The 57671-nt window shown below is 49.9% G+C and carries 55 protein-coding genes (2 of these 55 running past the window's edge); 40 read left to right on the forward strand and 15 right to left on the reverse strand.

Annotated features, from left to right (window positions below):
• From LC073_RS12030 to LC073_RS12060, 7 genes are all read left to right on the forward strand, one after another.
• Nucleotides 1-113, forward strand: partial view of a YaeQ family protein gene (locus LC073_RS12030; RefSeq protein ID WP_226647359.1) — the end only. 424 nt of this gene lie to the left of the window's left edge; 113 of the gene's 537 nt are visible here — the last part of the coding sequence; its start codon lies off the left edge, out of view; it ends in the stop codon at nucleotides 111-113.
• A gap of 14 nt (nucleotides 114-127) precedes the next feature.
• On the forward strand, nucleotides 128-610 hold the full coding sequence (locus tag LC073_RS12035) for a YajQ family cyclic di-GMP-binding protein (RefSeq protein WP_226647361.1): 483 nt from the start codon (nucleotides 128-130) through the stop codon (nucleotides 608-610).
• Between the two features lie 11 nt (nucleotides 611-621).
• On the forward strand, nucleotides 622-1557 hold the full coding sequence (locus LC073_RS12040) for an esterase-like activity of phytase family protein (RefSeq protein WP_226647363.1): 936 nt from the start codon (nucleotides 622-624) through the stop codon (nucleotides 1555-1557).
• Between the two features lie 184 nt (nucleotides 1558-1741).
• Nucleotides 1742-2680, forward strand: a complete 939-nt coding sequence (locus LC073_RS12045; RefSeq protein ID WP_226647366.1) for an SdiA-regulated domain-containing protein — start codon at nucleotides 1742-1744, stop codon at nucleotides 2678-2680.
• Complete coding sequence (locus LC073_RS12050) at nucleotides 2681-3274, forward strand: uracil-DNA glycosylase family protein (RefSeq protein WP_226647367.1); 594 nt, start codon at nucleotides 2681-2683, stop codon at nucleotides 3272-3274.
• Nucleotides 3274-3996: a uracil-DNA glycosylase gene (gene ung / locus LC073_RS12055; RefSeq protein ID WP_226647369.1), complete on the forward strand. Its 723-nt coding sequence runs from the start codon at nucleotides 3274-3276 to the stop codon at nucleotides 3994-3996. The genes LC073_RS12050 and ung overlap by 1 nt, the downstream gene beginning before the upstream one ends.
• A 340-nt stretch (nucleotides 3997-4336) precedes the next feature.
• On the forward strand, nucleotides 4337-5161 hold the full coding sequence (locus tag LC073_RS12060) for a hypothetical protein (protein ID WP_226647371.1): 825 nt from the start codon (nucleotides 4337-4339) through the stop codon (nucleotides 5159-5161).
• A gap of 165 nt (nucleotides 5162-5326) precedes the next feature.
• Here the strand turns inward: LC073_RS12060 and LC073_RS12065 are convergent, their stop codons facing one another.
• The 3 genes from LC073_RS12065 to LC073_RS12075 all read right to left on the reverse strand — a co-directional run bounded on the left by LC073_RS12065 (nucleotide 5327) and on the right by LC073_RS12075 (nucleotide 7879).
• On the reverse strand, nucleotides 5327-5890 hold the full coding sequence (locus LC073_RS12065) for a hypothetical protein (protein ID WP_226647373.1): 564 nt from the start codon (nucleotides 5888-5890) through the stop codon (nucleotides 5327-5329).
• A gap of 187 nt (nucleotides 5891-6077) precedes the next feature.
• Nucleotides 6078-6626, reverse strand: a complete 549-nt coding sequence (locus LC073_RS12070) for a hypothetical protein (RefSeq protein ID WP_226647375.1) — start codon at nucleotides 6624-6626, stop codon at nucleotides 6078-6080.
• 212 nt (nucleotides 6627-6838) lie between these two features.
• Complete coding sequence (locus LC073_RS12075) at nucleotides 6839-7879, reverse strand: YgfZ/GcvT domain-containing protein (protein ID WP_226647377.1); 1041 nt, start codon at nucleotides 7877-7879, stop codon at nucleotides 6839-6841.
• A 114-nt stretch (nucleotides 7880-7993) separates the two neighbouring features.
• Between LC073_RS12075 and LC073_RS12080 the strand changes: the two genes are divergently transcribed.
• The gene (locus tag LC073_RS12080; protein WP_226647378.1) at nucleotides 7994-8239 is read left to right on the forward strand and encodes a succinate dehydrogenase assembly factor 2; all 246 of its coding nucleotides are present in this window, start codon (nucleotides 7994-7996) and stop codon (nucleotides 8237-8239) included.
• Nucleotides 8214-8663 carry a protein YgfX gene (locus tag LC073_RS12085; RefSeq protein WP_226647379.1) on the forward strand — a complete coding sequence of 150 codons (450 nt, stop codon included), beginning with the start codon at nucleotides 8214-8216 and terminating at the stop codon, nucleotides 8661-8663. Before LC073_RS12080 ends, LC073_RS12085 begins: the two co-directional genes overlap by 26 nt.
• Nucleotides 8664-8694: 31 nt before the next feature.
• On the opposite strand, the gene nadB is transcribed toward LC073_RS12085, so the two are convergent.
• Nucleotides 8695-10311 (reverse strand): L-aspartate oxidase, encoded by a 1617-nt coding sequence (gene nadB / locus LC073_RS12090; RefSeq protein ID WP_226647381.1) that lies wholly within the window; start codon nucleotides 10309-10311, stop codon nucleotides 8695-8697.
• Between the two features lie 169 nt (nucleotides 10312-10480).
• On the opposite strand from nadB, the gene rpoE reads away from it, so the two are divergent.
• The 5 genes from rpoE (at nucleotide 10481) to ycjG (ending at nucleotide 14565) form a co-directional block, all read left to right on the forward strand.
• Nucleotides 10481-11095, forward strand: coding sequence for an RNA polymerase sigma factor RpoE (gene rpoE, locus LC073_RS12095; RefSeq protein WP_226647383.1), 615 nt, complete (start codon nucleotides 10481-10483; stop codon nucleotides 11093-11095).
• A gap of 117 nt (nucleotides 11096-11212) precedes the next feature.
• Nucleotides 11213-11911, forward strand: a complete 699-nt coding sequence (locus tag LC073_RS12100; RefSeq protein WP_226647385.1) for a sigma-E factor negative regulatory protein — start codon at nucleotides 11213-11215, stop codon at nucleotides 11909-11911.
• A 1-nt stretch (nucleotide 11912) separates the two neighbouring features.
• A complete protein-coding gene (locus LC073_RS12105; protein ID WP_226647386.1) occupies nucleotides 11913-13115 on the forward strand; it encodes a MucB/RseB C-terminal domain-containing protein in 1203 nt (400 codons plus the stop codon).
• A 5-nt stretch (nucleotides 13116-13120) separates the two neighbouring features.
• Nucleotides 13121-13570 (forward strand): SoxR reducing system RseC family protein, encoded by a 450-nt coding sequence (locus LC073_RS12110; protein ID WP_226647388.1) that lies wholly within the window; start codon nucleotides 13121-13123, stop codon nucleotides 13568-13570.
• A 47-nt stretch (nucleotides 13571-13617) separates the two neighbouring features.
• Complete coding sequence (gene ycjG, locus LC073_RS12115; protein ID WP_226647390.1) at nucleotides 13618-14565, forward strand: L-Ala-D/L-Glu epimerase; 948 nt, start codon at nucleotides 13618-13620, stop codon at nucleotides 14563-14565.
• On the opposite strand, the gene mpaA is transcribed toward ycjG, so the two are convergent.
• A complete protein-coding gene (mpaA, locus tag LC073_RS12120) occupies nucleotides 14553-15257 on the reverse strand; it encodes a murein tripeptide amidase MpaA (protein WP_226647392.1) in 705 nt (234 codons plus the stop codon). The two genes, ycjG and mpaA, sit on opposite strands and share 13 nt — an antisense overlap.
• Before the next feature lie 175 nt (nucleotides 15258-15432).
• Between mpaA and LC073_RS12125 the strand changes: the two genes are divergently transcribed.
• The 8 genes from LC073_RS12125 to acpS all read left to right on the forward strand — a co-directional run bounded on the left by LC073_RS12125 (nucleotide 15433) and on the right by acpS (nucleotide 22918).
• Complete coding sequence (locus LC073_RS12125) at nucleotides 15433-16830, forward strand: Do family serine endopeptidase (protein ID WP_226647395.1); 1398 nt, start codon at nucleotides 15433-15435, stop codon at nucleotides 16828-16830.
• Nucleotides 16831-16963: 133 nt separating this feature from the next.
• Nucleotides 16964-18769, forward strand: a complete 1806-nt coding sequence (gene lepA / locus LC073_RS12130; protein ID WP_226647397.1) for a translation elongation factor 4 — start codon at nucleotides 16964-16966, stop codon at nucleotides 18767-18769.
• A gap of 45 nt (nucleotides 18770-18814) precedes the next feature.
• Nucleotides 18815-19582 carry a signal peptidase I gene (gene lepB / locus LC073_RS12135; protein ID WP_226647399.1) on the forward strand — a complete coding sequence of 256 codons (768 nt, stop codon included), beginning with the start codon at nucleotides 18815-18817 and terminating at the stop codon, nucleotides 19580-19582.
• A gap of 48 nt (nucleotides 19583-19630) precedes the next feature.
• Entirely contained in the window at nucleotides 19631-20071 is a 441-nt protein-coding gene (locus LC073_RS12140; RefSeq protein WP_226647401.1) for a DUF4845 domain-containing protein, read from the forward strand.
• A complete protein-coding gene (gene rnc / locus LC073_RS12145) occupies nucleotides 20064-20744 on the forward strand; it encodes a ribonuclease III (protein ID WP_226647402.1) in 681 nt (226 codons plus the stop codon). The genes LC073_RS12140 and rnc overlap by 8 nt, the downstream gene beginning before the upstream one ends.
• Before the next feature lie 115 nt (nucleotides 20745-20859).
• Nucleotides 20860-21759, forward strand: a complete 900-nt coding sequence (gene era, locus LC073_RS12150) for a GTPase Era (protein ID WP_226647404.1) — start codon at nucleotides 20860-20862, stop codon at nucleotides 21757-21759.
• 23 nt (nucleotides 21760-21782) lie between these two features.
• Entirely contained in the window at nucleotides 21783-22532 is a 750-nt protein-coding gene (gene recO / locus LC073_RS12155) for a DNA repair protein RecO (RefSeq protein WP_226647406.1), read from the forward strand.
• The gene (gene acpS, locus LC073_RS12160; protein WP_226647409.1) at nucleotides 22529-22918 is read left to right on the forward strand and encodes a holo-ACP synthase; all 390 of its coding nucleotides are present in this window, start codon (nucleotides 22529-22531) and stop codon (nucleotides 22916-22918) included. Before recO ends, acpS begins: the two co-directional genes overlap by 4 nt.
• Before the next feature lie 35 nt (nucleotides 22919-22953).
• Here acpS and LC073_RS12165 read toward each other — a convergent pair whose 3' ends face one another.
• On the reverse strand, nucleotides 22954-25785 hold the full coding sequence (locus LC073_RS12165; protein ID WP_226647411.1) for a response regulator: 2832 nt from the start codon (nucleotides 25783-25785) through the stop codon (nucleotides 22954-22956).
• A 224-nt stretch (nucleotides 25786-26009) separates the two neighbouring features.
• Here LC073_RS12165 and cysM point away from each other — a divergent pair, with 224 nt between their 5' ends.
• The 10 genes from cysM to LC073_RS12215 all read left to right on the forward strand — a co-directional run bounded on the left by cysM (nucleotide 26010) and on the right by LC073_RS12215 (nucleotide 37481).
• Nucleotides 26010-26900, forward strand: a complete 891-nt coding sequence (gene cysM, locus LC073_RS12170; protein ID WP_226647413.1) for a cysteine synthase CysM — start codon at nucleotides 26010-26012, stop codon at nucleotides 26898-26900.
• Between the two features lie 703 nt (nucleotides 26901-27603).
• On the forward strand, nucleotides 27604-29850 hold the full coding sequence (gene relA / locus LC073_RS12175; protein WP_226647414.1) for a GTP diphosphokinase: 2247 nt from the start codon (nucleotides 27604-27606) through the stop codon (nucleotides 29848-29850).
• A gap of 9 nt (nucleotides 29851-29859) precedes the next feature.
• Nucleotides 29860-30687, forward strand: a complete 828-nt coding sequence (gene mazG, locus LC073_RS12180) for a nucleoside triphosphate pyrophosphohydrolase (RefSeq protein WP_226647416.1) — start codon at nucleotides 29860-29862, stop codon at nucleotides 30685-30687.
• A 143-nt stretch (nucleotides 30688-30830) separates the two neighbouring features.
• Complete coding sequence (adk, locus tag LC073_RS12185; RefSeq protein WP_226647418.1) at nucleotides 30831-31484, forward strand: adenylate kinase; 654 nt, start codon at nucleotides 30831-30833, stop codon at nucleotides 31482-31484.
• Between the two features lie 168 nt (nucleotides 31485-31652).
• Nucleotides 31653-32651 (forward strand): ferrochelatase, encoded by a 999-nt coding sequence (gene hemH / locus LC073_RS12190; protein ID WP_226647420.1) that lies wholly within the window; start codon nucleotides 31653-31655, stop codon nucleotides 32649-32651.
• A gap of 265 nt (nucleotides 32652-32916) precedes the next feature.
• Complete coding sequence (locus LC073_RS12195) at nucleotides 32917-33723, forward strand: hypothetical protein (RefSeq protein WP_226647422.1); 807 nt, start codon at nucleotides 32917-32919, stop codon at nucleotides 33721-33723.
• 165 nt (nucleotides 33724-33888) lie between these two features.
• A complete protein-coding gene (gene tsaB / locus LC073_RS12200; protein ID WP_226647424.1) occupies nucleotides 33889-34590 on the forward strand; it encodes a tRNA (adenosine(37)-N6)-threonylcarbamoyltransferase complex dimerization subunit type 1 TsaB in 702 nt (233 codons plus the stop codon).
• A gap of 3 nt (nucleotides 34591-34593) precedes the next feature.
• Nucleotides 34594-35391: an undecaprenyl-diphosphate phosphatase gene (locus tag LC073_RS12205; RefSeq protein WP_226647426.1), complete on the forward strand. Its 798-nt coding sequence runs from the start codon at nucleotides 34594-34596 to the stop codon at nucleotides 35389-35391.
• Between the two features lie 5 nt (nucleotides 35392-35396).
• Nucleotides 35397-36278 (forward strand): NAD(P)-dependent oxidoreductase, encoded by an 882-nt coding sequence (locus LC073_RS12210; RefSeq protein WP_226647429.1) that lies wholly within the window; start codon nucleotides 35397-35399, stop codon nucleotides 36276-36278.
• Nucleotides 36279-36359: 81 nt separating this feature from the next.
• Nucleotides 36360-37481, forward strand: coding sequence for a DUF3524 domain-containing protein (locus tag LC073_RS12215; RefSeq protein ID WP_226647431.1), 1122 nt, complete (start codon nucleotides 36360-36362; stop codon nucleotides 37479-37481).
• Between the two features lie 715 nt (nucleotides 37482-38196).
• Here the strand turns inward: LC073_RS12215 and LC073_RS12220 are convergent.
• Nucleotides 38197-39048: a DMT family transporter gene (locus tag LC073_RS12220; protein ID WP_226647433.1), complete on the reverse strand. Its 852-nt coding sequence runs from the start codon at nucleotides 39046-39048 to the stop codon at nucleotides 38197-38199.
• Nucleotides 39049-39297: 249 nt separating this feature from the next.
• On the opposite strand from LC073_RS12220, the gene LC073_RS12225 reads away from it, so the two are divergent.
• Together LC073_RS12225 and LC073_RS12230 are read left to right on the forward strand one after the other, a co-directional pair.
• Entirely contained in the window at nucleotides 39298-39477 is a 180-nt protein-coding gene (locus LC073_RS12225; protein ID WP_226647435.1) for a hypothetical protein, read from the forward strand.
• Nucleotides 39478-40436: 959 nt separating this feature from the next.
• Nucleotides 40437-41291 carry a DUF2279 domain-containing protein gene (locus tag LC073_RS12230; RefSeq protein WP_226647437.1) on the forward strand — a complete coding sequence of 285 codons (855 nt, stop codon included), beginning with the start codon at nucleotides 40437-40439 and terminating at the stop codon, nucleotides 41289-41291.
• Nucleotides 41292-41833: 542 nt separating this feature from the next.
• Here the strand turns inward: LC073_RS12230 and LC073_RS12235 are convergent.
• Together LC073_RS12235 and LC073_RS12240 are read right to left on the reverse strand one after the other, a co-directional pair.
• Nucleotides 41834-42769 carry a TauD/TfdA family dioxygenase gene (locus LC073_RS12235; protein ID WP_226647439.1) on the reverse strand — a complete coding sequence of 312 codons (936 nt, stop codon included), beginning with the start codon at nucleotides 42767-42769 and terminating at the stop codon, nucleotides 41834-41836.
• Complete coding sequence (locus LC073_RS12240; RefSeq protein ID WP_226647441.1) at nucleotides 42762-43532, reverse strand: class I SAM-dependent methyltransferase; 771 nt, start codon at nucleotides 43530-43532, stop codon at nucleotides 42762-42764. The genes LC073_RS12235 and LC073_RS12240 overlap by 8 nt, the downstream gene beginning before the upstream one ends.
• Before the next feature lie 1166 nt (nucleotides 43533-44698).
• On the opposite strand from LC073_RS12240, the gene LC073_RS12245 reads away from it, so the two are divergent.
• From LC073_RS12245 to LC073_RS12255, 3 genes are all read left to right on the forward strand, one after another.
• Nucleotides 44699-44944: a hypothetical protein gene (locus tag LC073_RS12245; protein ID WP_226647442.1), complete on the forward strand. Its 246-nt coding sequence runs from the start codon at nucleotides 44699-44701 to the stop codon at nucleotides 44942-44944.
• A gap of 228 nt (nucleotides 44945-45172) precedes the next feature.
• The gene (gene pcaB / locus LC073_RS12250) at nucleotides 45173-46522 is read left to right on the forward strand and encodes a 3-carboxy-cis,cis-muconate cycloisomerase (RefSeq protein WP_226647444.1); all 1350 of its coding nucleotides are present in this window, start codon (nucleotides 45173-45175) and stop codon (nucleotides 46520-46522) included.
• Nucleotides 46519-46935: a nuclear transport factor 2 family protein gene (locus LC073_RS12255; RefSeq protein WP_226647445.1), complete on the forward strand. Its 417-nt coding sequence runs from the start codon at nucleotides 46519-46521 to the stop codon at nucleotides 46933-46935. Before pcaB ends, LC073_RS12255 begins: the two co-directional genes overlap by 4 nt.
• Nucleotides 46936-46985: 50 nt before the next feature.
• On the opposite strand, the gene LC073_RS12260 is transcribed toward LC073_RS12255, so the two are convergent.
• A complete protein-coding gene (locus LC073_RS12260; protein ID WP_226647448.1) occupies nucleotides 46986-50087 on the reverse strand; it encodes a cellulose binding domain-containing protein in 3102 nt (1033 codons plus the stop codon).
• Between the two features lie 137 nt (nucleotides 50088-50224).
• The gene (locus tag LC073_RS12265; RefSeq protein WP_226647450.1) at nucleotides 50225-50386 is read right to left on the reverse strand and encodes a hypothetical protein; all 162 of its coding nucleotides are present in this window, start codon (nucleotides 50384-50386) and stop codon (nucleotides 50225-50227) included.
• Between the two features lie 474 nt (nucleotides 50387-50860).
• On the opposite strand from LC073_RS12265, the gene LC073_RS12270 reads away from it, so the two are divergent.
• Entirely contained in the window at nucleotides 50861-52945 is a 2085-nt protein-coding gene (locus LC073_RS12270) for a neutral/alkaline non-lysosomal ceramidase N-terminal domain-containing protein (protein ID WP_226647451.1), read from the forward strand.
• A gap of 89 nt (nucleotides 52946-53034) precedes the next feature.
• On the opposite strand, the gene LC073_RS12275 is transcribed toward LC073_RS12270, so the two are convergent.
• Nucleotides 53035-53955: a haloalkane dehalogenase gene (locus LC073_RS12275; protein ID WP_226647453.1), complete on the reverse strand. Its 921-nt coding sequence runs from the start codon at nucleotides 53953-53955 to the stop codon at nucleotides 53035-53037.
• A gap of 495 nt (nucleotides 53956-54450) precedes the next feature.
• On the opposite strand from LC073_RS12275, the gene LC073_RS12280 reads away from it, so the two are divergent.
• Together LC073_RS12280 and LC073_RS12285 are read left to right on the forward strand one after the other, a co-directional pair.
• Complete coding sequence (locus tag LC073_RS12280; protein ID WP_226647455.1) at nucleotides 54451-54936, forward strand: hotdog fold domain-containing protein; 486 nt, start codon at nucleotides 54451-54453, stop codon at nucleotides 54934-54936.
• A 297-nt stretch (nucleotides 54937-55233) separates the two neighbouring features.
• Entirely contained in the window at nucleotides 55234-55716 is a 483-nt protein-coding gene (locus LC073_RS12285; protein WP_226647457.1) for a hypothetical protein, read from the forward strand.
• 146 nt (nucleotides 55717-55862) lie between these two features.
• On the opposite strand, the gene LC073_RS12290 is transcribed toward LC073_RS12285, so the two are convergent.
• The 3 genes from LC073_RS12290 to LC073_RS12300 all read right to left on the reverse strand — a co-directional run.
• Nucleotides 55863-56372, reverse strand: a complete 510-nt coding sequence (locus tag LC073_RS12290; protein WP_226647460.1) for a 6-carboxytetrahydropterin synthase — start codon at nucleotides 56370-56372, stop codon at nucleotides 55863-55865.
• A gap of 273 nt (nucleotides 56373-56645) precedes the next feature.
• Nucleotides 56646-57233, reverse strand: coding sequence for a DUF99 family protein (locus LC073_RS12295; protein WP_226647462.1), 588 nt, complete (start codon nucleotides 57231-57233; stop codon nucleotides 56646-56648).
• Nucleotides 57230-57671, reverse strand: the 3' portion of a protein-coding gene (locus LC073_RS12300; RefSeq protein ID WP_226647464.1) for a DUF1415 domain-containing protein. Its footprint extends 122 nt past the window's final position; only the last 442 of its 564 coding nucleotides appear in the window; the start codon falls outside the window, past its right edge — the gene reads right to left on this strand; the stop codon is at nucleotides 57230-57232. The genes LC073_RS12295 and LC073_RS12300 overlap by 4 nt, the downstream gene beginning before the upstream one ends.

Here is a 57671-nt window from a genome sequence, read left to right on the forward strand (position 1 = left end):
TGGCGCAGATGGCCGAACGCAATATGGATTTCAGTATCACCATTCAAGATGGCCATATTTGGCTGGCCGATAACAATCACAATACGGAGATTACTCCGCAAATCTGGAAATAGGAGCAGAGAAATTAATGCCTTCTTTTGACATTGTATCTGAAGTGGATAAGCACCAGCTAACCAACGCTGTAGATCAGGTAAACCGTACTGTCACCAATCGCTTTGACTTTAAAGGTGTGGATGCGGAAGTGGAGATGAGCGATTTTTCCCTGGTGGTGCGCGCTGAAGCCGATATGCAGGTAGATCAAATGGTGGATTTGCTGCGCGGTGCTTTGATCAAGTGTGATATTGATCCACTAGCGATGGACGTGGGTGAAAAAGAGCAGTCTGGCAAGCAGGTTAAAGTGGGTGTAACCCTAAAAAATGGCCTAGACAAAGAATTGTCAAAAAAAATCGTTAAGCTAATCAAAGATGAAAAGCTCAAGGTGCAGGCTGCTATTCAGGGTGATCAGGTGCGGGTTACCGGTAAAAAACGCGATGATCTGCAGCAGGTGATTGCCCTTCTGCGTGGCAAAGAGTTGGAGCAGCCGCTGCAATTTAACAACTTCCGTGATTAATTGGTTCTTCAGTGATTAAACGTTTTCTCTTCAGTTTTGCTTTTGTGTTGCTCTCGCCTCTGGCGGCGGCAGTGGAAATTACCCCCGCAAAGCTGCGTGCCAGCTATTGGGTGGATAACAGCGAAGGGCTGGATATTTCAGGTCTGAGCTTTTGTGCTGGCAAGTTGTTGGCGGTTTCCGACAAGAACTCTGGGGAGATTTACGCTTTGACACTGGATGGCGGTCGCGCCGAGTTGCGCTCCCATCTACTTCTCGCTGATCTGGGCATCCCCAGTAAGGATCAGGCGGGGAGTTTATGGGTCGCCTTTACCGAGTTCTTCCGGCCTGCTGGCGAGTTGGACTTTGAGGGTATCAGCTGTGCTGATGACACCATCTATCTTGTGAGTGAGCATTACAATCGTATCGCCAGCGTGGATGCTCGGGGCAGCGCGAATTGGCACGAGCATATCTGGTCAACAAAAGCCAGGGCACAGGGCTATCTGCAAAAGCCCAACGCTTCCAGTGAAGGGCTGGTTAAGGCCGGTAATACCTTTTGGGTGGCAATGGAGCGCGATCCCCGTGGTTTACTGCGGCTCAACGCCAAGGGCGAGGTCAGAACATTTAACCTGCCGCCGGTTTCTGGCCTGGACTTTTACGGGCGCTCAGAAGACCTGACCGGTCTCGACTACTATGACGGAGCCCTCTTCACCCTGGAGCGCAATGCCCACGCTGTGTGTCGAAGGGAGCTCACAAGTCTAAAGGCTCAGTGGTGTGTGGATTACCGCACAATAGAGGAGTCTCCCGAGCGGATTTATGAAGAAACCCGTTATGGCAAGGGAGAAGGCTTAGCTGTCAATTCCCAAGGTATTTTCGTTGTGTTGGATAATAATAATGTCGGCCGTGCACAGGCACCGGAAGATAAGCGCGCCCTATTGCTGCATCTAGCCTTCCCTGATAGTAATCCTTAGGGCCTTCAACCATTATCTTTATGACGGCAAAGTGAAATGCAATTTTTGTCATAGGCGCTGTCGCGCTTGGGTTTTTTCTTTTCAGGGCTGAGGCGGCACTAAGATCGTAGTTAGTGTTCGCACCTGAAAAAAATGTTCCTAATGCAATATCGCCTCTTGTCTTAGCCTTGTAACAGGATTGACTGTGATTAAGCGCTTCCTCTTTAGTGTGGTTTTTTTACATTTGTCATCCCTGGGGATGGCTGCAGAAATTATTCCCGCCAAGAAACTCAATCATTACTGGGTAGATGCCAGTGCAGGACTGAGCATTTCCGGTTTAACTTTTTGTGATGGCAAGCTTTTTACAATTTCCGATAAAAAATCAAAAGAGATTTATGAGATTGTAGTGGCAGGGAGGCACGCGAAATTGGTGCCTTATTTGACTATCTCAGGGCTTGGTACTCCTCAAAAAGATAAGCCCACAAACTTTTGGCACTTTCTACTGGAGCTTACCCGGCCGGCCGCGGCAATGGACTTTGAGGGGATCAGCTGTGCAGATAATAATTTTTATTTGTTGAGCGAGCGCTACAACCGTATTGCAGAAATAAATATGCAAGGTGAAGGGCGCTGGTTGGAAAATATGTGGTCGTCGACAGCCAAGGCTCAGGGTTATTTAAAGGGATATAACCTTTCAGGCGTGGGCTTGCAGAAGATCGGCGATGATTTCTGGATTGCTATAGAGCGCGATCCCCGCGGTCTGGTGAAGATCGGCCCGAAAGAGAGCGTACAAATCTTCAAGCTGCCGCCAGTCGCAGGTTTGAATTTTCGCGGACAAACTGAAAATTTAGCGGCTCTCTATTACTATGATGGTGCTCTGTTTACCCTCGAACCAAATGGTTACGCGGTATGTCGAAGGGAGTTGCCAAGCTTGAAAGCGCAGTGGTGTCTTGATTATTGGGATCAGGAAAACTCCTCTGAACTCAGGTACGAAGTGTCCCGTACTGGGGGCAGAGGCGATGGGTTGGCTGTGAGTGAGCAGGGTATTTTTATCGTGTTTGACAACGATAATATTAGCCGCATCCATGACCCTCAAGATCGGAGAGGGCTTCTGTTACAACTGGCTTTCCCCGAGGTGGAGCAGTAGGTGGTGGTCGAAAAGTTACCTGCCTTATTAGAGGAAATTCGCGCTTGTCGTCTTTGTGAGGATCATCTGTCCTTAGGGCCCAATCCAGTGCTACGTGCAGCGGCCTCTGCGCGTCTGTTGATTGTCGGACAAGCGCCTGGGACTAAGGTCCACGCTACTAGCATTCCTTGGAACGACCCCTCCGGTGATCGCCTACGGGAGTGGTTGTCGATTGATAGATACACCTTCTATGACGAATCCCAGATCGCCATTATCCCCATGGGTTTCTGCTATCCGGGGCGTGGTAAGGGGGGCGATCTGCCGCCGCGTCCCGAGTGCGCTGTAACCTGGCACAAGCGCCTGCTGCAACAGTTGCCTCACTTGCAACTCACACTGTTGGTGGGACAATACGCCCAGCGCCACTACCTGCCTCACTGGTATGGCAACATTACTGAGAATGTGCGCCATTACCGCGATGCCCTGCCAGCAGGGTATTTCCCCTTGCCGCACCCCAGTCCACGCAATACGTTATGGCTGCGGCGCAGGCCCTGGTTTGAGGAAGAGGTAGTGCCCGAGTTGCAAAAATACGTAAAAAAGATTTTGAAGGTCAGATAATGCCGGTTCCAGACAGAGTTAAGATTCACCCCTCCTGGTACGATGTGTTGGGCGAGGAGTTCAAGAAGCCCTATATGGCCGAGTTGCGCCAGTTTTTACGGGGAGAAAAAGAGGCTGGCAAGCATATCTATCCACCTGGTGGGCAGATCTTCAACGCCTTTAACTCCACCCCATTTGATCAGGTGAAAGTAGTGATTCTGGGGCAGGACCCCTATCACGGTGTGGGTCAGGCGCACGGCTTGTGTTTTTCTGTTATGCCCGGTGTGCGTATCCCGCCATCGTTACAAAATATTTACAAAGAATTGCACTCTGATATGGGGATACCCCCAGCGCACCACGGTTGTCTACAACCCTGGGCAGAGCAAGGAGTACTGTTGCTCAATGCCACCCTCACGGTAGAGGACAGCAAGGCCGGTGCCCACCAGGGTCGCGGTTGGGAGCAGTTTACCGATGCCGCTATCCATAAACTGGCGGAAGAGCGCGAAGGCCTAGTGTTTGTACTTTGGGGTAGTTACGCGCAGAAGAAAGGCGGGTTTATCGATCGCAATAAGCACCTGGTACTACGCGCCCCTCATCCGTCCCCCCTCTCAGCCCACCGTGGTTTTTTTGGCACCAAACCTTTCTCTCAAGCGAATCACTGGCTACAAGAGCGCGGTGAGAAGCCCATTGAATGGGCCCTGCCTGAGGCGAATCAGTTAAAAAGAGTTGCTGTAGAAGTCTAATAGCAAATATCCCTTCGATAAAAATCACTTCTCAAAATACAATCCCAGCTTACGACCTTTAAGGGTAAGCTGGGCATATTTTGTCAATTAAGCTGAACTATATTGATAAGCGTTTGACATTTGTTTGAACGCAGCTATTCCACCTGTGTGTTTATGCGTCTAAAAGACTCTCACGAACAAATTGATAGTTGCTGGTTTTATAGGCTGTCTATAATTGTTTTGGTTTAAAGTTATATGCTTTTTTAATAAGAGATTTTCTTTTTTTTAATTTCTTTTACGATGGATGGCTGTATGTAAAGTTTTTTTCGATATCTGTTATCTTAAGTGGGAGAGGCTGCAAGTGCTGCTAGTATTGACCAATTTTATTGATTCTCTGATGGATTTCCTCTCGGCTCCATTTGTGGAGGCCTTTCTCACTGCAACTTTTATTGGCTCTGGAGCAGTTTTAAAGAAAAAGGTTGATACAAAAGCTTTCAAAAATTTATGGGGTAAGTTTCTTGGTGAATCTGACTCTGAAATTCATGTAGTGCTTCCTCTGATAAGGCAAAAAACACTTTTTTCTGAAATTACCAATAAGCAAAGTAAGATTCCGAATAATGTATTGTTTTTGCCCTATGATGAGGCTCTTGGGATACAGCTTTTAAAGGATGCTATTGAAAAAGCATATCCAAAGAGAAAAGTAATTTTTCATGATTCCAGAAACTTTGTTGGTGATCATAAGAGCTTTATTTGTGTTGGTGGGCCAGCTGTAAATGTTGTTAGTCGTGATTTGTTACTTACCAGGAAGATAGATGCAAAATTTAAGATGGATTTCTTGGGGCGTTTTGCTGTTGATGAGGTTGATGAAAGTTTATACAAAACGAATACCTTAAAAGGGTCAATTACTGACGATTACGGATTTATCTTTTTCACTCAGAACCCTTACCATAAAGGCAGCTGTGTATGCTTGGTTTTTGGTATATGGTCCCATGGGACTTATTCGGCAGTGCAGGCTTTGTGTCAGAAGGGAAAACCTTTAAAGGAGTTGGTTAGATACCTGAAAGACAATAAGTCTCTATTTGCGGTCACCAAATCTACGGTTAGGGGGATGGTGACAGGGTTTCCATCCGTAGAGAAATTGAGAAAGATAGAGGCGCATTGCCAAGCTTCAGCCGATTCTACTTGAGTTTCCTGTTGTAGGGTGATTCAGGAGGGGGAATTCGTTTTGGTTCTATTCTTTTCTGACTCTTTGCCTATCTTGCATTGTGATGAGTAAGTATGCGGTCTTTACCCCATTTACTTCTGAGTCATAGAGGATAATGGCGGGGTACCTGTGGGAATAATTTTCCATTTAACGGCGCCTTCTTGATCGAATAGGATGTAATTGACTGTCCTCTTTTTTTTCAACAGACTTCCAAAGCGGTCGCATCAATAGTCTGGCGAATGCGAATCCCACAAAAAATATATTACAAATATAAGCCAGGAAGTAGGGTCCAAACTCCCTTTCAAAGAATATTCCTGCGGCATTTAGGGTGCTTATTATGACCACGGAACAGGCTATACCAAAGAGTCCGTAGTAGGTAATTCGCATTATGGTTGAGACAAACTTAAAGTGCCTTTTCCTCCAAAGATAAATGATAAATCCTGTGGTGGCTACACCCATCAAGGCACTGCTGATAGACCACACATATCCCGGCTTGATATGAAAATTTAACATGGCAAGTGAGAGTGCTGCGAGCAGGGCGCTAAACAGGCTGATATAGACAATCATGGCAAGAGATACGACATGTCCCCTGGAGATAGTTTCCACCTTTCGTGACTGAAATGTTGCGACCATCGCTGCAAATCCCGCCAAAATGATAGCGATTTCTATAATATGAAGCAGCTGATCAATTTGTCCCGACAGTTTATCCATCTTCAGCTGTCGTCCTGGGCAGAGATGATTAGTTGGAGTGGATTACTCGTGCTTAAAGGATAGTTTATGCTTTTTTCTGATAGCGTCTTCTATTGAGAATTTGCACAGAACAGAGATTGCTTGATGTCTTAATCGCCTTATTCTAAAGCGACTAGAGAGTTAATTGTAAGTCAATGAAAGTAGCTGTTTATCGCCGACTTATGTGTTTTCTAAGGGGGCCTCTCAGTTCATTTTCTCTTACCACTTCCCACATTGGGCGCATCAATAGTCTGGAAAAGGCATACCCTACGACAAATAGATTAAAAACAAAGGATAGAAAGTAGGGTCCGTACTCTTTGTTAAAGCCAATTCCGAGAGCGTTAAGAAGATTGACAAGAACCATGGTTCCAGCAAATCCAAAAAGAAGGAAGTAGGTGATTTTGGCCGCTTTAGACACTGTCTTTAGCCGTTTTTTTATCCAGAGATAAATAATAGAAAAGGTTATGGCTGCGCTCATGGCAAAGCTGCTTAAAGACCATAGCTTTTGATCGCTTATACCAAAGTTGGATAATGTTAGGGTGAAGGCAGCGAGGAGTGCATTGACCAGACTGATATAAATAATCATAGCGAGGGAGACGATTCTTCCCTTGGTGACCTTTCTCGTTTTCTTGGGCTGGAGGGTACCGATGATTGCGGCAAAACCAGCCAATACAATGCAGGTTTCCAGGGCGATAATAAGCTGATCAATCTCTTTCAATAACCTCTTCTCCTGCTATCGCTATCCCGTTGCCGCTATAGCGGGAAATAGCATAAACAGTGTAGTGGCCGTGGCTACTCTTGTCGTAAATCAGCTAATAAAATTACCCAGGTTTCTTTCCTGTACCAGTAGCCGATTGTCTGTATTTTTTAAATATAAAAAGGCGACTCGGAAAGTCGCCTTTTTAATTTGTGCGGATTAAGTATCGACTTTTAAGCTAAAGGGTCAGCATCGGCATCGTAAGGTAGATCTTGAATCACCAGGGTACGGCCGTCTTTTAGTCTAAGGGGTTCACCAGCGGCAACTTTGGCGATGGTGAGTACGGCGAGTAACTCTATACCCTCATCGCTATGACAAGCTTCAACCAGGTTGCCGATGCTCTGTTGTCCGTCGGCAAAAATTTCCAGTCCGCTGGCGGGAAGATCACCCCCCTCACATTTTGCACGGTACAGGCGGCGCTTGGCGGCACCGCGGAACTGCATACGGGCGACCACTTCCTGGCCGGTATAACAGCCTTTTTTAAAGCTGACGCCGCCGAGCAGGTGCAGGTTGGCCATTTGCGGGATAAACATCTCAGAGGTGGCTGCATCAATTTGGGGGATGCCGGCCTCTATTTGTCCCTTTTGCCATTGGTCGTAGCCGGTGGCTTCGCTGTGTGGGGAAAGTATCTGCCAAAGTTTTTGTGTCTTACTGGCGGGACATAAAAGAGCCAATTGGGACACGTTGGCCAATTGGGCGATACAGCGCTCACCTTCAAAGTCAAAAGTGACTATTTGACCGGGGGAGGGGGCTTCGAAGCCGAGCAATTTTGCCACCTGCTCCGCGACACCCTGACCCTGCAGGCCGAGCCAGTGGGATTCATCGCTGATATCGCAAAGCTCCGCCTTGAAAAACACAGCGTACTTCGCCAGCGCCTGCTGGGCAATCGGGGCCAGGTCGCGGGGCAGGCGGAGTATAAATTCGCTCTGGGAGAGTTTCAGGGCATTAAAGGCACTGATCATGCGTCCCTTGGGATTGCAGTGCGCGCCCAAGGTGCTGTGCCCATCGGGTAGGTTCACAAGGTCACAGGTGAGCTGGCCTTGCAGGAATTTCTGGCTATCGGGACCGATTACTGAAACAGCGCCTACGGGGCCGAGATCGATAAGATGTAACCCCTGGCGATTATCATTGCTGGTAAGAGGGAAGTGGGCTCTGCCGCCTTCCCAAATGGCGCCTTCGCTGCTGAGAAAATCCTGCCACTGTTGCTGGTCCATAGTGTTGCCACCTCCGGTTGTCTTGGTGGCATTAATTGGGGATTGCCGCGCCCCTTTTCAAGTTTGCCCAGCTAGCGGGTATACTGCGCGCTTTAACCTGGTTGGAAATGAAGTATGGATCGCAACCGCCTGTTTTGGGCCAGCCGCCGCGGCATGTTGGAGCTGGATCTGGTGCTGCTGCCGTTTCTGGATAATATCTACGAGACCCTGGAGCCAGAGGATCAGCAGCGCTATGTGCGGCTAATGGATGAGCAGGATCAGGACCTGTTTGCCTGGTTCCTACGGCGTGAAGATCCTGCCGATCCGGATTTGCTGCGTATTGTGCAGATTATTCGTGACAACACCGGGTTACAGCAGTAATTCTCTGCGGTATTACGAGCGCAGCGCGCGCTTAAGCTGCGCTGTTGCGCGATCGCCTCTCCTTCTTGTTTTCTTGTTGTTTGTCACGGTGCAAGCGGTATTGCTGCTGTGGCTATGTGGCCTCCCTTTCTGGCTGTTCTGGCCCTCGCTGTTGTTTGTAAGTGTCTATGCCTTTTTAGAAAAGCGCCACTTGGAGCGAATGGTAGGAATTTTATCGACTCATGAGCGCCGCTGGTTTTGGCGGGGGGCGAATGGTGAGGAGCGTGAATTTGAGTTTTGCGGTGAGTTGGTATTGTGGCAGTGGCTGCTGGTAATCCGTGGGCGGGATCAGGCCGGCGCAACCCTGCACCTTGTGTTGGCGCGGGATGCACTTAATAGAGACGACTGGCGCCGACTACAGGTGGCATTGCGTTATTCGCGCTAGGGCGGACGTGAGTCCGCCCTAACCTCCATACTTAAATGAATTGCCGCTGATTGGCATAGTTTTCCGGTACCAATACCGTATCCATAGCCAATTCTCGTAGTCCCGGATAGTCGAGGGAGTAGTGCAGGCCGCGACTCTCACGGCGGTCCAGGGCCGAACGGATAATCAACTCGGAAACCAGGGCCAGGTTGCGCAGCTCCACCAGGTCGTTGGTGATGCGGTAGTTGGCGTAAAACTCCAGTATTTCCCTCTGCAGCAGTTTCACCCTGTGTTGGGCGCGCAGCAGGCGCTTGCGGGTGCGCACGATTCCCACGTAGTCCCACATAAAGCGGCGCAGTTCATCCCAGTTGTGGGAGATCACTACGTCTTCATCGGAATCTGTCACCCGCGAGGCATCCCACTCCGGCGCCTTACGCGGTGCTTGCACCGAGTCCAGGTGTTCATCGATATGCAAAGCGGCAGATCGGGCGTATACCAGACATTCCAGCAGCGAGTTGCTGGCCAGGCGGTTGGCACCGTGCAGACCGGTAAAGGTGGTTTCACCGATAGCGTAGAGCTGATCGAGGTCGGTGCGGCCGTGCTGGTCCACCATGATGCCGCCGCAGGTATAGTGAGCAGCTGGTACCACCGGGATGGGCTCTTTGGTCATATCTATGCCGTACTTCAGGCAGTTGCTGTATACGGTGGGAAAGTGCTCGCGCACAAAAGCGGGATCTTTGTGGGATATATCCAGGTAGAGGCAATCGGCGCCGAGGCGTTTCATTTCGTGGTCGATAGCGCGGGCGACGATATCCCTAGGGGCCAGCTCGCCGCGCTTGTCGAAACGCTCCATAAAGCGGCTGCCATCGGGCAACTTCAGTTGCGCTCCCTCACCGCGCAGAGCCTCGGTAATCAGGAAAGCCTTGGCCTTGGGGTGGTAGAGGCAGGTGGGGTGGAATTGGTTGAATTCCATATTGGCCACCCGGCAACCGGCGCGCCAGGCCATGGCAATGCCGTCGCCACTGGCGCCATCTGGGTTGCTGGTATACAGGTATGCCTTGCTGGCGCCGCCGGTGGCGAGAATTACCGCTTTGGCTTGCAGAAGCTCCACATCTTCAGTGGTTTTATTCAGCACATAGGCGCCGGCACAGCGAAAGCGGCCTTTTTGTGGGTCAGGCTGGCGGATCAGGTCTATAGCGACATGATGCTCAAAGCAATCGATGTTCGGGCTGTTAAGTACTTTTACCAGTAGAGAGCTGTGTACTGCCCGCCCGGTGGCATCGGCGCTGTGAATAATACGGCGATGGCTGTGGCCTCCCTCTTTGGTCAGGTGGTAGTCCTCACCTTCTCGGGTGAAGTCCACGCCCTGGTCGATCAGCCAGCGAATGGCTGCAGTGCTTTCTTCCACTGTAAAGCGCACAGACGATGGGTGGCAGAGTCCGGCACCCGCGTCTAATGTGTCTGCAATATGTGATTCCACCGAATCCATCTCGTCCAACACCGCGGCGATGCCCCCCTGGGCGAACCAGGTGGATCCGTCCTGCAGGCGCTGCTTGGAGAGCAGGGCTACTCGGTACTTGGCCGAGAGATGCAGGGCCAGGGTGAGGCCGGCGGCGCCGCTGCCGATGACAAGAACGTCGTAGTTTACCTGGGCATTCATAGATTTCATTTATCTTTTAGGGTCGCGTAGTATAGCGCCTCTTAATTTTTCGTCGATTTGACGTGGAACTTATGTCCTATTGTCAGTGTCTTCAACACAGTAAAAGAAACGCCTGCGCAGGCAGCCCTTTAATAAATAGTCGTGGCACCCGCAGTGTGGCTGGATATGGGAGTTGGGGATGACAGCGCATCAGGCGTCAACGAGTGACCGTGAGCTGGTAGAGCGAGTTCAAAAGGGAGATAAACGCGCTTTTGACCTCTTAGTACTCAAGTATCAACACAAAATAGTTGCTGTAGTCAGCAGGTTCATCAAGGACCACAGTGAGGTACAGGATGTGACTCAGGAGGCCTTTATCAAGGCCTACCGGGCGCTCGCCAATTTCCGTGGCGACAGCGCTTTTTACACATGGATGTACCGGATTGCGATTAATACCGCCAAAAACCACCTGGTTTCCCGCAGCCGTAGGCCCCCGTCTTCCGATGTGGATCTAGAGGATGCCGAGTTCTACTCCGGTGCCGACCTGTTGCGGGACAACGAAACGCCTGAAAATCAGATGTTTCGCGACCAGCTGGAATCTGCGGTGCATCGCGCCATTCGCGCACTGCCAGAGGATCTGCGCTCAGCGGTTACGCTGAGGGAGCTTGAGGGACTGAGCTATGAGGAAATCGCCGAGGTAATGGGATGCCCGGTGGGTACGGTGCGTTCGAGAATATTTCGTGCACGGGAAGCTATTGACCGGACAGTCCAGGCCGTGATGGCCGGTGAGCCGGAAACACTGGGTGACCGAGGTTAAATTTGCGGAAAATTTTCCCAATTGGGGAAACAAACCGCCGAGAGCCCGGTCTTATCTCATACCAACTATGGTGCGTGTGGGCACCGAATAAATGATTGCACAAGAGGGTTAACCCCTATGTCCCACGGGAATCATCAGGAACGTCTCAACGAGTCGCTCTCGGCGCTTATGGATGGCGAAGTCAGCGAGTTGGAGCTGCAACGGCTGTTAAAAGCCTCTGCGGCTTCCGAAGAGTTGGGTGAGCGCTGGTCACGCTACCAACTGGCGGCGAGCTTAATGCGCCGTGAACAGGTCGCCCCTGTCAACAGCGGCCTCGCTGCGAGCATTTCTGCGGCGATAGATCTCGAAGAGCCCCTGTCTCAATCGGGGAGTGGTGGTGTCGTGGCAGCCAATGGGTTGATCAACAGTCGTTGGTGGCGTCCGCTTTCACGCGGTGCGGTAGCGGCCACTGTGGCATTTGCTGCAATCCTGGGGGTTCAACAGATTACCGATACGCAGCAGAATCCAGTGCTGGGCAGTGATCTCGTAGCGGAAGTCGAACGCCCGGCGCAGCCGGTGGTGCAGTCTGCCCCACAGCCTTCCGGATTTTATGTTCCGGCGCCATCCACTCGCTCAGTGAGTACTGCTAGTCCGAGCTTTGTGCCAGAGCAGCGGGGTGTGATCGGTCAACAGGTGATTCAGCAGGTGCCTACACCGGAGCTGATGCGCCATCTGAACCGCGTCATGATCCAGCACTCCGAGCAGGCCGCACATGTCGGCAGCCAGGGTATGGTGCCTTTCGCTCGCGCGACTTACGGCGAACAAGTTGGAATGTAGTGTGACGAAAGCTGTTTTCAGGGGGAGCCTTATCCGTATCGGAATTCTTAGGGCCGGCAGCGTGCTGCTGGCCTCCTCTCTGCTGACGCCGCTGGCGTTTGCGCAGGAGTCCGCCAACACTGTTAACACTATCCCCTCCAGTGCGCCAAGTACCGTGAACCTCGATATGGCCAGTGCCCAGGCGGCGACTGCCGCAGTGGCTGCCTCTACTGTTGAGGTGGCAGATGAGGTGGCCGATCCGGCCGCTGAGCAGGATAACCAATCCCCGACGAATGCCGATCCTGAGGTTGTCGACCCCACCGTGCTCTCTTCTGAGGCCCTGGCTAGCCCGGGTGCGGTGTCTGTAGCCGTGGCCGGCAATGAGGTAGAGCAGTGGCTGGCCAAGCTAGCCAAGGCGGTTGCCGAGCTGGAATACAGCGGTTTGGTCACCTTTGAGCACGCCGGTATGCTTGAAACTCTGCGGGTGGTACATGCGGTGCGCGATGGCGAACAGGTGGAGCGTGTGCGTTACCTGAGCGGTGAGCCGCGGGAATTAATCAGCCACGGTAGCGGTAGCAACTGTGAATATGGCGTGTCGCCCAGTGCTCGGGCCACTTTGTGGAATGCAGTCGGGCAACAGCAGGTGCAGCGCGCTTATCAATTTATTTTGCGAGGTGAAGAGCGCATCGCCGACCGCGATGCGGTGGTGATAGAAGCCAGGCCTCGGGATCGCTATCGGCTCGGTTTGGTGATTAGTTTGGATCGGAATACCGGTCTGCCCCTGAAGACCATGTTGGTGAGCACCCAGGGCCGTGTGTTGGAACGCTATCAGTTTGTTCAGTTAGACCTGTCGCCCGTTGAGGATGGTGCCTTGGAGGCTGTTTCCAGCAACGCGCGGCGAGTTGATAATCGCGCCAGTTGCGAATCTGCCCAGAGCCGTTGGCAGGTGCGTTGGCTGCCTGAAGGTTTCAAAGTGGTATCGGTAAAACCCCTCGCCGATGGGGATATGATGGTCTTCAGCGATGGGTTGGGTGTGTTTACCGTATTTGTGCAGCGCTTGGGGCCTGAGCTCAAGGACTTCAAAGGCCGGGCTATGCGCGGCGCTACCGTGGCCTACATGGACCGAATGGAAGTCAAAGGCGTGGCATATACCATCACCGTAGTGGGGGAAATCCCCGACGCCACGGCGCGCAGAGTAGCCAGCTCTATTGACGAAAAAGGCTGAGAGCCATGCTTGAAGAGCGTGGCCGTATTGTAGCCATAGAGTCCGATGCTGTCTGGGTTGAAACTATCCAGCGGAGTGCCTGTAATGGCTGCGAGGCCAAATCCGGCTGCGGCACAGGCCTCCTCGGCGACTTCTTCTCCTCCTCCACACGAGTGAAGGCAGTCCTTAACGGCTATCCGGCCGAAAGCATCTCCCTAAATGATACTGCGGTAATCGGTATCTCCGAGAATGCTCTTACCAGCAGCACCCTGCTGGTTTATTTATTGCCCCTGGTTTCCCTGGTGCTTGTTGCCTTGTTGGGAGACTATTTTTTTGCTGAGGCCGGCGCCGTGACTGGCGCCATATTAGGTCTATTGGGCGGCGCTCTTGGAGTGCGTTGGTACAGTCGCCGCCAAGTCTCCAACCCCACCTACACCCCAGTACTCTTGCGTATCGAGCACAACAGCGGGCACTGATAACAGAACCTAAACTGATAACTCCAAGGTTCGATTGGAGTCTTTCCATGTTGGCCCGCTGCTATATCGAGCGCTGGCCCCTGCGCACGGCCTTTGTCATTTCCCGTGGAGCCCGCACTGAGGCAGAAGTCGTCGTGGTGGAGGTCAAGCTGGAAGGCCGCGTGGGTATAGGAGAGTGCACTCCTTACGCCCGCTATGGTGAGACCCCCGAATCGGTTGTGCAACAGCTCGAACCCCTACTATCCGAGCTGGCTGCCGGTTTGAGGCGGAACGCTCTAGCATCGCGTTTACCCGCCGGCGCCGCGCGCAATGCCCTGGATTGCGCTCTCGCAGACTGGGAGGCGAAGTTCAAAGATGAACCTTTTGCCGGCCCCGATTCCCTGCCCACTGTACAGACTTTGGTGATCGACAGCCCGGAAGCTATGGCCCTGGCTGCGGCTGAGGCTGTGTCCCAGGGGGTGGAAGTGCTAAAGCTCAAGCTGGACGATCACCTGGTCTTTGAGCGGGTGGCAGCTGTGCGTGCCGCCGCACCCAAAGCCCAGTTGGTGATTGATGCCAACGAGGCCTGGAGCAGCGCCAACCTGATTGAGCGCTGCCAGCAGCTTGCGGATTTGGGGGTTGCCATGCTGGAACAGCCGCTGCCTGCAGGTGACGATGAATTTCTCGCCACTTTTACCCATCCTCTACCCATCTGTGCCGATGAAAGCTGCCACACTCGCGCCGATTTGCCGCGCCTGAGGGGGCGCTATGAAATGGTCAATATCAAGCTCGATAAGACAGGGGGCATTCGCGAGGCAGAGGCCCTGGCGAAGGAGGCGTCAGCACGGGGGTTTGAGCTGATGCTCGGCTGTATGTTGTGTACTTCGCGGGCAATCCGCGCAGCCTGGTCCCTGGGACCAAAGGCGCGCTACCTGGACCTGGATGGCCCCACTTGGCTGGCGAGGGATGCCGAGCCACCGCTACGTTTTACTGCCGGCAGAGTTTATTGGTCGTAAGTGAGTAAATCTATCAGAATACTTAGGTACTCTTCACTGGCCGCATCTGCGGAGATGGGGGGGAATTCCACTGTAATGCAGGGCAGGTCACGTTCAGCGCACCAGGTTCCGAAAGAGCCTGGCGTTTGATAGCCTATTTGTTCGACTAGTGGCAACTGCATGCCCTCGGCCAGCCAGGCTCCCAGTTCGGTATTATCCGGGTCTTCCACACAGCCCAGGGGTTCGTGGATGGATACAGTCCAGGGGGGCGCCAGTGTGGCAATCAACTGGCACAGTGCGGATGTCTCTCTTTCTGAAGCGGGGCCGTCGCCAGTGCTTAATTGGACGTCGCGGGCATCCGCTGCGCTGTTCCAACGGTATACATTGCCGCGGCCATCCCAGTTCTTTGTGGCAAAGTTGCGATTCAGGTCCACACCGTTTGCATTGCAGCGGGTACCCAGCTGGCAGCCATCGGGGTTTACCGCCAGTATCACATGATGTTTGAGGTTGCCGGCTGCCAGTGAGCGCAACGCGCAAGAGAGTGCCACCACTGCGGCGACCTCATCGCCGTGTGTGCCGGCCATTACCAGGCCCGGTTTTTGGCCGGATTGAGCGGGGAAATAAAAAAGTGGCGCGCCCAGGGCACTGTGTCCATACAGCTCTCTGGGAAGGTGAAATTGGCCTCGCTGTGGGCGTGGGCGCAGTTTAGACATCGCTGGCCTTTACACAGATTTACATAAGGCAGGAGAACTTTTGTGGCTGTGTAGCCACTAAATCGTTACTGATTGTCCCCAAAGGGGCCGGAGCTAGTTCGCCATGGCAAGCCCTGGAAGGGATTCAAATTCCAATGGTTTCATATTAGAAGGGAACACTAGGGGTAACAAACCTATGGTTAATCGCTGTACACAATATCTCTTGGTACTCTGTCTTTTGGTTTCCGGTGCCGCCAGTGCGCGCGGACTGCCAGAGCTTACCGAATTGATCGAGGAAAACTCTCCTGCGGTGGTCAAGATCAACACCGTGGATCGCAGCCGTATGGCCCGCGGCGATAACAATGCGCCGCAATACCAGCAGGAGATTCCCGACATTTTCCGTCATCTACTCGAGCCGCGCCGGCAACAGCGCCCGGTAGCCAGCATGGGGTCCGGTTTCATCATCTCCAAAGATGGCTATATCGTGACCAACAACCATGTGGTTGATGGGGCTGACGAGGTGACGGTTACCTTAACGGATCGTCGTGAATTCGAGGCCAAAGTCATAGGCACCGATGAGCGCTCGGATCTCGCTTTGCTCAAGATCGAGGCCAATGACCTGTCGGCAGTGCACTGGGGGGACTCCGAGGAGTTGAAAGTGGGTGAATGGGTCGTCGCAATTGGCTCCCCATTTGGCCTCGACTACTCGGCGAGCGCCGGTATCGTGAGTGCCATGGGGCGCAGTATCCCCAATGAGAGCCGCGAGAACTATGTGCCGTTCATTCAGACTGATGTGGCTATCAACCCAGGTAACTCCGGTGGGCCGCTATTCAACCTCGATGGCGAAGTAGTGGGCATCAACTCCCAAATCTATACCCGCAGCGGTGGTTCTATCGGCCTGTCGTTCGCTATTCCTGCGAGCCTGGCCCAGGATGTGGTGGCCCAGTTGAAGGAGAAAGGTCGTGTGGATCGCGGCTGGCTCGGCGTTGGGATTCGCAATGTGGACCGAGATATGGCCGAAGCTATGGGGCTCGGCAAGCCCTCCGGTGCGCTGGTGGAGCAAGTGAGCCCAGGTACCCCTGCCGCTGAGGCCGGTATCAAACCCGGTGACATTATCACTCGTTTCGATGGCCGCAAGATTGGTGTGCACGGAGATCTGCCCCATGTAGTTGGCCAGGTTCGCCCCGGTACCGAGGTGCCCGTAGAACTGATGCGCAAGGGTAAGACCGAAAAGCTGCAAGTGATTGTCGGTTCCCTGCCGGGAGCTGATGAGGAGCGCAGCCAGGCTTCCGCAATACCGACCTCAAAAATGGGTGGCCCCCTGGGTGTTGTCGTAGAGGAAATTCCCGATGGTATGAAGCAGCGCTGGAATGTGGATACCGGTGTACTGGTACGCCAGGTTATTCCCGGCAAGCCCGGCGCCAAGGCGGGCTTGCGCAGCGGCGATATTATTGCCCAGCTGGGCTTTGAGGAAGTAACCGATATGAGCGACTATGAAACCGTGGTCGATGATCTTCCCAAAGATGAACTGTTGCCAATCCGGTTCTTCCGCGCCGGCCAGTCAACTTTCCGCACAATTAAGATCGAAAGTTAAGTACAAGAGGCGAATGGTGGCCCAATGGGTCACCTGCCTCTCACCTCTGCTCAGGAGTTCTGTTAGACTTGCGCCACACAGCTGGCAGCTCCGCCAGCTAATCATTTGATTTTTCAAGGGTTTTTATTCCGCAGTGGCCACAGATCTCTCACATATCCGCAATTTTTCCATTATTGCCCATATCGACCACGGGAAATCTACCCTGGCGGACCGTTTTATTCAGGACTGCGGCGGGCTCTCGGACCGTGAAATGGAAGCGCAGGTACTCGACAGCATGGAGCTGGAGCGCGAGCGCGGTATTACCATCAAGGCGCAGAGTGTAACGCTCGACTACAAAGCGCGAGACGGCAAGACCTACCAGCTGAACTTTATTGATACCCCCGGACACGTAGACTTTTCCTACGAAGTATCCCGCTCGCTGGCGGCCTGTGAAGGGGCGTTGCTGGTCGTGGATGCTGCCCAGGGCGTTGAGGCCCAGTCGGTAGCCAACTGCTACACGGCAATCGAGCAGGGTCTGGAAGTTATCCCCGTACTGAACAAAATGGACCTGCCCCAGGCGGACCCGGATAAGGTCGCTGAGGAAATTGAGGAAATTATCGGTATCGATGCCGCCGATGCGACCCGCTGCAGTGCCAAATCCGGCCTGGGGGTGGAAGATGTATTGGAAGACTTGGTGCGTTTGGTTCCTCCGCCGCAAGGTGATGTCGATGCGCCGTTACAGGCCCTGATTATTGATTCCTGGTTTGATAGTTACCTGGGTGTTGTGTCCCTGGTGCGCGTGGTGCAGGGCACCCTGAAAACCAAAGACAAGATTGTCACCAAGTCGATCGGCCGCCCCCATGTGGTGGACAGCATTGGTATTTTTACTCCCAAGCGCAAAGAAACTGGCGTACTGCGCGCCGGTGAGGTGGGCTTCGTGGTGGCTGGCATCAAGGACATCCATGGTGCGCCGGTGGGCGATACGTTGACTCACGCCAAAGGTGCGGATGATATCGATATGCTGCCGGGCTTCCAGAAGGTTAAGCCTCAGGTATACGCGGGTCTGTTCCCGGTCAGCTCTGATGACTATGAAGCCTTCCGTGATGCGCTGGAAAAGCTGTCGCTGAATGACGCCTCCCTGTTCTATGAGCCTGAGACGTCCGATGCTCTGGGTTTTGGTTTCCGCTGCGGCTTCCTCGGCATGCTGCATATGGAGATTATTCAGGAGCGTTTAGAGCGCGAATACGACCTCGACCTGATCACCACAGCGCCCACCGTGGTGTACCAGGTTGAACAGACCGATGGCGAAGTGGTAATGGTGGATAACCCATCACGCTTGCCAGATGTGGGTAATATCGCGGAGATGCGCGAGCCTATTGCCGAAGTCAATATTCTGGTGCCGCAGGAATATCTGGGTAACGTGATTACTCTCTGTGTGGACAAGCGCGGTATCCAGAAAGATATGCAGTACGTGGGTTCACAGGTATCCCTGCGCTATGAGCTGCCGATGAGTGAAGTGGTAATGGACTTCTTCGACCGCCTCAAATCGGTGAGCCGCGGTTTTGCCTCTCTAGATTACAGTTTTGTGCGCTTCGAGGCGGCAAAACTGGTGCGTCTGGATATCCTCATTAACGGGGATCGCGTCGATGCCTTGGCGCTGATCGTGCATCGAGAAAATGCCCAGCAGAAGGGCCGTGGCATGGCGGAAAAAATGAAAGAGTTGATTCCCCGGCAGATGTTCGATGTGGCGATTCAGGCTGCTATCGGTGGTCAGGTGGTGGCCCGTACAACCGTGAAGGCGCTGCGCAAAAATGTGACCGCAAAATGTTATGGTGGCGATGTCACCCGTAAGAAAAAACTGCTGGAAAAGCAGAAAGCGGGTAAACGCCGTATGAAGCAGCTCGGCCGAGTGGAGGTGCCGCAAGAGGCCTTCCTGGCAGTGCTGAAGGTGGATCAATAGCGGATTGGACCCGCTATTGATATCAAAGGAAAATAGAGACACATAATGGATATTAATTTACCTCTGATTCTGCTCTGGTTGGTTGTTATCAGTGGCGGTATCTGGCTGGTGGACAGCCTGTTTTTTGCCCGTCGCCGCAAAAAGGAAGGCGGGGGCAAGCAGGAAGATCCGGTTGTTGTAGAATACGCAAAGTCGTTCTTCCCGATCCTGGCCATCGTTTTTATACTGCGCTCCTTTATTGTTGAGCCCTTTCAGATTCCTTCAGGCTCTATGATCCCGACCCTTCAGGTCGGTGATTTTATTTTGGTCAATAAGTATGAGTACGGCCTGCGCCTGCCGGTAACCCGCAAGAAAGTGGTGGATATCGGCGAGCCTCAGCGCGGCGATGTGATGGTCTTTTTCCCGCCGCACATGAACGATACCTACTTTATCAAGCGGGTAATCGGCCTGCCTGGCGATAAGATCGAGTTGAAGAACAACGTACTCTATGTCAATGGCGAGTTAGCTCCGCAGGAGCTGATCCAGGCGATACCACCAGTGAATCCGCAACAGGAGATACTGTGGGAAAACCTTTATGGCAAACGTCATTTGATGCAAAAAAATGTCCGTTTCAGTCAGTACGGTAACTTTAGTGGCATAGTCCCTGAAGGCCATTACTTTATGATGGGCGACAACCGAGATAACAGCCTCGACAGCCGTGCCTGGGGCTTTGTTCCTGAGCGCGATGTAGTGGGCAAAGCCTTTGCCATTTGGATGCATTGGGACCATTTGCTCAGTTTGCCCAGCTTTAAACGTGTAGGCTCTATCCAATAAAGAGAACGGCTGGCGCTGCGCCGGCGATATGGATTGAGGGCATAAATAATGAATAGTGTTATCAGAGCTTCACTGAAGCGCCAACGCGGCATGAGTTATTGGGGCTGGTTAATAGTTATAGCGGTGCTGGGCTTTGCCCTCACCTGCGTTTCTAAAATGGCTCCCGCCTACGTGGATGCGCGCTATGTGAGTGAAGCTCTGAAAACCCTGGGAGAAAATCCAGAGCTGGAAACTATGTCGACGGGCCAGATCAAGAAAGAGCTGGGTCGTTTCTTTCTGATCAACAATGTGCGCGGGGAGCCCACTAAAGCACTGCAAGTGGTGCGGGGCGCAAAGAGTACAGTGGTCAGTATCAATTACGAGTTGCGCCAGCCATTGATTTATAACGTGGATGTCGTAATGAAATTTAACAAACAGCTCGATACGGCCAAGCCCGAGCTTTGTTGTGATCCTTTGATAGATCTGGAGCAATTCCGCAAACGTGACTGACCTTTTACTGGAGCGCCTCTGTCAGCGCCTTGGCCATAAGTTTGAACAAAGCACACTGCTGGAGTTGGCGCTCACGCACCGCTCCCACGGCAGTCGTAATAATGAACGTCTGGAATTTCTCGGTGATTCCATCCTCGGTTTTACCATTGGTGCCGCACTCTACGAGCAATTTCCCCAGGGACGCGAGGGCCAATTGAGTCGTTTGCGCGCGCAATTGGTCAGTGGTGAAACCCTGGCCAAGCTGGCACGCGAGTTGGATATTGGTGACTGCTTGCGCCTGGGAGAGGGCGAGATGAAAAGCGGTGGATTTCGCCGCGCCTCGATTCTGGCCGACGCGGTAGAGGCCCTGATCGGTGCAATCTACCTTGATGCCGGCCTGGAGGCCGCACGCGCCAGGGTACTGGAATGGTTTGCTCCGCGGCTGCAAGAGCTGTCACTGGAGACGGTGAAAGATCCCAAGACCCGTTTGCAGGAATGGTTGCAGGCTCGCAAGAAACCGCTGCCGGAGTATTCGGTTGTGGATGTTTCCGGTGCTGAGCATGCCCAGCACTTTATCGTAGAATGCCGAGTTAGCGGTCTGACGCAGCCGGTGCGCGGTGAGGCTAATAGTCGTCGCGCTGCGGAAAAAACTGCTGCGGTGGAGGCATACAGGCGCCTCACTGGCCAGGACTAACCTTACAATATGAGCGCGGGCGGCTCACCGCCCGGTTCGGACAGATAGCCCCTGTACACGGGGGCGAGCTGGGCCCGGTCTTTCCGGGTGCTTCCAACCCTTTCGGAGAAACTTCTTGAGCGAACAACCCTCTCGCTGCGGCTATGTCGCGATTGTCGGTCGCCCCAATGTGGGAAAATCCACACTGCTTAACCATTTGCTGGGCCAGAAATTGGCGATTACCTCGCGCAAACCCCAGACAACCCGCCATAATATGCTCGGTATTAAAACCGAGGGGCCCAATCAGATTATTTTTGTGGATACCCCCGGACTGCACTCGGATCAGGAGAAGGCCATTAACCGCTATATGAACCGTGCTGCCTCCAGTGCGGCGCGGGATGTAGACGTGGTCGTATTTGTGGTGGAGCGTACCCGCTGGAGCGAGGGGGATCAGTTGGTGGCCGATAAGCTACGCGGCCTCAAGTGTCCGCTGATTATCGCCGTCAATAAGGTGGATCAGCTGGAGGATAAGAATGACCTGTTACCTCAGCTGCAGGCCCTGGCTGAGCAGAACCCCAATGCTGAGATTGTGCCGATTTCGGCACTGCGCAATGTTAACCTCGATACCCTGGAACAGGTGATCCTCAAGCATCTACCAGAAGGGCAACACTTCTTCCCGGAGGACCAGGTTACCGATCGCAGTTCGCGTTTCCTCGCCGCAGAGATTGTGCGTGAAAAAATCATGCGTCAGCTGGGTGCTGAAGTGCCCTACCAAGTCACGGTTGAGGTTGAAGAGTTCAAGCAGGAAGGCAAGATTCTGCATATCAGCGCGGCGATCCTGGTAGAGAGATCGGGGCAAAAACGTATCATCATCGGCAACAAGGGTGAGCGTATCAAGCAGATTGGCAGTCAGGCCCGTGAGGATATGGAGCGTCTGTTCGATAGCAAGATAATGCTGAATTTGTGGGTCAAGGTTAAGTCTGGCTGGTCTGATGACGAGCGTGCCCTGCGCAGTCTCGGATATCGCGACGATTAAGCCTCTTCACTTAACCGCTCACCATGAAGACTCCACCGCCGGCACAGCCGGCGTATATCCTCCATTCCCGCCCCTATCGCGACTCCAGCCTGATTCTAGAGTTGTTCACCCCGGACTACGGCCGGATCGGCTGCGTAGCCCGCGGCGCGCGAAGGGATAAGCAGCGGCGCCAACAGGCGCTGCAGCCATTCACCCCTCTGCTGGTTACTCTGCTCGGTGGAGGGTCTCTGAAAACCCTCGGACCGGTGGAAAATGCCGGTGTACCGCTCTGGCTTAAGGGGCGGGCAGTGTATGGCGGGCTCTATGCCAATGAGCTTATGGTGCGCCTGCTGCCGGAAGGAGAGGCGCACTATGGCCTGTTTGCCACCTATCAGCGCTTACTGCTAGAGCTGTCCGGCCTGAGGGGCATGGACAGTGTTGAGTTGGAGGGGCCGCTGCGCAGTTTCGAATTACAACTACTTACGGAGTTGGGCAGTTGCCCGTCGTTGGATTACTGTGCAGAGAGCCAGGGTGTTGTGAGTGAGGCCGGTAGCTACCGGCTGGAATTGGAGTTGGGCTTTGTGCCGGTGCACAGGCAGAGTGCTGCGGCTCTGCGTGAGAGGGAATTTTATGGTGCAGAGCTGCTGGGCATGCTGCGGGCTCTGGAGTCGGGCAAATGGCCGGTGGAGGTACTGGGTCCGGCAAAGCGTTTGACCCGTATATTGTTGCGCACATTATTAGGAGAAAAGCCCTTGCAGAGCCGGGAGTTATTCAAGCAGGTTTACGGGAAATGATCGTTAGTATCGGTACCGACATTTGTAGTTACAGCCGTATCGAGTCAGTTTGGCGCCGCCATGGTGATCGTTTCGTGGAGCGCATATTGAGCGATGGCGAGCGCTGTGACTTTACCGACTTGGCCGAGGCCAATCGAGCAGCCTATCTGTGTAAGCGCTTTGCCGCAAAAGAAGCGGTGGGCAAGGCCTTGGGGACCGGTATTGGTGAAGGGGTTTCCTGGCAGGATATTGAAGTGCGTCGGCGCCTGGGGGCGGCTCCGCAAGTACTACTGCGGGGTGAGGCGCAAAGACGCGCCGAGGCGATGGGGGCAGAAGTGATACATCTCTCTCTCTCAGACGAAAAAGATACGGCCTTGGCATTCGTGATTTTTGAAGCTCGTAGTTAGACCGGAGCAATACCCCGGCCGGTAGCTGTTGAGGGCTAGGCAACTTCCAGCCCAAATAGCGCGTCCAAATCTTGTTCAGAGGCCCATTCCCGCAGGGCGCGAATCTCTCTTAGTACCCTATCCAGTTTGCGCCGGTCGAATTCGGGGTTCTTCCTGTTCTGCTGGGTGCGCAGTTCCTCTTGCAATACACAGGTGGCTTCGCGCAGACGCGACACGCCACAATAACAGCAGCCGCCGTGCATTCGGTGGCTCAATTCAAACATACCTTTGATGTCGCCGAGGCTATGCAGGCGTTCCAGTTCCCGCTCATCGGTCATCAGCCCACCAATAAGCATCTGCAGCATATCCCTGGCCAGCTTTGCATCGCCATTGGCCAAGTTTAAGCTCTCACCGATATCGACCAGGCGCATGTGGTTTGGATTCAGTTTTTCCACTACCTGGGGCGTGATGATCTTGAGCCAGCGTTTGATCATATGGGATAGCTGGGCTTCACTTACCGGTTTACTCAGGTAATCGTCCAGCCCGGCAGACAACAAGCGTGCCTTTTCTTCAGCACCTACATGGGCGGTGAGTGCGATAATGGGGGTACGGCGGCCGGTCTCCCGCTCACGAATACAGCGGGTCACTTCAATACCGTCCATACCGGGCATCTGGATATCCATAAAGACCAGATCGAAGGCGCTTTGCTGCCAGTGCAGCAGGGCTTCTTCACCGCTTGCGGCGATCACCACTTCCACCCCCTGGGCGCGCAGTAACTCGCCGACCAGGCGTCTGTTGGCGGCGTGATCGTCTACGGCCAGAACCCGCGGCGGTGCGGGCCAGGGCAGAGCGGGGACGGCACCATTGTTGGGGCGGGGCTGGCTCTGTTTGGGTACGGCTCGTTTTAGGGCGCGCAGCAGGTTCTCGCGGGTTACCGGCTTACCGAGGAACGTCAGGGTGCGGGTGCGGAGTTGCTCGTAGCAGCGGCGCAGCTCCGCCGGGGCACCGAGTACAATCACCCGGCACTGGTAAGCATCGACCAGGGATTGCACCTTGACGCTGAAATTATCGAAATCCCCCTTGGCAATGGCTGTATCGATAATCACCGCATCCGGCAGTGCATCGTGTCGCCACATTTGTTCGATAGCCGGCTGTAAGGTATCAGTATCAGCGAGCTCAACGGGTTCTACCTGCCACTGCTTGAGCAGTTGTGCAACCTGGGAGCGGGTCAACTGATTGGGATCGGCAATCAATATACGGCAGTTGGGGAAAAGTACTCGAGGCGGGATGCCACGATTACGTTCCGGTACCAGGGTTAGTTCTACCCAGCAGGTACTGCCACCGTTGGCAGCTACTTCCATGCCGGTGCAGCCGCGCATACGTTCGACGAGGCTGCGGGCGATGGAGATGCCGAGTCCGTTGGCGCTGATCTGCTGTGAGTGCTGTGGTGACTTGGCGTTGAGGATTTGTTCCAGCTCGCGTCGGCCAGGCTCATCAATGCGGTTGCCAAGGTCGGTCACGCTGATCCGCAATACCAGCTCAGAGTCTTTATTACTCTGTACAGTGAGGCGTACTGGGATATTGCCGTTCTCTGAGCTGCGCACGGCATTGCCGAGCAGGTTGGTAAATATTTGCTTGGTGCGCAGTGGATCTCCCACCAGGGTTGTCGGAAGCTGTGGATCGATCAGTGGTACCAGCTCCAGGTGGTGCTCATAGGCATAGGGGGCGAGGATTTGTAGGGTTTCCTCAAGTAGCTGCCCCAAGTCCATGGGGATATGGTCGAGCACCAGATTACCGGATTCGATACGGGAAAAATCCAGGATATCGTTTATGGTGGTCAGTAGGTTTTCCGAGGAGCGCAGAATGGTTTGCAGGTAGTCCTGCTGCAGTTCATCGATTTCGGTTTTTAGTAGCAGGTTGGTAAATCCGATGATGCCGTTCAGTGGAGTGCGAATTTCATGGCTGGTATTGGCCAGAAAGGTCGACTTGATACGGCTCGCCTCTTGGGCTCTTTTGCGGGCCAGGTCCAGCTCAATATTCTGTTCTTCCATGCTGTCGAGAGACTGGCGCAGGTCGTCCATGCTCTGCAACATATTCGACTTATAGTCCCGCTGGTAATTGGATAGGCTCTCTCCCATCTCATTGATCTGGTTGGCCAATTGCGCCAGTTCCCGGTTCTCTATTTCATGGGTACGGCGATCGAATTCACCACGGCCCATAGCCTGCAGTACCTGACCCATTCGCACCAGGCTGTGGGCAAAACGCTCAGATAAAATCACCGACCATGCCAACGCCGCCAGGGTGCAGATAATCAGGCCTACCAAGCCAACGAGTAATACTTGATAGGTGCCCACAAGAAAATAGGGCCGGTGCAATTCAATACTGATCCAGCAGGTGGTGATATCCCCTTTTAATGGCTGTAAAACCTGCAGAGTCTCATCATCTTCAAAAATAAAGGCTTCGCGCTTGTTGAGTTGATTACTGGTAATTGGAGTGCGTGGTCGCGGGCCTACACTTGCCAAAAGGCCCAGTCCGGTGGTGATATCCAGCGGACGTTTTTTGTTCGCTTCGGTGGAATAAATATGTACCGAACGCACCATATCCTTTTCCAGCATTAGCGCTAGCAGGCTTTTGCGTAACCACTCCATGCGAAGCTCAGAAGGGTGGCCGCCACTCATCTCGATCAATTCGGCTAATTGCTCGGCACTCGCACGCCCGTGACTGAGTAAGAGCTGGCGACGATCGTGCATTTGTTGAAGCGTAAACACGAGGGCCAGCGTCATAGCCAGGATCAGTGCTGGCGCAACCGTGAAGCGAAACATGGTTGAACGCAGTGAGCGCAGCTCGGAAGGTGCCGGTATGGAGGGATCAGTATTATTAAGGGCCATGGCAGCTAGAGGGTCTTGTGCGATTATTTTTTCCCCATTTTACCTATATGCAAGAGGGGGCGCACTCTTATACAGGCTTTGTGGGTAAATGTTTTCCACTTTGTCACTTACAGAAGCTATGTAATAACTCGACTACATAGTCCACCCAAATAGACGGTATTTAGCCTGTTAGTGTGCTTCGGGTACACTGTGCGGCCGCAATATTTGTCTGGATTCAAGGTACTATGGATTACCCAACGATTGCTGACTGTGTAGGCAATACGCCCCTGATCAAGCTGCAACGCCTGCCCGGTGATACCAGCAATACGATTTTGCTCAAGCTGGAAGGCAATAATCCTGCTGGCTCGGTAAAGGATCGCCCGGCCCTTTCTATGATCAACCGCGCAGAGGCGAGAGGACAAATTAAGCCTGGGGATACGCTAATAGAAGCCACTAGCGGCAATACGGGTATCGCGCTGGCGATGGTGGCAGCTATCAAGGGCTACCGAATGATCCTGATTATGCCGGATAGTGCTACTGCGGAGCGCAAGGCTTCTATGACTGCCTACGGGGCCGAGCTCATTTTGGTCAGTGCGGAGGAGGGTATGGAGGGAGCTCGGGATCTGGCTCTTAATATGCAGGCCGAAGGCAAGGGCCTTGTTCTCAATCAGTTCGCCAATACGGATAACCCTCTGGCCCATTACGAGGGCACTGGCCCCGAAATCTGGCAGCAGACCAGAGGAGAGATTACGCACTTTGTCTCCTCAATGGGGACCACAGGTACCATTATGGGTTGTGGTCGCTTTCTGAAGGAGCAAAAGCCAGAAATCCAGATTGTTGGCCTGCAGCCAACCGATGGTTCAAGTATTCCCGGCATTCGCCGATGGCCTAAGGCTTATTTGCCGAAAATTTTTATCCCAGAGGAAGTTGATCTCGTTATCGATATGGATCAGGGGGAAGCGGAAGAGATGACTCGCAGATTAGCGCGGGAAGAAGGCATTTTCTGTGGCGTTTCTTCTGGAGGTGCGGTTGCCGGCGCTCTGCGTCTCTCAAGTCAAGTGGAGAATGCCACGATAGTGGCAATTATTTGCGATCGCGGTGATCGTTATTTGTCTTCTGGACTTTTCAATCAGTAAGTCCGATTTTTTTACAAAGATTCATCGGGTGCACAGAAATTTCTGCTGCACCCGAAAGTTACGGGTGAATCTTTAAATATTCACTATTTTGTCTGCTTAAGTTTAATGTTTTCACTTGCCCGCTATCGAAATTCTTCATTCTTATTTTTCCCTTAACGCTTCTTATCTTGTAAATTGCTTTTATTCTCTAGGTTGCTAATTCATAGATCACATCATTAATATCAAAGACCATTAATTGGTTGATGGCAGTAGATAAGGGCTTAGAATTTTATTGAATAATCAATTAATGTTCTGTCCTGTGGCAGAAACGCCGTAATAAAAGCTGATTTTTACTTGGTGGGGCGTCAGTTCTCATACTGAGGTGTTTATAAAAAAGCTTCCCTGAAAAATCCATTCAGCCCGACAAACTTTCCTTTGGTCGCATTTTTCATGGTGATGATTTCTTCTTTTCAAAAGAGTTTGACCAGTTGGTGTTATGGCTTACAGTTCCCTGGCTTAAACGCTGTCCACTGCTGTGAGGTATCGCTGAATTTTGCGCAGCTTATTGAAAGCATAAAGAAAATCGTGGACTTTAGTGTGTCCAAACCTATGATAGAAGCGCCCCTAATGAGGGAAGGCATTCTTTTTGCTTGGTTTTGCCGCAGTGCAAGCCGGCGAAGGGTGCTTATAAGCTAACTAATTCCTGTTTCGGCCCGGTTAAGACATGGTTCAAGTCAGAAAACATCATTCCTTTGGAGGTGAAAGAGAGCACGACCTGGAAGCCTGGTTGCGCCATGTGCAGAAGCTGGCCGGGTTGGACGGTGCTGCCATTGTGACACTGCGCCGTGCAGCAGAAGTGAGTGCCGAGGCGGAGCAGCGAGCTATTGCCGCGGAAAATATCTGGGCCGAGGGTGCCAGTAGTTTTGCCACTGGCCTCGAAATGGCTGAGATATTGGCTGATCTGCAAATCGATTCTGAGGCGCTGGTGGCTGCGGTGCTCTACCGGGCAGTTCGGGAGAAGCGGCTGCCGCTAAAAAGTGTGGAGGAAGAGTTTGGCCCGACTGTGGCTAAGCTTATTCGCGGTGTACTGCGTATGGCAGCGATTCGCAGCCGCAGTGCCGATACTGGAGAGGAAAGCAAAAGCGGCGCGGTAGAGGAGCACTCGGAAAATATTCGCCGCATGCTAGTGGCGCTTGTCGACGATGTCCGGGTTGCTCTGATCAAGCTCGCCGAGCGAACCTGTGCTATTCGTGCGGCCAAAAATGCTGAGCCTGCAAAACGCCAGCGGGTAGCCCGCGAAGTGGCCGATGTCTATGCGCCGTTAGCACATCGCCTTGGTATTGGGCACATTAAGTGGGAGCTGGAGGATCTGTCCTTCCGCTACCTGGAGCCTGAAGACTACAAACAGATCGCGCGCTTGCTGGATGAAAAGCGGCTGGCGCGGCAAAAATATATTGATGAGGTGCTGGAGCTTCTACGCACCGAACTGGCGCGGGCTGATATTGAGGGCGATGTCTATGGCCGGGCAAAGCATATCTACAGTATCTGGCGTAAGATGCGCCGCAAAAACATCGGCTTTTCCCAGGTTTACGACATACGCGCTGTACGCATACTCGTGCCCACGGTACGGGATTGTTATGCGGTGTTGGGGATAGTTCATAACCTCTGGCGCAATATTCCCAACGAGTTTGATGACTATATTGCTTCTCCCAAAGAGAATGGTTACCGCTCATTGCACACGGCGGTGATTGGCCCCGAGCGCAAGGTACTGGAAGTGCAAATCCGCACTTTTGCCATGCATGAGGAAGCTGAATACGGGGTCTGTGCACATTGGCGCTATAAAGGTACCGACCTGAAAACAGAGAGCCAGGATAGCTATGAGCAGAAGATTTCCTGGCTGCGACAAGTGCTCGACTGGCATGAGGAGGTGGGGGGCAACCCCTTACAGGAGGACCTGCAGGCTGGAGAGGGCGATTCCCGCATTTATGTGTTCACTCCCGATGGCCATGTGGTCGACCTGCCCCGCGGTGCCACCCCACTGGATTTTGCCTACAAAATTCACACAGAGATCGGCCATCGTTGCCGCGGTGCCAAGGTCGATGGGCGCATTGTGCCGCTAAACCACGAACTGGAAACTGCCAACCAGGTGGAAATTCTTACCGGCAAACGCGAAGCACCCAGTCGTGATTGGTTGTCGTCCGGTATGGGCTATATCACCACCTCGCGAGCGCGAGCCAAAATCATCCATTGGTTCAAGCAGCAGGCCCGCGATCAAAATATTGCCGACGGGCGCAGTATTCTCGATGGTGAATTCAAGCAATTGGCCCTTATTGACTTTAATTTTGAGAAGCTCGCTGCCAAGCTGAATATGCACTCGCTTGACGATCTCTATGCGGCGGTGGGAGCTGGAGATATCGGTGTCGGTCAGGTATTGAATACCGCCCAGCGTATGGTGAAAGTCGATGATGTTGAGCGGGTTCCCTCACTAACTACACCGGTGGCGACAGGAGCGGGCAAAGCGGATGTTTATATCGAAGGGGTCGGCAATTTACTGACACATATTGCGGGCTGTTGTAACCCTGTACCCGGCGATGAAATTATGGGTTACATCACTCTAGGGCGCGGGGTATCGATACATCGTAAGGACTGCACGAATATGTTGCGCATGCAGGCAGAGGAATCCGAGCGGGTCTTGGAGGTCAATTGGGCGGCAAAACCGAGGGAGCTCTATGCGGTGGAAATCGTTATTGAGGCCTACGACCGCCTGGGGCTGTTGCGCGATGTCACCGCCATGCTCGACAGTCAGAAAATCAATATAACGGCGATGCAAACGCACACCAATAAGCATAAGCACACGGTTGAGATGGTGCTTACCGCTGAGATCCACAATTTTGAAGAGCTGAGTTACGTATTGCACCGCATTAATCGCCTACCTAATGTGGCATCGGCGAAGCGGCGCATGCTGCGCTGAGGGGGATACTTGCAAGATCAATATTCGGTGGAGGACCTGCTCCACCTAATGGCCCAACTGCGCAACCCAAATGGTGGTTGCCCCTGGGACCTGAAGCAGACATTTTCCAGTATCGTTCCTTCTACGATTGAAGAGGCCTACGAAGTTGCCGAGGCGATTGAAATCGAGGATTACGAGCATCTACACGAAGAGCTTGGGGACTTATTATTCCAGGTGATCTTTTATTCCCAGCTTGGCCTCGAGCAGGGCCACTTCGATTTTTCCCGTATTGTCGACACCTTGGTGCGTAAGTTAGTGCGCCGTCACCCCCATGTATTTCCCAGTGGCGAACTCTACGGAGAAAATGACTCCTCTGAGGTGGACGAGGCAGAGATAAAGCGCAACTGGGAGGCTATTAAAGCCAAAGAGCGTAACGAGAAAGGGGAAAGTGGGGCCCTGGCTGGTGTTACCGCCGGATTGCCGGCCTTGACGCGTGCGGCCAAATTACAAAAGCGTGCCTCTCAAGTGGGCTTCGACTGGCCTGACATTAGCGGCGTGCTGGACAAAATTGAAGAAGAAGTGGCGGAATTGCGCGAGGCTGTTAAGGCTGGAAATCGGGAGCATGCCGGGGAAGAGCTCGGTGATCTGTTGTTTTCCTGTGTCAATGCCGCTCGCCATCTGAAAGTTGACCCAGAAGCCGCGCTGCGTCAGTGCAATCGCAAGTTCGAACGCCGTTTTGGCGCAGTTGAGACAGTGCTTTGGGCCGATGGACGCGAGCCGGAAGAGGCCAGCCTGCAGGAGCTGGATCAGCTCTGGGAGCGGGCGAAAGCTGGCGAAAAACAGAAACCAGGTGCATAAAAGACCGTAAAAGTCGTCGTTAATCCTGGAGTAATGGGTGTACAACGGTCGCAATCTTGCCCAATTTGGGGTGTACGTGTAAGGTAGCGCTCTTTTGGCGCGGCGGCTATTGGTGCGTCGATAGTTTTGGAGGCTTACTGAACATGCGAATTATTCTCTTGGGGGCGCCGGGGGCCGGCAAAGGCACTCAGGCACAATTCATAACAGAGAAGTTCGGCATTCCGCAGATCTCCACCGGCGATATGCTTCGCGCAGCGGTGAAAGCGGGCACACCTCTCGGCTTGCAGGCGAAAGACATTATGGAGGCTGGCAAGCTGGTTTCCGACGACCTGATTATTGCCTTGGTGAAAGAGCGCATCGCTCAGGCGGATTGTGAAAATGGATTCCTATTCGATGGTTTCCCCCGGACAATTCCCCAGGCACAAGCGCTACTGGATGCTGATGTTCATATCGACCATGTGCTGGAAATTGCCGTGGACGATGAGGAAATCGTCAAGCGCTTGTCCGGTCGTCGTGTTCATGAAGGTTCTGGTCGTGTCTACCACCTGGTGTACAACCCGCCTAAGAGCGAAGGTGTAGATGATGTGACTGGTGAGGCATTAGTGCAGCGCAGCGACGATACCGAAGAGACTGTGCGCAAGCGTTTGGCGGTTTATCACGAACAGACCGCACCATTGGTTGGCTTTTACCGAGAGCTGGAAGCGCGTTCCCCTGAAGCTGCCCCCAAATACAGTAAAGTGATGGGTGTTGGTAGCATGGATGAGATCCGCGATAAAGTCATCGAAGCACTGAGCTGATTGCTGTAATAACACTTTTAAGAAAGCCCCCTCTTGGGGGCTTTTTTGTATCTTCCCGACGGAGCTCTTATGAGCTTTTAGGATGCGCCTCCCTTGTAGTTGACTGACCAATCATTAAGATGGCCGGCAGTTTTTCCTGGCAAAATTGTATTTCAGACGGGGCTTTTTATGTCCACAGCGATAGTTTTGATGAATCTGGGTACCCCTGCGCAGCCCACTGCGCCCGCGGTAAGAGATTTCCTGAAAGATTTTCTCTCTGATCCCAGAGTGGTGGAAATACCCAGGCCCCTTTGGCTCACGATCTTAAATGGCCTGATTTTACCTTTTCGTCCAAAGAAGATCGCACCAGCTTATGCGGAAATCTGGAATTGCAGTGCAGACGATGCACAAGTTGAAGGTTCGCCACTTCTCTACTATACCCGTCGCCAAGCGGAGTTACTGCAAAAGCACTTAAATGATAAAGGGTGGGATCTTGCTGTAGAGTATGCCATGACCTATGGCGAACCGCGTCTTGATAAGGTTATTGAGGGACTGCGAGCAAAAGGCTTTGAATCTTTTATTGTGTTTCCCTTATATCCACAGTATTCAGCTACGACCACCGCCGCAATTTATGATCAGGTGGCGCAAATTTTCCGAAAGAGTCGTGATATTCCGGATATTTCTTTGGTTCGGGACTATTACCACAACCCTCTTTATATCAAGTCACTTGCCAACTCTGTCCGCGAGCACTGGCAGAAACACGGCCGGGCTGAAAAATTAATGCTGTCTTTTCACGGCATTCCCAAAGCGAATGTCGATAAGGGAGACCCCTATTTGCGCCATTGTCAGGAGACCGCGCGACTTCTAGCGGAGGAATTGCAAATATCCCAGGAACATTGGCAAGTTACATTTCAGTCTCGATTTGGTAAGGCAGAGTGGTTGCAACCATATACCGATAAAACATTGATGGATTGGGGTAAAAACGGCATTAAGAGTGTCGATGTAATTTGCCCGGCGTTTTCAGCAGATTGCCTGGAGACATTGGAAGAAATTTCGGTAGAGAATCGCGCTAATTTTATCGGTGCGGGCGGAAGTGAATATCATTATATTCCCGCGCTTAATTTGCGAACGGATCATATTGAAGCGCTTGCCGCGATTGTCGAAAATAAGTTGCCAGGAGCAAAATGATTTTTGGTTTTTAGCCATTTGGGCACCGTAAAAGGCAATTTGATAAGAAAAAGATACTTTTTTGCTGAAAAGTTTCTCATTTTTCGCTTTTTTACTTGCAATGCCGTATATTTTTATTAACTTTGATAAAGTTGTATCGAAATAGGCGGTGCATCGCTCTGTATAAGCAATAAAACAACCCATAGTGGTTTTATTCGATAGCTAACAGGCAGCGCTGCCAGCACACTTTTGGAAGTACTTCTTCTTTTTAGTGAGGAGACAAGGGATGGCAAGAGTAGTAAAAAAGAGTACACGTGCTAAAAAGGCAACCGGATCGACCAAGGCGTCGCTGGTAGTCGCAAAAGCACAAAAAGCCGTGGATACAGCGAGTAAGTCGCTGGATGCACAAATGGATCGTGTGGCAAAAGCAAAAGCGCGGGCACAAAAGAGTAGTACGGCAGCGGCAAAGGCTTCTTTGACCAATGCTAATAGCAAGGCAAAGGAATTACGCGCCAAGCTGGCGATGGCTAAAATGGAGCTCGCCAAAGCCAAGACCATGGATGCCGTTCGTCTCGCTGAAGAAGCGGCTAAAGAAAAGGTTAATGCCCTTTCTAATAGCCTCTCAGCCAAGGCTGATAAAGACTTGGCAGCAGCGCTCAAGGCTTTTGAATCGCGCTGGGTGAAGGCTCGGAAAAAGTCTCACGCCAGTAAGATCAAAGCTGCAGAGAAAAAAGCTGAGGCCAAGGTAAAGGCCGCCGCGAAGAAAGCAGCCACAAAAGCGAAAGAGTTAGAGAAGAAGGCCGCTGCCAAGCTTAAAACTGAAGGGCAAAAAGCTAAAAAGGCTGTGACTAAAAAGTCTGCTTCTGCCAAAAAAGCAGGTCGCCCGAAAAAGGCTGCCTCAGAAACCAAAGCCGCTAAGCGTGTAGGGCGCCCTAAAAAGGCCACTACAGCTGCAAAGCCTGCCAAGAGAGTGGGTCGCCCGAAGAAGTCCACCACTAAAGCGGAAGCGACCAAGAAAGCGCCAACCCGCCGTGGTCGTCCGCCCAAGGCCGGTAGCGCTCGACGCGGTCGCCCACCGAAGAATGCAGCCTAATTCAGCATTGTTTTAATTCGCTGCATGCTTCTAAGGCATGGCTGGCTCTTCGTCAACCCCGGTTTACACCGGGGTTTTCTCTTTGTGTATGTCACTAATCTACATGACTAGACTTTGTGACCATGCCACAATTCACCCCCCTCGATTACGCGGTTTGAAATAGTTGTGAAGATTCTTGCCCTGGATACCACGTCTGGTGCCTGCTCAGTGGCGCTCTATAGTAACGGCCAGATCAATGAACGCTTCGTACAGGCGGAGCGCGACCATACTCGCCGCCTGCTACCGATGGTGGAAGAAGTATTGGCAGAAGCAGAATTAAGTTTGTCTGGCCTGGATGCCTTTGCTGTGAGTAGGGGCCCCGGCTCATTCACTGGGTTGCGTATTGCTATCAGTTGTGTGCAGGGCTTGGCCTTTTCCGTCGATAAACCGGTGGTAACTGTTTCCAGCTTGGCCGCTTTGGCTTTGGGTGCCAGGCGTGCACACCCGCAATGGAAGCACTCTCCAATTATCGCGATGCTGGATGCCCGAATGCAGCAAGTGTATTGGGGTATTTATGGTGCAGAGACGCCCAATGATAGCCTTCTACCTGAAGCAGTGCAGAACCCGGAGCAGGTTTTACTGACATTGAGCGGGGCTGGACTGACAAATTCTTATTACGGTACTGGCCCCGGTTGGCATTATGAAGCCTTCAAAAAGGCCCGGGTTGAAGAATTAGACCTGGATGCCTTGATCCATGCGCGGGATATTGCCGAATTGGCTGTTTCCCTGTATCAAGAGGGAAAGATGATGCCCGCCGAGGCATTGGAGCCCGTTTATCTTCGCAATGAAGTCACTTGGCAAAAACGTCAGAAAATTCGATCCCGGTAATACATGGAAATATTTCAGATTGTTGTACTGGCCTTGATTCAGGGCCTTACTGAATTTCTCCCCATCTCAAGCTCGGCGCACTTGATATTGCCCGCAGAAGTTCTCGGTTGGCAGGATCAAGGGCTCGCTTTCGATGTGGCTGTACATTTTGGCTCACTGATCGCGGTAATCACTTACTTTCGAAAAGATATTTGGCTATTAATACGCGATGGCTTGGGAGGGCTTGGGTCTAGGCAGTTTAGTGATGAAGGGCGCTTGGCCTGGCTGATCGTACTCGCAACAATTCCCGTTGGCTTGGTGGGTTTAATTTTTAAAGGCTATATAGAAACTCACTTACGCTCGGCGTCAGTTATAGCGGCCACTACAATTGGTTTTGGCTTATTGCTCTGGTGGGCCGACATAAGCGGAAAACGGGTACAGACCCTGGACCAACTCAACTGGAAAAAGGCTCTAATTATCGGCGGCGCGCAAGTGCTGGCTCTTATTCCCGGTACCTCTCGCTCTGGCATCACCATGACCGCAGGGCTGATGCTCGGAATGAAGCGTGAAGCCGCAGCGCGATTTTCTTTTTTATTGTCGATACCAGTAATAGCCCTGTCGGCCATGTTATTAACATACGATTTACTTGGCCTGGAAACTGTTCCCTGGGGTGATATTTTGTTGGGCACACTGCTTTCTTTTATTAGTGCCTATTTGTGTATTCATTTTTTCCTGCAATTTATTAGTCGCATCGGCATGGCGCCATTTGCGATTTACCGCCTGATTTTGGGGGCGGCTCTTATTTGGATGATATGGGGGTAATCGATATGGCAACAGTAGCATTTATTGGTTTGGGCGTAATGGGTTATCCCATGGCGGGTTACCTGTCAAAAGCTGGTCACTCAGTAAGGGTATATAACCGTACAGCAAGTCGCGCAGAAAAATGGCTGGGTGAATATCAGGGTGAGTGCTTTACAACACCCGCTGAAGCCGCAAAAGGTGCAGAAGTGGTATTTGCCTGTGTGGGTAATGATAACGACCTGCGCCAGGTAGCTACAGGGGAGCAGGGTGCCTTCGCCACTATGGAAGAGGGCTCACTGTTTGTGGATCACACCACCGCCTCGGCGGATGTTGCCCGTGAACTGGCTGAAATTGGTAAAGAGAAAGGAATTGGCTTTCTCGATGCTCCAGTATCCGGTGGTCAGGCGGGTGCGGAAAATGGTGTTCTCACCGTAATGGTTGGTGGTGAAGCGGTAGACTTTGAGCGTGTTCAGCCCCTCATTGATACGTTTGCCCGCGCCGTAACCCTGTTGGGCCCGGTGGGCAGTGGCCAGTTGTGTAAAATGGTCAATCAGATCTGCATCGCCGGCGTGGTGCAGGGGCTGGCGGAAGGTTTGCACTTCGCTAAAGCGGCGGGCCTGGATGCTGAACAGGTTGTGGATGTTATCTCCAAAGGTGCCGCGCAGAGCTGGCAGATGGAAAACCGCTCCAAAACCATGCTGGCAGGTGAGTATGAGCACGGTTTTGCTGTGGACTGGATGCGTAAGGATTTGGCTATAGTCCTGCAGGAGGCGCAACGTAACGGCGCACTAGTACCGGTAACTGCACTGGTGGATCAGTTCTATAGCGAAGTACAGGCGATTGGGGGCTCCCGCTGGGATACCTCTAGTCTGCTTGCACGCCTGATGAATGTGCGCTCTTTCGACTGACTCTCTCTTTGAAAGCTTGTGGCAGAGCTGGATATTTCTGTGTCCAGCTCTGCATTCCCTTCCTTTGTTGTTTAGATTTCCATGAAAGTTTTACTGCTCTCGGCCTATGACGCTGACAGTCACAAGCGTTGGCGTAAAGGCCTGGTTGCCGCCTTTCCGGAATGGCAGTGGACAGTCCTGACACTGCCACCGCGATATTTCAGCTGGCGTATTCGCGGCAACAGTCTCTCCTGGGCCAGGGGTGAGGCAGCACAAACACTAAAACAACAATGGGATCTAATTATTGCCACCTCCATGACTGATCTCAGCGCACTGCGTGGCTTGGTGCCTGAGATAATGGGGGTGCCCACCGTGGTGTACTTTCACGAGAATCAGTTCGCCTACCCAACAAGTTCGGATGCGTTTCAGTCAGTAGAGCCTCAGTTGCTGAATATCTACACCGCACTAGCTGGTGATCTGTTGCTGTTTAATTCGGAATACAATCGCCGCACCCTGATTGAGGGAACGGCCAAACTTCTGAAGCGTTTTCCCGACTGTGTGCCTGCGGGGGTTTGTGAGGAAATAGAAAGTAAGTCTAAAGTATTGCCGGTGCCACTAGAGAATTCACTATTTACTCAAGAATACACTCAAACCGATTTTTGCTGGGATCACCGCTGGGAGCAAGGTTATCAGGGTGAGGTAAGTGAGGACACCCTAATTATCAGCTGGGCCGCTCGCTGGGAATATGACAAAGGTGCCGATCGTCTGCTACAAATCCTTCGGGGCCTAAAAGAGAAAAAGGTAAAATTCTTGCTCAACCTCATGGGGCAATCGTTTCGCAACAGCCCAAAAGAGTTTGAGCAGATACAACAGGAGTTTAACCAGAATCTCCTGGTGGTAGGTTATGTGGAGAGTGAGCAACTTTACCGGCAAACCTTACGGAATAGCGATGTATTTTTATCTACCGCTTATCATGAATTTCAGGGGTTGGCGGTAATGGAGGCTGCCGTAGCGGGCTGTGCGCCATTGGTTCCGGATGAGCAGTGTTATCCGGAGTTTTATCCTGAGGAGTTGCGTTATTCTGGAGCTGAAGGTGCGATAAACAAGTTGGAGTACTGGGCGAAGAACTCTGAGAATAAGGTAAGAGGAAGTGTAGATATTAATAGGCTCTGTTGGGGGCGATTTAAGAAAAGATATGGAAAACTGTTGTCAGATTTGTTGTGAGTTAATCTACTTATAGGTAAGTCTATTTGCTCCTTCCTTTCGCACCTTGCATGGAGAAATAGTTCAGATTATGCTTCGATGACACAGTCAACTTATCTTTTATTAACCCGACAAGCTTATAGTTCCCCATATTCAACTTTGAAGTGCATCACTTAATTTCTTTGAGGAGAAGAAGTGGCAGACCTTACCTTTAGCTGACCGTTCTTTTCTAGGTGATTAACGGATGCGCTTCAAAGTTGAATACAGGTATTGGTGCTGAACAGATACTAAAATCAAACGGCGTAAGTTTGAAAATTTTTCACGGTTCAAAATGTATAGACATATTGAATAGATTCATTCCAAGACATACTGACCTATGGGGTGAAGATATTAGAAAGTGAATCTATCGTATCGCCATCGCAGAAGTTTACTCATAGCGCTCAATGCGTTACCAGTTTTCGACGCGCTTAGGTAAAAACCTTGGGCGTTCTTCATCATCACCGTAATATGGATATGTATACAAACTGTCATTGACCTTGCGCCAAACATTCGCTGCCCAGCTCGTCGGTACCCGCTCCCGGTCCGAGACAGACATAATTGGGTGGCGGCTTGTTGATCGACTGACCCAGTTAGTGATTTATCGCCGGGTGCCTCCTTAATAAACCCCGTGAATGCCTGAGATTAACCCTAAGCGTTGAGACAATTGACTGGTACAGGGATACTTAGCATCTGGCCATTACTTGAGCTCTCTCGCTCGCACCCAGGCCAACCCGAGCCCGGCTGCAACCGTAATCCCCATACCGATTACACCACGGATGCCGAATTCAGTGCTAAATATAAAGTGATCGGCAAACAGACCGATGAGGATAGCACTGTAAAAGAGTGCCCCTACGAGATAGGCGGGTGCGATACGATTAGCAACCGTGTAAGCAAGATTCTGCGGGACGAATAGCAGCGCGGGAATCGCGAGAATCCATAGCGACGATGTTTCCAATTGCGCGCCCTCCCAGGTCGCAATAGACACGCTAAAGACCAGCATCCCAACAGCGTAGTAGAACATGATGCGTTCGGGCGGCTCGGTCCGGCCTGCAACCCCCGTTGCGACACTACCTGCCGCACGCGCTACTCCCGCCAGCAGCGCGAGAAGTGAGTAAGGGTTCAAAATGCCCTGGGCACTGTGTTGGAATAAAATGAGGCATACGCCAAGGAACGCCAATATCGCTAGGCAGATAGTTGCGGCACTAACCCGATGACCGAGAAATACCTTTGCTAGCAACATGGCGAAGAATGGATTCGTACTTTCCAGGACCAGCGCATCCGCGACCGGTATCCCCTTCAGTGCCTCGTAGAAGGCAGAGAAATAGATAAACCCCGATACTGTCCGAATGGTGAGGATCCACGGGCTCACAGGCTTTATGCCCGCCCATCCTTGCCGTATCAGGAGAAGCATCCCCGATAATGGGGCAAGTAGTACGACTTGTGCTGCTAAAAGTACAAAGGGGCTTAAGCCCACGCCAGCGCCTAACTTACCGGCAATGCCGATACAGCCCATCAACACTCCACCGGCGAGGGCCAGTCCAACACCCAAGGAATGGTTCTGATATGTGGATGGCAAGGTTTCACTACCTTCAGCAAATGTGGGTTAAACCCGACCAAGGCGTGATAATAATGTCTTCATTCGCGCTTCGAACGAGTCAGTAAGGAAAGGGACCTGTGTACTGCAAAATCCCTCGATTGATCGATTTCCCTTCAGGTTGGCTCGGCGTTATTGTTGCGACAATTTCATGCCAACTGGTGTCAGTGTCCCAATCCACATAAAAAATAGGGTAGACCCTATATGAAAACTGAAATTGGCTTTCCCGGGCACCCAGACTACCGTCTGGTCCGAACTATCAGATTACAGGATAGCGCCAGCTTTTTCCTACAGGAAGGTGCCGGTATTGTGTTTCTAACAGCAGGTGCACAAGGCGCCATGTATCGCGAGCAACAGGACGGAAATCGATACTCCCTGTTTTGATATCGACGCCGTTTGCAACAATTGGGGCCAGGATAAAATATTGTGGCAACGTTTCATGTGGGCGTGTTCAGTCGGGCTGGCAGCAATGAGCCTACCGCCAAAGGTAATCTAGCTGGCAGTGATGTGTTTCCGTATGCTTGGCTGGCTATAATTTCTGGTGGGCAAGCGTGTTACTTATGGATACATCTAAAGAATGCATTTTCTAAATTTAATCAATTGCAATCCAACATATGGTACTTGCGGGGACAAAAGGATAATTTATAGGGTGTTCTTATGTTGGCAATCTAATTGGTGGCAAAATAAATTATGCGTATATTTCCTTGAGTCCAATCTGATCTATCTGTTAATGATATAAACTTCTATTATTCACGGTCTATATAAGACAAATATTAGCCTTAAAAATATATTGTATGTTGCGGTAAACTTGGATGAAGATTGCGAGATTTGTTTGGGGTTGTTCAAATGCAATCTACTTGAAATCACTGAATAGGAAAGGGAAGAGCTAAGAATGAGGAAGTTATAGCTACAAAACCGTGGCTTTAATCATTTCCCATATCGATGCTGCCTAGATATGAAGCTTAAGCAATCATCTGTAAAGGTGCCTTCTCTGAAACTTAAATAAATTCTATTTTGGTCTGAGTCAGGTGTCGATTTTATCGGCATTCTTCGCTTGTAGTTCTCATGGTTGGTTTTATGAGGTTGAGTTTCATGGCTGAAAAATGGTTTCTAAGACTGCCTCTATTTGTGCTCTTAATGGTTGAAGGTCTTTAATGCACTGTATTGATTTTCATCGTATTCATCAGATCTAGATTGGATGTGTCTGATATTAAGTTGTTGTAGGCTTCGAATTAAATTTATAGTAGTTTATCTTGTGTCAGTATTTGTAAATTTTTGGCTTGAAAAAAACTTTATTCACATTGATTTCAAATAATAACATTTGTCTGAGCAGGTGATATCTTATGCAAGTTTTTGTCGTTGCTTTCCATTGTTTTCTCTTCTTGCTGATCAGCTTCTCCTCATCTGTCTCCGCCGAGATCATTAACTGGGAAAATAGTAAAAAATCTTTGTTCGATGCTAGATATGAGATTGCAGCTATCGCCGGAGGTATTACCTATCTTGGTGTTAAGGAATGGAATTGGGGAAGTTCATCATTCAATTTCAATAATGAAGACTGGTTTGGTATGGAAACTGGCAGCGGCGGTATGGATAAGCTTGGGCACATGTATGCCTCCTATGTAATTACGGAGGTTATCAGCAATGGACTTTCCCGTGAAAACGAAGCGAATGTTGCTGCAGCTTATAGTGCACTTTGGGGTGGCGGGCTTATGATGTATGTAGAGATGTTCGATGGTTTTTCCTCCGACCATGGATTCTCCTATGAGGATGTGATTTTTAACTCTTCTGGCATAGCGCTTTCCTATTTAAGGACTCTTAATCCTAAATTAAAAAATCTGGTGGATTATCGTATCGACTATAGGCCATCAAAAGAAATGAAGGGTTTTCATCCATTTACTGATTATGGTGGAATGCGTTATTTACTGGCAGTGAAAGCGGCTGGAATACCCTCGTTGAAAGATACACCGCTAAAGTACTTCGAACTCAATTTTGGCTATATGGCCCAGGGTTTCAAAGTAAAAAATGCGGAGAGAAATTCGGAAGTCTTTATTGGAGTTAGCGTAAATCTTGATAAGCTGCTATTCAAGCCTTTTAGGAGTCGCTTGAAACGTACGGGAAAGTTTGCTTCTACCTTTTTTCATTACTATCAACCACGCTTTAGCTATGTCAAAATGACTCTTGATAAGCGTAGTAACTAGAAGTTATTTTTTAAGTTGGAGTGGACTGCCCTAAAGTTACAGTGAGGAAAAAAACCAGTAAGTATAAACGACATTATGTCAGGGATGATCGGTACGTAGTGAGAATAAATAGAAACCTGGCTAGGATATGAAATGATAGGTCGAATTTTTTCGGTTAGATGAATTATTTTAAGGGTTTCTTATGGATTTTTTCCATGTGTATGGTGGGTAGGATCAAACCCTCTCAACTCTCTTGAGTTACACGGAAGTTACTTTGCCCGGGGATTTACCTTAAAGGAGCAAGAGAAAAATGAGCCTCTGCGTAGGGCGCTCTATTTTGGAATTGGGTTGAATATAGGAGAGCTGCTTTTTGGTAGGGCCGGTATTAGAGAGACAACCGGAGGGCGATTAGGGCGAAAGTTCTTCGAATATGTGCAGCTTCCCCACACCTATGTTGCGAATGAGGATGATTAATAGGATACATTTTCACAATGTGTGGAGTAGGTGATCAAACTTAGAGCTGTTCCAGGAGAAGTCTCTCTTCTCCTGGAGTTTGTTAATATTTAATCTATCCACACCCTTGTATAAACTCGTTTTTGATCGGGAGTGTCGATAAATTCATCACGGTCGTGCAGAACCCTGGTGTTATCAATAAAGATCATATCGCCAGAATTCATATAAAAGCTAACGACATTTTCTTCATTGTTGAGCTCTCCATCTAGCATATCTAATGCCTGGAGCACTTCTGGCGTTAGGGGTTTATCCACCCGTTGATGGCCTTTTTCTATCCAGTAGCGCATATAGCGAATGGAGAGTTTTCCATTGGTATAACTGAAAATTGGGAAGTGATTGTTTAGAATATTTTGGAGGTCTTTGTCACTTCCTGGTGTGACAAGGTCGCGAATATAATTGTTGTAGAGCAGTTCCAGTTGCTGAGGGGCACTTTCTTTGAGATTTTTATGCACCTGAGCAGCAGAAACTACTTTGGACTTGCCACCCTCAATGGCTGGAGTAATACAACAGAGACCAAGGATATTTGGCTGTATTGCTCGTTGCGAGCTATCTGTGTGCACACCAGTTGCCGCGTTGGTTTGAGAGACGGGGATCGCTTCATCTTTATAACTTCTACCGGTATCTAGAATACCGTAGAGTCTTCCGTAAGTATCGATGGTCTGTCCCATTGCCAGGCTTAAATTCAGAAATAGTAGGTTTAGAGTTCTCTGGTCAAAACCCTCGACACCCTGAATCCAGGCTATTCCATTTCCCTCTTGTACTTCATGTTTGATCTTTTGAGCGAGTTGATCGAACTGCGGAGTGAAAACGGAATCGGCTCTTAAAGCTTGAATGGGGTCCTCTTGCCCTTTGGACCATTCTTGGAGGGCGTTGATTTCTGCTTGCGAATTGACAGGCCAGCTAAACTTCCAATTTGATTTTGCAGTCATTTCCGAAGCTGTCCACGCTTGCGCGCTGACAACTTCGATTGGTGCCATTTCAGTCATTTGCTTTCACCTTAAATAATACATGCAGTGGATAGCCCTTTAGTGGGCTGAAAAATTCAGGGTCAAAGGCCAGGTGCTCATCGGTTACAGCTAATTCTTTTACCTCGGGCATATTGTTAAAGCCGGCTTGTGTCATGGCTGCGAAGTAGTGTGCGAAGGTTTTATGAACACATCGAACAGATACTGGAATACCATCTCTTCGCCAGATTTTACCCTCAAAGGTTTGATTAATACCGTCGAGATAGGATTTATCTCCATGCTCAAAGTAAAATGGAGGGGTTTCTTCCCTCATAAACGGAAGGCAGGGGTGGGGTACGGTGAAGACGAAAGTACCACCAGGAGTTAATAGTGAGTGTACTTTACTCATTACCTGGGTCATCTCTTCGATGGTTAGGTAATTAAATAGGAAAACAGCAATAGCTTTATCGAAACTGGTTTTTGGAAATTGATCAAATGTGACCGCATTCCCCTCTGTATAGTTTGCATTAGACAGTTTTAGTTCTGCTGCCATCATTTGCGCTTGGGAAATCATTTCAGCAGAAGAGTCGACGCCAAAAATAGACTTGGCTCCGGCTTCCAGTAGCATGCGTGATACGTAGCCTTCGCCGCAGCCAAAGTCCAATATATCCTGACCAGTGATTTCGCCTAGAGCCTCTAAAACGCGAGGTCTTGCAGTGAAATCACTCAGTAGTACTTTTTCAGACCTGAGCCAGTTGGTAGCTTGAGCATTGTAAATTGTCTCAGTTGAGATGGGTTGGTTCATCCTGAGCCACTCCTGATGTTTGGCTGATTAATAGTTTATCTTTGCTGGGGTTGATTATTTTGTTTTTATATGACCGTTTGGGGATGTCATTCAAAATAATGTAAGTAAGTGCTTCCTGGGTTAATGGTGCTAACTGAGCTCTATGTTTAATTTCCCTTTAAAATCTAACATTTTCTTTTTTATCTAAAAGATGAAATATTTGATTGAGCTTTTATTGAACTGCTAGAGAGTATCTCTGTGAGATGGAGCATGCTTTTATACTTCAATTTTTTGAGCTGATTTCAGTATACGAATTTGTATTTTTATTGGCAATTGTTAAATTCATGTTGATTTTTATTGTATATTTTTTTCTTGGCGAAACTTCAAAAATTTTTTCCTCTTGGTGGTTAGCTGCTTATACCCACTTCGGGTTAGGTGGTTTTGTGGTGTTCCGGTATGTTTGAGTTGAGTTTTTGTCTGAATGAAAGTTGTGATCTGGTGGGCCGTGCGATATTCAAAAAAATTTCACAAAAAGATACCTATTTATTTTTAGATGTCATCGTATCAATATTGATGTCTTCTGTTGTGGGCTGATTAAGGTGAGCTGACTGAAATCATATTGGTTGTTTTTTTCTTTAATTTTGTGGGCCTGATTGGTCTTGCTTGATTTGGATCAAGAGATCATAAGATTTGGTGCTTTTGAAGAAAATATTTGTTCGCGGGGTTGTATGTTTTAAAGTAATTGAGGTGAAGATAGTCCAGTCGACCTTTCGGTCTCTTTGGCAGGGGAGTAAGCTCTGAGAAGACTTCCTTAAAATGAAGAGATCGAAGATAGATCGCAAAGAATTACTTACTCGTTTGAGGAACCGGATGCAATTTGTGTGGAGTGCTCAGGCTTTGTTAACGATAGATTATAGGCGGTACATTTTGAAAGGCGGAGCAATGGGTATAGTGGGTAAAGACTATCTTCCGATGGTGTCTTGAGGTTGAGCTACAATCGCTTTTGCGACTAATTTAGTTTCTGAAGAAATCTGGCGTATGAGAAGGTGGATACCCAAACCTCTGGGAGGGTATATTGATAGTGCCCAAACTGCTAGGAGGGATGACCCGACAGAGTTATAGTTAGAACCATGAATTTTCATGTTTATCGTGCCAAAATTATAGTTCTTTGAGCCGTAAGTGGATCAATGATGGAATTGGAAAAAGATGTGATTAATGCAATTGAAAATGGCCAAATGATTCAAGCCATGAAATTGTTACGTGAGTCCAAGAAGGTTAACTTAAAAGAAGCAAAAATCATTGTTAATACTTATGTGCGCGAGAAAAATATACAACCCCCTCCCTCGGAAATGCCTGGTCGCGCAGGATTAATCGGGCTCTTACTTGTTTTGGCGATTACAGGGTACCTGGCTTTTGGTCTCGGCGCGGGCTAGCCAAGCGTCTTAGCTTTTATACTACCTGATTCCTGTTATTTCTCTACTTGACCTGAATAAGGTTATCAACTACCCGTAGCCCTCCCTTATGGGGGCTATTGTTTATCCTACTCTGAAAATATGGCATCAATATTCTGGGTTAAATCTTGAATATTTAGAATACCTTTATATCTATTACGGATTGTTTTAAAGCATCGCTACTGTTACTCGCTGTTTGGAATGTTAACAATGGCTGCAACTCTTATTGACTCGCAAGTCTTTTCTGGTCTTTTTAGCTCTTCTGCAATGAGTGAGATATTTTCGGACCGGCAGAGAGTCCAGTACTACCTGGATGTGGAAGCTGCCTTAGCCAAGGTCCAGGCGCGACTTGGAATTATTCCACAAGAGGCGTCTGATGAAATTTGCAGACATTGCCATGCTGAGGAAATTGACCTTGGGCGATTGAAATCCCAAACCTCGTTGATTGGCTATCCGGTTTTGGGAGTTGTACAGCAGTTAGTTGGGCGCTGTAGTGATGGTCTTGGGCAGTGGTGTCACTGGGGTACTACAACCCAGGATATCACCGATACGGCTACCGTATTACAGATTCGCGCGGCATTAGAGTTGGTAGAAACGGAAGTGGATGCGATCGCGGATGCACTGGCAAACCTGGCCAAGGATTATAGGGATACCCCAATGGTAGCTCGCAGTAACCTACAGCAAGCTGTACCAATTACCTTTGGCTATAAGGCGGCTGTATGGCTAGCTAGTTTCCACAGGCACCAGCAGCGCCTTGAGGAGATTAAGAAGCGTGCTTTTGTGGGGGAGTTTGGTGGTGCAGCGGGAAATCTGGCTTCTTTAGGAGAGCAGGGTCTTTTAGTGCAGGCTGGCCTTATGGAGGAACTCAACCTCGGTAAACCTCTGATTGCCTGGCATACCATGCGCGACAGGATTGCTGAAGTTGCTTGCCTGTTAGGTCTAATTACCGGCACATTGGGAAAAATAGCCCTAGATATCAAGCTGATGGCACAGACAGAAATTGGAGAGGTCACGGAACCCTTCACCTCAGGGCGAGGAGCTTCCAGTACTATGCCGCAAAAACACAACCCCATCTCCTCGGTGTATATTAGTGGAATAGTGCCCATTGTGCGGCAGCAGGTAGCGGCTTTACTGAATGCAATGGAAGAGGATCACGAGCGAGCGTCAGGTACCTGGGAGATTGAATGGGTGGTTCTTCCTGAAATCTTCTGTTTATCTGCTGCTGCTTTGACACAAGCCAGGTTTGCTTTAAGTGGTCTCAATGTGCACCCAGAAAACATGTTGCGAAATTTAGAAATGACGGGGGGACTGGTCTCTTCTGAAGCAGTGATGATGGGGCTCGGTCCCAAGCTTGGCCGTGAGAAAGCCCATGATCTGGTTTACAAAATTTGCTGTAAAACAATTGAGACTGGCCGCCCCTTTGCTGAGCTCTTAAAAGAAAATACTGAGATAAAAGAGGTTTTAAGTGGTAGCGAAGTGGATCATTTGCTTAATCCCAATAATTATCTGGGGCTCTGTGGTGAGATGGTAGACCAGACACTGGCCAGGAAAGATAAATGAAGAGTAAAACGCTATGTATTGGAGAATCTGAGCAGCTCTGTTACCAATATATAGCTGCTGTTGAGCAGGGTGACTTGGATGCATTACTGGCACTTTTCACTCCTAATGCATTGGTATCCTCTCCAATTTTTGGGGCCTGCTCTGTGAAGAGTTTTTATGCCTATATTTTTCGCTCAATCAGCAACCGTACAATGGTTTTGAGAAATATACTTTATGGTGGGTTAAAGACCAATCAGGTTGCCATTTATCTTAGCTATACCCGATCGGTAGAGGGTAGAGACCCAGCCACAATTGATGTGGTGGATCTCTTTGATTTAACCGATGATTTTAGTGCCTTTTCATCTGTGAAAATTATCTATGATACTGCTCCAATTCATGGAGACTTTGTACATCCCAAAAGTACCCCGCAGTAATTCAAAGCCAGCTTTTGATCCTCATTTGTTAGAACTATTAACCGTAATATTTATTGTGCTGAAACAGCAGTAAATGCCCGAAGTAACCCTGTGTTTGGTACCTTGCCAGGAATTGGGCAGTGAAAGCTTTCGGAGTGTCCATAGTTGTAGCCATATAGCAGGTTGCAGGCCATTACCTTGTGTCCAGCGGTGGTGGGGTGTACCGAGTCGCCGGTGGGTACAATATTACCTTGGTCGGCCAGGAACACTTTTGCTGAGGGAGCAATGTTAGCAACAGTACTTTTGATTTTTGTATTGTAATAGTCTGTACAGTGGTTGGATGGATCTTGACCATCCAGGTTTGTCCGACGGGGGATTGTAGAAATCACAAAAGCAATTTTTTCGTTAGGTATCCCGAGTGCATTGAGATGGTTGTATATCTTACCCACCAAAGTTGTGTTATCCCTAATGTTTTCCGTTGAAACGATACTGGCGACCACTTTATCGAGATGCTTGGCAGTTGTACTTTCTGCTTGCGGAGCAGAGTTACACTGAGTTGCGCCGTTCCTGTTGAGGTGCGTGATATCGTTTGTGCCCAATTGAATGGGCACAATAACGGCATCCGTGGCTGCCAGATTTTGGTTTAGTTGGCAGGCCTGGTTGTCTAGCCATCCCGCGCTGTTGCCGCTCTCACGGCACATTTCAGTAACTACAGAATTAAAGTAGGTGATAGAGTCAGCGCAGCTGGCAGAACTATAGCCTGCCGGGATCTGGTGGCCTGTAGGGTTGAGAAAGCACAACATATCACTGGTGCTGGCTCCTGGAATACCAGTGTGCCAATAATTTCCTGTCTTCTTTTCTATGCCATCCGGCCCGGTAGGACCGCTCACAGTGCCGATAGTCTCTATGGGCTGGCCATTGTAGCTAATGGCCAGCGCACCATTATTATCACTGCTACTCAGTGGGAAATTGGATTTCCCATCGGCGGCTTCGACAATTTGTTGCCAGATTTGAGAACGGAAACCCATAGAGTTGTAGGGAAGGGTGGTCATACCGTAGGTAATGGAATCACCAATAAACCACAGTTTGATCTTTCCCGTTTCGCCTTGGGCCGGATTGCCAGTACCACTGGGTTGGGTACCGGTGGTAGGGGAGGTGGAAGTATCGGAGTTACCAGCCTGGTCTGATCCATTGGCCTGGCAGATGGCGCTAAGGGTTGGCTTGCTGTTGGTTCCACTATATTCACCATTAAAGCCAAAAGCCTGAGCTTCCCCTGGCGGAATGGCATCTTGGCCACTGGCCGTCACAGAGCCTGAGTAGTCAACCACTTTCGCATTCCAAAAATGAGTGACTTTCTGGTTGCCAGGCCATTGCCATTGTACCTGCCAGGCATCCAAAGGCTGGCTGCCGGTATTGCGAATGACAACGTTAGCCATAAATCCATTGCCCCAGTCATCTTGAATGGAGTATTCGACGGTGCATTGACCGGAGGCCTGAGGTTGCGTATCGGGAGTTGAGGGTGTTGGCTCTGTGCCAGTGCCAGTGCCAGTGCCAGTGCCAGTGCCAGTGCCAGTGCTCGGAGATGCAGTTGCAGAAGATTCAAACCATTTTAGGGCGAAAGTGCGAAACTCTGACTCGGATGGTAGCTTGCCCTGCTTGGCCTGATAGTTATTGAGATAGCTGTTGGCATCTTTGTAAAAGTTTTCGTGGGTATGATAAATCTCTTTTTTATTGCCGTTGTTATCGATCAGCCAATAACCGACAAACTCATTGATCCAGCTATCGTATTCATTTCCGTACATCTGCCAGTAGAGAATAAATGGAGAGCCCCATTCAAGAGCAGTTTTTATCACATTGCGAGACAGCATATCCTGAGCTTCACCGGAGCGGGTTCCCCAATCTTTAAACCAGGATTCCCCGTAACCGTATTCGCCGATAAACACGCGCTTTTCGAAGGGCAGTCCAGCCTTGTGTGGCAGTTTTGAACCAATATAGTCCAATGCATTAGTTAGTTCGGTATGCAAGGTGGCGAAATCGGAGTGCTTTTCTTTGGTGGTCAGATCGTAAGCAGAATAGGAAACCAAGTCGATATTGGTGTGTGGCAAGACCGCGTTGGTAATACGCTCTTTACCCTGCATAGCGGACTCCACCCGATTCACTTCAACATAGTGGTACAAGTTGACGTTGGAGTGGGGCACATTGGCCTTGGCATCGTCAATGGCTTTTTGGCGGATATTCAGCCAGTCGATTAATCCCTGTATACGCAGCGGGTCGATTTTCTGCTGGCTATCATCCCGTGTTCCATCGGCTTTTTGTACTAGGTTCCAGTCGCCTTCCCAGTGACCAATCATAAAAGTCTTACCGGAACCGTTGTATTGCGTTAGCAGGTACTCCGCCATCGCATAAATTTTATCGTATTGCCAAGTGAGCTCTTCTTGGGACATTCCTTTATTATCCATCCAAGACCCAGAGTCCTCCACCCAGAACATATAGTAGGAGAAGTCCATATCCAGTACTTCCCGGTAAGCGGGTACTTCCTCCAGCATACGTTTGAATTGGTAGTCCAGACCTTTGCCCCTAAGTTCATCGTACAAGCCGGTGGAAAGGGCGATTTTAAGCAGGTTAGAGCCCATTGCACGGATGGCCTTGGCGGATTCCACCAGGGAGCCTTCGCCGGTGAAACTGTATTTGGGGCTAATAGTCTGGGTGCCCAGAATATAGTTGTAGCTTTCCAGGGCCGACAGGGTCGTATTGGTTTTTGGTGGCTCCGTCGGTGTTGACGGAGGTATTTGCTGGTTATCACAACTGGCGTTAATTTTGGCTGGAACCTGCGCACCTCCGGAGTAGGCGATATTGAAGCCAAAAGAGCGGGCCTCACCTACAGGGATATTGGCAAATTCGCCGGTCCCTTCAGCGGAGGCAGCATTGCCGCTTTGTGAAACCTTTGCATTCCAGGAGCCGTCGATCACCTGGTCTCCAGGCCACTGCCAGGAAACGTCCCAGCCGTTAATAGGTTCTGGACCGGTATTGCGCACTACTACAGAGGCCATATAGCCATTGTCCCATTGGCTCTGTACAACCATGTTCACTTCGCAGTTGGTTGCCGCCATTGAGAAAGGTGTGATACCTAGTAGTAGGGAAGTTAAGCCCGTTTTAAAAAATCTTACACGCATCTGGTAACCACTAATTATTCATTTTATGTAACCTTTCTAAGGCCCTTTAGGAACAATAAAGTTTCTTTTGAGGAGGCTTGCCCACTTATGACTTATAGGTCTTAGCATAATTTTCTGACTTGACCTCTATTCATGGGTTATTTTTCTATAATGGTCATGATCAAAATTTTCATTCCCTCTCCATATTCTTCAGAGGTCTCATTGATCGGAAACATTTGCGGGCTTTTAGTCATTTTTGCGATTTTTCTTTTCTGACCAATGATAAGTGTGCCGCTGTTCATGCCTTTATAAGAACGCATGAGTCATCTACGTATTTCTCGATAAGATGAAATAAATGATGCTGTCAAAACTGACAGACAGAAATAATTAATTGTTATTTGTGTACGTCGTTGGGCTGGCATCATTTCGGGTTTAATAAGATCTGAATAATTTTGGCGGCCGCTGAATTCTGATAGGCATACTGAGTGGAAAAATTAGAGTATGCTGGCACCTGCGTGCCTACACAAAAAAATAATCGATTGGTGCGATCAAGGACATTGACCCTGCCCATTACTTTCCGTGATTTATCGGAATGTTAGGGCAGAGGTATCAGGAAGAGATAAAAGCCGGCGTTAGCAGTTTGTAGCTGTACTCCGGCATCCACTGGCCTGGCCAGTTTTCACCCCACAATATCAAGCTGACTTTTTGCGGAAGGGATCAACTTTTTGGCGCTTTAGAGCCATTGAGAGAAGGCCATTGAGGCAACTTTCAGTTTAAAAGACTATGGAGAAAAAATGAAGACAATAATAATTCGGTGGTATGCCGCATTTTTTATGCTGCTTGGGTACGCCCCTTTTGCCCTTAGCGCAGAATGGCTTTTGGGTGCGGGTAAGTATGATATCACGGGTCCAGCCGCCGATGTGGGTATGGTCGGTTACGGCGAAACCAGTCAGACCACCAAGGGAATCCATAGCCGCTTGTGGTCCCGTGCTTTTGTGATTGCCAATCCACAGGATAGTGAGCGCCTGGTGTTTGTTTCTGCCGATTTGCAGAGTATTCCCCAGGGGGTTAAACAGGGGGTGATTGCCAAACTCAAGAGCAAATACGGCAACAGCCGTTTTACCGATGAGAATGTAATGCTCACGGCCACCCATACTCATGTAGGGCCCGGTGGCTACGACCACTATGTGATGCTCAATATGAGCGCGCTTGGCTATGCGGAAGATAACTATAACGCGATTGTTGAAGGTATCTACCAATCAATAGTTTCCGCGAATAACGGTTTGGCAGAGGGTGATATTTATCTGGAGCAGGGCACCCTGCTCAATACCAGTGTCAATCGTAACCCGGAGCCATACGCACAAAACCCGGATGCCGATAACTATCAATACGATACCAATAAGACCATGACCCAGCTCAAGCTGGTAAACGCCAACAATGAAACTCTAGGTATCATTAACTGGTTCGCGGTACACAATGTTTCACTCGGCACCACTCAGCGCCAGTTAAGTAGTGATCATAAGGGTGCTGCCAGCTATTTATTTGAACAGTGGGCAAAAAGCCAGGCAGGTGCCGCAGGGAATTTTGTTGCGGCCTTTGCCAATAGTAATTTGGGTGACTCTTCTCCCAATATTTGCGGCCCGGGAGATGGTTGTGGCTCTAGCGAGTACGAGAGCCTTATGTTGGCTGCAGAAAAACAAGTAACTAAGGCTAAAACTCTTTACAGTGCTTCCGGCAGTAAATTATTCAACGATCTCGATTACCGTCACCAGTATATTTATTTTCCCGGTTATACCGTAGCAGGAGAATATACCGGCGAAGGTCAGCAGAATATTTGTGAAGGTGCCGTGGGTTGGTCATTTACCGCCGGTTCTACTTGGGATGGTCCCAGTGGGATCGATGGTATCTTCGAGGGGATGTCTGTTGAGAATGAGGGCACTGACTGGGATCGCAGTGAAAGTTTGTTCGAATCGGTAATCAATGGCTTCCCGCTTTTTGGGCTGATGAATGCTTTCTCTGCGGCTGCTGTTTACGAGGATACACAGGACGATCCCTGCCAATATCCCAAGCCCACTTTTGTTGAGCGTAAAGTGATTGGGCAGGAATTATATACTCCCTATCTGCCATTCCAGATGTTCCGTATCGGCTCTTTGGTTCTGGTCGCCGCACCGGGAGAGATGACTACTATGGCCGGTCGCCGCTTAGAGGAACAAGTATTGTCTGCAATGCAGGGGCACGGTGTTTCTAAGGTGGTTATTGCCGGTCTGGCCAATGCTTATACAGGTTATATTACTACTCATGAAGAGTTTGATCGCCAGCACTACGAAGGTGGGCATACCATCTATGGCCCCAACACCCTAGCAGCTTACCGACAGATTTACGCTGGAATGGCCGATGCTATGAACAATGATCTGGCGGTCGATGCTGGACCGACACCGGCGGATTTATCCGATGATCAAATCATACACGTCATTGGTGTGGTCTATGATGACAAGCGCCTATGGGAGTCCTTTGGACAGGTTTGGGATGATGTGCGTAACAGCTACTCTGTTGGCGATACCGTCTCCGCAAGCTTCCGCTCCGGCCATCCACGTAATAATCTCAGAATCGGTGACACCTTTATCGAAGTGCAGCGCAAGGTAAATGGCAACTGGGAAACTTATCTTACGGACAATGACCTGGACACTCGTTTTATCTGGACAAGGGATACCGCAGTGGACTGTTTGGCTTGCTCTTTTGCCGAGGGGCAGTGGGTGATCGGTGAGGATACCCCAGCAGGTACTTATCGCATCAAGCACAAAGGCAACTGGAAGAGCGGTTGGAGTGGAAAAATCACCAGCTATAGCGGAAAGTCCAGCAGTTTTACGGTGAATAAATAAGTAAGGTTCACCCAAGCCCTAAGGATACAGGCCGCGGTAGCGGCCTGTATCCGAGATAATTAATTGAAACTTGTTGTTTTTACGCTGTTCTACTGGGCTGGCACTTTTTGTAATTGAAAGTGGGCCAGAGCCTTTTCAGCAATTTCCTTGCCATACTCTTGTACGAAATGGCCAGCCTCCTCAACCTTGAGAGGCTGCGGGCAGTTTTTGATGATACTCCTCAGCATTGTCATCACTTTTTCCCCGAGTACAGCATCCCGCATACCAATAGCCATAAAGCTATCACCTTCCCAGGTGCTGGACCAGAATGCCCTGGCTCTAAGCCCCAACTCTGCCCCCTCCATACCGGGATCAACCGGCACAATAGAAGGGAATCGGCGGACCCCTGCTTTATAGCGGTTGTCTGGGAAGGGCGCATCATAAGCGACTATGTCTAAGAGGTTGACTTCAGATCTGGCATCATTGGCGACCAGTCCACCTACCGGAATTTCTGGAACACTGACAGAGAAGTTTCTCCAGTGGTAAAAACCTTCAGAGGCACCATCCCCAGCTGCAATAGCAGTATTCATTACCAGTAAGCGAGTAAACCTGCCCGGCATATCCATAGGGAGAGTGAGCCCCAGTAGGCCGCCCCAATCCTGGCAAACCAAAGTGATATTATTAAGGTTTAGGTGCTCAATCAGTTGTATCAGGCTGTTTCGATGGAAGTTAAAGGTATAGACCTTGTCATCCACAGGCTTGTCAGAGCGGCCAAAGCCAAAGAGGTCCGGTGCAATAACCCGGTGCCCGGCATCCACAAATACAGGAATCATTTTGCGGTATAAATAGCTCCAGGTTGGCTCTCCGTGCAGGCACAGAAATGTCGTTTCTGCATTTGAGCTTCCCTCATCAATATAGGCCATCCGCATTGAATCGTAGCCATCCAGACTATCAATGTAATTAGGTTGATAGGGAAAGCCAGGCAGAAGGGAGAAGCGCTCTTCGGGAGTTCTTAATCGCTCAATAGACATGGAGAACCCTCTTTATTAAAAAGTTGGCAAGTAGTCGTATGGTATGAATCCGAGAAGCTCAACCATAGCCTAATAAATAGGCTAAATAAAGCTGATAAGGTTTATAGATGGTACTTTCGAACTTTAAATGCACTGTATTCGAATATTTTATATCCTGCTGGAAAGGAGCCGTCCACATAAGTTTGACTTTTAAAATTTGCATAAAGATTAAAGAACGGTGATTTTCATTATTAACCGACAGCTTTCTTGCCTATTAAAAATATGGTTTTTTCATTTGAAAAGGCTTGTATAGAGATCTCCTGGAAAGAATCTTCGGTAGCTAGCTACAAATTACCTCTCACTGCCCTGGGTTTTCAGGCATTCCGGTATACTTGTGGGTCAATTGACCTGATAGATCTGAGTACCTGTATTAGCAAAGAGGTGTTGTATAGTGCGCCCAATAACAGCTCCCATAATTTGGGGCTAGTCAGTTAATTATTTAGGTAGTGAGACAAAATGGAGTATCAGCCCTCAAAGAGCCCAGTTCTGCAGCTTTGGAAAAAATTTGGTAGTTCGGCGTTTGGACGCTGGGCGGTTTCGAAGATTGTCGCTTTCAAGGCTCCTTATTTCAGGTCTATCAAGCCCTGCTTTACCCAAGTTTCACCGGGACGAGTGGAGGTACAGCTGAAGAAACGCTGGAGCGTGACAAACCATATCGGCACCGTGCATGCAATTGCCATGTGCAATGCTGCTGAACTTGCCGGCGGAGTTTGTCTGGATGTTTCCCTGGATCGCCGCTTTCGCTGGATTCCTGTGGGTATGGAGGTCAAGTACCTGAAAATGGCGAAAACCAACCTGAGAGCGGTTTGTGAGTATCCTGATTTTGCTTCCATTGAGGTTGGGGACGTAGTGATGCCGGTGGGGGTCTTCGATACCAATGGTGAGGAGGTATTCCACGCGGATATCACCATGCGGGTGTCCCAACGCCCAACTGACAAGTAATTGCTTCTCGACAGGCTGTGAATTGTCAGCACACATACAGCCTGTTGTGAATCACCTAAAAATTGATCTTCATAGAAGGGCTGGTAGAGCCCTCATGGCCTTTTCTCGACAACTTATGACTTGTCAGGCCTGGTTTCTAATGGATTTACCCCGCTGGTTGTAATTTATACAGCCATTGGAGCTAAATAAGCTGGTGTAGGTGATAAGTAGTTGTAAGTGGAGTGGGTGTAGAGAGGTCCTGAAAGTCGTAAAATAGACCATCTAGCAACAGTTATCGTTCGACTACCTGGAGGAATTATGGGTTTAATTTGGAAGCTGAGTCATTCGACATACCCCTTTGGTACGATAAAGGGAGATGGCGCTGAGTATGAAGTACTCAGTACTGAAAGCCGGGCATTAAACAGCGATGAAATATATCAGGATCTTGCCGAGAGCTTGGAACTGGCCATTTCCAAACTTAACCAAAACGTAAACGAGACCTCCCGGTTTTTCCTGATTCACTGGGAGCCTCTAACTTCGACTTTAACCTTGTCTGTCACGGATGACCAAAGAGAGAATGACTCTCGGGTTGTTGTTCGCTGTCTTTTCACAGTACTAGAAAAGCAAATACAAGAATCCCGATATGAATCTGATAGTAAGCAGCAAACTGCACAGGTAGAATTTTCAGAGGACTTGCATTTTTGGTGCAAGGAGTTTCTCTCTACTGATCAAGGGTTTAGTCAGTTCTCTTTGATTGCACTTTTTACCGATAGCACTAGGGATCGGGCAGTTATCCTATAGGTAACCCGGTATTAGAATATGTTTTAAAGGTGGCTGTTTTTTACTGTGAGCATGTAAGACATAGCCCGCTTCCTCTCGAATTCTATTTCCAAGAATTATATTCTTTGGCGAATTTGCTTTGCTGATGCTTTGAGGATTTACACTAATTATTGATTTGCGGAATATTCCGTATACCAGTTGTTGGTTTCCCAAACTTTTATCTTTTCGAATTTGATATCTAGGCCGGAGCTATGAGTTGTGATTCTCTGGTGAATGGCTTCATACCAGGCTTTAGCGAGATTTTCAGAGCTTGGTTTAAAAGGGGTTATGCATAGTTTTCCAATCTTTGAGCTCATTAGAATAAAATGTGGTTTGTTTTGTTGCTCATTGATGATGCCTGTGTATTCGTTGGGGCTGATGATTGTCTTTAGAAAGGGGTCGTGAGAATCAATAATCGCAGCGTGATCACATAAGTCTTGAATCTCGGCTCTAAATATACCTTTTAAGAAAGACATGTCCGTGGGTGGATCTTGGTATTTTACCCTGCAAGTACATTCTACCCGATACCTGTACCCAACAAATCCTTCTTCCAGATAGTTGTCCTCAATATAGGCGTAATTTACTTTTTTGGTAATATTGAGATCGATGCAATAGGTGATATTGAAATATTGAGCCATTGGGGGTGATCTCTTGATCTGCTCAGATTGTCGCCACTAGCTGCTGAGTATAATAGATTTTTTGAGGTTTTCTGGATTGGGTTGTAAATATGGGGGTAATCAGATTTTTTTCATGATCGATAAATAATCCTTTTTAACTAGACTCACCAAATTCTAAATGACCGATTATATTGGTAGCGTTTAATCAGTTGAGCAATTGTTCATGATTTTTAAAGAAATTCTGGCGGGGGTTATCGCGAGAGGTAGGGTGAGATATACTTTCAATATGGGTGTTCAAGCTCGATTCCCACTTTGTCCAGTTATCACCGCTGCACCAATTAAATGTGCTAACCGAAGGGCTTCAGGTACATTGCCGTTGTCTGTAGCTTGCTCCAGTACCTGGGCAGCAATATTCGGGGCACAACCCTGTACCTGGAAATGAAAACCCCTATCAGAGTAAATCTCACCAGCTTTTAGCAGTGTTTGTTTGTGTAGTGGGTAATCCGAGAAATTCATTAGGGCCTTATCAATGGCCAACATGTCTGGAGGCTTACGCATTACGGCGATACAAGGGCGTTTCAAGGCTTCAGTCAGTTTGGGTAGGTCGATGATATTGAAGCCCCCAACTGCGAGGCCATCAATAAGTACCACGTTAATTTGTTGGTAAAACTTGCTGCTTTGCAGTAATTGTGTAAAAACTTCGGTGGCATCCATGCCATCCTTTTGCACTTCACCCCAGAGCATGCCTTCAAAGCGGGTATTGGTACAGATTATTCCGCTGATATTTGCTGGTGAGCCCCGTTCCTTTTGGAAAGGGGCGTCGTCAAAGCCAATAATGCGGAGTTTCTTTTTCAGGCGAAGAAGTTCTGCGAGGGGCTTCATCGGCTAATTTTTATCTGTTGGAATAGATAGGGAAAGAGCCGCAACTTCTCCTCCTGAGTAAGAGACTCGACTCGTTGAATATTATTTTCTGGAATACTTTCCGGGTCTGGGTAGAGGTCGATCATTTTGGCCAGGTTTTCTTCCCTTAGAAGGTGCAGAACTGGGTAGGGAGCACGATTGGTGAGGTTCTCTGCATCTTCTGGGGCAGTACCGGCGAATTGATAGTCTGGGTGAAAGCTGGCCAACTGGTAGGTGCCCTCGTAGCGGTTGCGCTCAATTAGCCATTCAGCCAGATCTAGAAATTGGTTGAAGTCCGAAAAGTCCTGTAGATGTCTGGGAATAATCAACAAGGTAGTTAGTAGTTCTTCTTCCGGCGTACTGTCGAGTAATTGAAGCTCTGTGAGGAGATCTGCAAGTAAAGCATTATCCTCATCTGCC

Source organism: Microbulbifer variabilis (assembly GCF_020524905.1).
Taxonomy (GTDB): domain Bacteria; phylum Pseudomonadota; class Gammaproteobacteria; order Pseudomonadales; family Cellvibrionaceae; genus Microbulbifer; species Microbulbifer variabilis_A.

Bases quoted from the DNA above. Each gene is read 5' to 3' on its own strand.
- LC073_RS12245 (WP_226647442.1), top strand. From the start codon at position 44,699: ATGATGGAATTGGAAAAAGATGTGATTAATGCAATTGAAAATGGCCAA.
- cysM (WP_226647413.1), top strand. From the start codon at position 26,010: ATGGATTACCCAACGATTGCTGACTGTGTAGGCAATACGCCCCTGATC.
- LC073_RS12195 (WP_226647422.1), top strand. From the start codon at position 32,917: ATGGCAAGAGTAGTAAAAAAGAGTACACGTGCTAAAAAGGCAACCGGA.
- adk (WP_226647418.1), top strand. From the start codon at position 30,831: ATGCGAATTATTCTCTTGGGGGCGCCGGGGGCCGGCAAAGGCACTCAG.
- LC073_RS12240 (WP_226647441.1), bottom strand. From the start codon at position 43,532: ATGAACCAACCCATCTCAACTGAGACAATTTACAATGCTCAAGCTACC.
- LC073_RS12230 (WP_226647437.1), top strand. From the start codon at position 40,437: ATGCAAGTTTTTGTCGTTGCTTTCCATTGTTTTCTCTTCTTGCTGATC.
- LC073_RS12210 (WP_226647429.1), top strand. From the start codon at position 35,397: ATGGCAACAGTAGCATTTATTGGTTTGGGCGTAATGGGTTATCCCATG.
- lepB (WP_226647399.1), top strand. From the start codon at position 18,815: ATGGATATTAATTTACCTCTGATTCTGCTCTGGTTGGTTGTTATCAGT.
- LC073_RS12270 (WP_226647451.1), top strand. From the start codon at position 50,861: ATGAAGACAATAATAATTCGGTGGTATGCCGCATTTTTTATGCTGCTT.
- LC073_RS12125 (WP_226647395.1), top strand. From the start codon at position 15,433: ATGGTTAATCGCTGTACACAATATCTCTTGGTACTCTGTCTTTTGGTT.
- rpoE (WP_226647383.1), top strand. From the start codon at position 10,481: ATGACAGCGCATCAGGCGTCAACGAGTGACCGTGAGCTGGTAGAGCGA.
- LC073_RS12295 (WP_226647462.1), bottom strand. From the start codon at position 57,233: ATGAAGCCCCTCGCAGAACTTCTTCGCCTGAAAAAGAAACTCCGCATT.
- ycjG (WP_226647390.1), top strand. From the start codon at position 13,618: ATGTTGGCCCGCTGCTATATCGAGCGCTGGCCCCTGCGCACGGCCTTT.
- relA (WP_226647414.1), top strand. From the start codon at position 27,604: ATGGTTCAAGTCAGAAAACATCATTCCTTTGGAGGTGAAAGAGAGCAC.
- LC073_RS12235 (WP_226647439.1), bottom strand. From the start codon at position 42,769: ATGACTGAAATGGCACCAATCGAAGTTGTCAGCGCGCAAGCGTGGACA.
- LC073_RS12075 (WP_226647377.1), bottom strand. From the start codon at position 7,879: ATGGACCAGCAACAGTGGCAGGATTTTCTCAGCAGCGAAGGCGCCATT.
- LC073_RS12140 (WP_226647401.1), top strand. From the start codon at position 19,631: ATGAATAGTGTTATCAGAGCTTCACTGAAGCGCCAACGCGGCATGAGT.
- LC073_RS12260 (WP_226647448.1), bottom strand. From the start codon at position 50,087: ATGCGTGTAAGATTTTTTAAAACGGGCTTAACTTCCCTACTACTAGGT.
- LC073_RS12265 (WP_226647450.1), bottom strand. From the start codon at position 50,386: ATGCGTTCTTATAAAGGCATGAACAGCGGCACACTTATCATTGGTCAG.
- LC073_RS12280 (WP_226647455.1), top strand. From the start codon at position 54,451: ATGGAGTATCAGCCCTCAAAGAGCCCAGTTCTGCAGCTTTGGAAAAAA.
- mpaA (WP_226647392.1), bottom strand. From the start codon at position 15,257: ATGTCTAAACTGCGCCCACGCCCACAGCGAGGCCAATTTCACCTTCCC.
- recO (WP_226647406.1), top strand. From the start codon at position 21,783: ATGAAGACTCCACCGCCGGCACAGCCGGCGTATATCCTCCATTCCCGC.
- LC073_RS12275 (WP_226647453.1), bottom strand. From the start codon at position 53,955: ATGTCTATTGAGCGATTAAGAACTCCCGAAGAGCGCTTCTCCCTTCTG.
- LC073_RS12285 (WP_226647457.1), top strand. From the start codon at position 55,234: ATGGGTTTAATTTGGAAGCTGAGTCATTCGACATACCCCTTTGGTACG.
- LC073_RS12215 (WP_226647431.1), top strand. From the start codon at position 36,360: ATGAAAGTTTTACTGCTCTCGGCCTATGACGCTGACAGTCACAAGCGT.
- LC073_RS12110 (WP_226647388.1), top strand. From the start codon at position 13,121: ATGCTTGAAGAGCGTGGCCGTATTGTAGCCATAGAGTCCGATGCTGTC.
- LC073_RS12065 (WP_226647373.1), bottom strand. From the start codon at position 5,890: ATGGATAAACTGTCGGGACAAATTGATCAGCTGCTTCATATTATAGAA.
- acpS (WP_226647409.1), top strand. From the start codon at position 22,529: ATGATCGTTAGTATCGGTACCGACATTTGTAGTTACAGCCGTATCGAG.
- LC073_RS12205 (WP_226647426.1), top strand. From the start codon at position 34,594: ATGGAAATATTTCAGATTGTTGTACTGGCCTTGATTCAGGGCCTTACT.
- nadB (WP_226647381.1), bottom strand. From the start codon at position 10,311: ATGAAATCTATGAATGCCCAGGTAAACTACGACGTTCTTGTCATCGGC.
- LC073_RS12100 (WP_226647385.1), top strand. From the start codon at position 11,213: ATGTCCCACGGGAATCATCAGGAACGTCTCAACGAGTCGCTCTCGGCG.
- ung (WP_226647369.1), top strand. From the start codon at position 3,274: ATGCCGGTTCCAGACAGAGTTAAGATTCACCCCTCCTGGTACGATGTG.
- LC073_RS12080 (WP_226647378.1), top strand. From the start codon at position 7,994: ATGGATCGCAACCGCCTGTTTTGGGCCAGCCGCCGCGGCATGTTGGAG.
- hemH (WP_226647420.1), top strand. From the start codon at position 31,653: ATGTCCACAGCGATAGTTTTGATGAATCTGGGTACCCCTGCGCAGCCC.
- LC073_RS12035 (WP_226647361.1), top strand. From the start codon at position 128: ATGCCTTCTTTTGACATTGTATCTGAAGTGGATAAGCACCAGCTAACC.
- pcaB (WP_226647444.1), top strand. From the start codon at position 45,173: ATGGCTGCAACTCTTATTGACTCGCAAGTCTTTTCTGGTCTTTTTAGC.
- LC073_RS12165 (WP_226647411.1), bottom strand. From the start codon at position 25,785: ATGGCCCTTAATAATACTGATCCCTCCATACCGGCACCTTCCGAGCTG.
- LC073_RS12255 (WP_226647445.1), top strand. From the start codon at position 46,519: ATGAAGAGTAAAACGCTATGTATTGGAGAATCTGAGCAGCTCTGTTAC.
- LC073_RS12290 (WP_226647460.1), bottom strand. From the start codon at position 56,372: ATGGCTCAATATTTCAATATCACCTATTGCATCGATCTCAATATTACC.
- LC073_RS12225 (WP_226647435.1), top strand. From the start codon at position 39,298: ATGAAAACTGAAATTGGCTTTCCCGGGCACCCAGACTACCGTCTGGTC.